General features: G+C 73.8%; 56 protein-coding genes and 1 tRNA gene (1 of these 57 running past the window's edge). 33 read left to right on the forward strand and 24 right to left on the reverse strand.

Features of this window, described 5'->3' with window-relative positions; translation table 11 throughout:
* The 3 genes in view from ACFYNO_RS06735 to ACFYNO_RS06745 are tightly spaced (each overlapping or abutting the next) and all read right to left on the reverse strand, a layout consistent with a single transcriptional unit that may run on beyond the window.
* Window positions 1-648: the start of a M20/M25/M40 family metallo-hydrolase gene (locus ACFYNO_RS06735; protein ID WP_388006337.1), read on the reverse strand. It extends 708 nt beyond the left edge of the window; only the first 648 of its 1,356 coding nucleotides appear in the window; its start codon is at window positions 646-648; its stop codon lies beyond the left edge, outside the window.
* Window positions 642-1,610: a sugar phosphate isomerase/epimerase family protein gene (locus ACFYNO_RS06740; RefSeq protein WP_388006340.1), complete on the reverse strand. Its 969-nt coding sequence runs from the start codon at window positions 1,608-1,610 to the stop codon at window positions 642-644. Before ACFYNO_RS06740 ends, ACFYNO_RS06735 begins: the two co-directional genes overlap by 7 nt.
* Window positions 1,600-2,634, reverse strand: coding sequence for a Gfo/Idh/MocA family oxidoreductase (locus ACFYNO_RS06745; protein WP_388006343.1), 1,035 nt, complete (start codon window positions 2,632-2,634; stop codon window positions 1,600-1,602). Before ACFYNO_RS06745 ends, ACFYNO_RS06740 begins: the two co-directional genes overlap by 11 nt.
* Before the next feature lie 253 nt (window positions 2,635-2,887).
* On the opposite strand from ACFYNO_RS06745, the gene ACFYNO_RS06750 reads away from it, so the two are divergent.
* The 7 genes from ACFYNO_RS06750 to ACFYNO_RS06780 all read left to right on the forward strand — a co-directional run bounded on the left by ACFYNO_RS06750 (window position 2,888) and on the right by ACFYNO_RS06780 (window position 10,869).
* A complete protein-coding gene (locus ACFYNO_RS06750; protein WP_388006346.1) occupies window positions 2,888-4,093 on the forward strand; it encodes a DegT/DnrJ/EryC1/StrS family aminotransferase in 1,206 nt (401 codons plus the stop codon).
* Window positions 4,090-5,226, forward strand: a complete 1,137-nt coding sequence (locus tag ACFYNO_RS06755) for a DegT/DnrJ/EryC1/StrS family aminotransferase (protein WP_388006349.1) — start codon at window positions 4,090-4,092, stop codon at window positions 5,224-5,226. The genes ACFYNO_RS06750 and ACFYNO_RS06755 overlap by 4 nt, the downstream gene beginning before the upstream one ends.
* Window positions 5,227-5,518: 292 nt before the next feature.
* Window positions 5,519-6,022: a hypothetical protein gene (locus ACFYNO_RS06760; RefSeq protein WP_388006352.1), complete on the forward strand. Its 504-nt coding sequence runs from the start codon at window positions 5,519-5,521 to the stop codon at window positions 6,020-6,022.
* Between the two features lie 75 nt (window positions 6,023-6,097).
* A complete protein-coding gene (locus tag ACFYNO_RS06765) occupies window positions 6,098-6,904 on the forward strand; it encodes a class I SAM-dependent methyltransferase (protein ID WP_388006355.1) in 807 nt (268 codons plus the stop codon).
* A 17-nt stretch (window positions 6,905-6,921) separates the two neighbouring features.
* A complete protein-coding gene (locus ACFYNO_RS06770; RefSeq protein WP_388006358.1) occupies window positions 6,922-7,881 on the forward strand; it encodes a UbiA family prenyltransferase in 960 nt (319 codons plus the stop codon).
* Window positions 7,878-9,467 (forward strand): class I adenylate-forming enzyme family protein, encoded by a 1,590-nt coding sequence (locus tag ACFYNO_RS06775; protein ID WP_388006361.1) that lies wholly within the window; start codon window positions 7,878-7,880, stop codon window positions 9,465-9,467. The genes ACFYNO_RS06770 and ACFYNO_RS06775 overlap by 4 nt, the downstream gene beginning before the upstream one ends.
* Window positions 9,468-9,489: 22 nt before the next feature.
* A complete protein-coding gene (locus ACFYNO_RS06780) occupies window positions 9,490-10,869 on the forward strand; it encodes a protoporphyrinogen/coproporphyrinogen oxidase (RefSeq protein WP_388006364.1) in 1,380 nt (459 codons plus the stop codon).
* On the opposite strand, the gene ACFYNO_RS06785 is transcribed toward ACFYNO_RS06780, so the two are convergent.
* The 6 genes from ACFYNO_RS06785 to ACFYNO_RS06810 form a co-directional block, all read right to left on the reverse strand.
* Window positions 10,800-11,405, reverse strand: a complete 606-nt coding sequence (locus ACFYNO_RS06785; RefSeq protein WP_388006367.1) for a histone deacetylase — start codon at window positions 11,403-11,405, stop codon at window positions 10,800-10,802. The genes ACFYNO_RS06780 and ACFYNO_RS06785 overlap by 70 nt on opposite strands.
* Before the next feature lie 8 nt (window positions 11,406-11,413).
* The gene (locus ACFYNO_RS06790; RefSeq protein WP_388006370.1) at window positions 11,414-12,328 is read right to left on the reverse strand and encodes a hypothetical protein; all 915 of its coding nucleotides are present in this window, start codon (window positions 12,326-12,328) and stop codon (window positions 11,414-11,416) included.
* A gap of 65 nt (window positions 12,329-12,393) precedes the next feature.
* Window positions 12,394-12,483: transfer RNA gene (locus ACFYNO_RS06795), tRNA-Ser, on the reverse strand.
* A gap of 55 nt (window positions 12,484-12,538) precedes the next feature.
* Window positions 12,539-13,054, reverse strand: coding sequence for a tRNA adenosine(34) deaminase TadA (tadA, locus tag ACFYNO_RS06800; protein WP_388006373.1), 516 nt, complete (start codon window positions 13,052-13,054; stop codon window positions 12,539-12,541).
* Window positions 13,055-13,098: 44 nt separating this feature from the next.
* On the reverse strand, window positions 13,099-13,665 hold the full coding sequence (locus tag ACFYNO_RS06805; protein WP_388006596.1) for a hypothetical protein: 567 nt from the start codon (window positions 13,663-13,665) through the stop codon (window positions 13,099-13,101).
* 228 nt (window positions 13,666-13,893) lie between these two features.
* Entirely contained in the window at window positions 13,894-14,106 is a 213-nt protein-coding gene (locus ACFYNO_RS06810) for a hypothetical protein (RefSeq protein WP_388006376.1), read from the reverse strand.
* 113 nt (window positions 14,107-14,219) lie between these two features.
* On the opposite strand from ACFYNO_RS06810, the gene upp reads away from it, so the two are divergent.
* The gene (gene upp, locus ACFYNO_RS06815; RefSeq protein ID WP_035847466.1) at window positions 14,220-14,855 is read left to right on the forward strand and encodes a uracil phosphoribosyltransferase; all 636 of its coding nucleotides are present in this window, start codon (window positions 14,220-14,222) and stop codon (window positions 14,853-14,855) included.
* A 70-nt stretch (window positions 14,856-14,925) separates the two neighbouring features.
* On the opposite strand, the gene ACFYNO_RS06820 is transcribed toward upp, so the two are convergent.
* The 3 genes from ACFYNO_RS06820 to ACFYNO_RS06830 all read right to left on the reverse strand — a co-directional run bounded on the left by ACFYNO_RS06820 (window position 14,926) and on the right by ACFYNO_RS06830 (window position 17,575).
* Entirely contained in the window at window positions 14,926-15,654 is a 729-nt protein-coding gene (locus ACFYNO_RS06820) for a LytR C-terminal domain-containing protein (protein WP_388006380.1), read from the reverse strand.
* 309 nt (window positions 15,655-15,963) lie between these two features.
* Window positions 15,964-16,260 (reverse strand): type II toxin-antitoxin system VapB family antitoxin, encoded by a 297-nt coding sequence (locus tag ACFYNO_RS06825; protein WP_388006383.1) that lies wholly within the window; start codon window positions 16,258-16,260, stop codon window positions 15,964-15,966.
* Between the two features lie 148 nt (window positions 16,261-16,408).
* Window positions 16,409-17,575, reverse strand: a complete 1,167-nt coding sequence (locus ACFYNO_RS06830) for a hypothetical protein (protein ID WP_388006386.1) — start codon at window positions 17,573-17,575, stop codon at window positions 16,409-16,411.
* Between the two features lie 203 nt (window positions 17,576-17,778).
* On the opposite strand from ACFYNO_RS06830, the gene ACFYNO_RS06835 reads away from it, so the two are divergent.
* The gene (locus ACFYNO_RS06835; protein WP_388006389.1) at window positions 17,779-20,499 is read left to right on the forward strand and encodes a GH92 family glycosyl hydrolase; all 2,721 of its coding nucleotides are present in this window, start codon (window positions 17,779-17,781) and stop codon (window positions 20,497-20,499) included.
* A gap of 3 nt (window positions 20,500-20,502) precedes the next feature.
* Here ACFYNO_RS06835 and ACFYNO_RS06840 read toward each other — a convergent pair whose 3' ends face one another.
* Complete coding sequence (locus ACFYNO_RS06840; protein ID WP_388006392.1) at window positions 20,503-21,096, reverse strand: HhH-GPD-type base excision DNA repair protein; 594 nt, start codon at window positions 21,094-21,096, stop codon at window positions 20,503-20,505.
* Window positions 21,097-21,106: 10 nt separating this feature from the next.
* Here ACFYNO_RS06840 and ACFYNO_RS06845 point away from each other — a divergent pair, with 10 nt between their 5' ends.
* The 3 genes from ACFYNO_RS06845 (at window position 21,107) to ACFYNO_RS06855 (ending at window position 23,615) form a co-directional block, all read left to right on the forward strand.
* Complete coding sequence (locus tag ACFYNO_RS06845) at window positions 21,107-21,319, forward strand: hypothetical protein (protein ID WP_388006395.1); 213 nt, start codon at window positions 21,107-21,109, stop codon at window positions 21,317-21,319.
* Window positions 21,320-21,397: 78 nt separating this feature from the next.
* Entirely contained in the window at window positions 21,398-22,822 is a 1,425-nt protein-coding gene (locus tag ACFYNO_RS06850) for an amino acid permease (RefSeq protein WP_388006398.1), read from the forward strand.
* 25 nt (window positions 22,823-22,847) lie between these two features.
* Window positions 22,848-23,615, forward strand: coding sequence for an ArsR/SmtB family transcription factor (locus tag ACFYNO_RS06855; protein ID WP_388006401.1), 768 nt, complete (start codon window positions 22,848-22,850; stop codon window positions 23,613-23,615).
* A 60-nt stretch (window positions 23,616-23,675) separates the two neighbouring features.
* Here ACFYNO_RS06855 and ACFYNO_RS06860 read toward each other — a convergent pair whose 3' ends face one another.
* Both ACFYNO_RS06860 and ACFYNO_RS06865 read right to left on the reverse strand, forming a co-directional pair.
* Window positions 23,676-24,530, reverse strand: coding sequence for an isocitrate lyase/phosphoenolpyruvate mutase family protein (locus ACFYNO_RS06860; protein ID WP_388006404.1), 855 nt, complete (start codon window positions 24,528-24,530; stop codon window positions 23,676-23,678).
* Between the two features lie 71 nt (window positions 24,531-24,601).
* Window positions 24,602-25,402: a class I SAM-dependent methyltransferase gene (locus tag ACFYNO_RS06865; protein WP_388006407.1), complete on the reverse strand. Its 801-nt coding sequence runs from the start codon at window positions 25,400-25,402 to the stop codon at window positions 24,602-24,604.
* A gap of 278 nt (window positions 25,403-25,680) precedes the next feature.
* Here ACFYNO_RS06865 and ACFYNO_RS06870 point away from each other — a divergent pair, with 278 nt between their 5' ends.
* The gene (locus ACFYNO_RS06870; protein WP_388006410.1) at window positions 25,681-26,934 is read left to right on the forward strand and encodes a flavin-dependent oxidoreductase; all 1,254 of its coding nucleotides are present in this window, start codon (window positions 25,681-25,683) and stop codon (window positions 26,932-26,934) included.
* A 207-nt stretch (window positions 26,935-27,141) separates the two neighbouring features.
* Window positions 27,142-27,981, forward strand: coding sequence for an EamA family transporter (locus tag ACFYNO_RS06875; protein WP_388006413.1), 840 nt, complete (start codon window positions 27,142-27,144; stop codon window positions 27,979-27,981).
* Window positions 27,982-28,020: 39 nt separating this feature from the next.
* Here the strand turns inward: ACFYNO_RS06875 and ACFYNO_RS06880 are convergent, their stop codons facing one another.
* Both ACFYNO_RS06880 and ACFYNO_RS06885 read right to left on the reverse strand, forming a co-directional pair.
* A complete protein-coding gene (locus tag ACFYNO_RS06880) occupies window positions 28,021-30,399 on the reverse strand; it encodes an FtsX-like permease family protein (RefSeq protein ID WP_388006416.1) in 2,379 nt (792 codons plus the stop codon).
* The gene (locus tag ACFYNO_RS06885; protein ID WP_388006419.1) at window positions 30,396-31,085 is read right to left on the reverse strand and encodes an ABC transporter ATP-binding protein; all 690 of its coding nucleotides are present in this window, start codon (window positions 31,083-31,085) and stop codon (window positions 30,396-30,398) included. The genes ACFYNO_RS06880 and ACFYNO_RS06885 overlap by 4 nt, the downstream gene beginning before the upstream one ends.
* A gap of 245 nt (window positions 31,086-31,330) precedes the next feature.
* On the opposite strand from ACFYNO_RS06885, the gene ACFYNO_RS06890 reads away from it, so the two are divergent.
* A complete protein-coding gene (locus tag ACFYNO_RS06890) occupies window positions 31,331-32,764 on the forward strand; it encodes a histidine kinase (protein ID WP_388006422.1) in 1,434 nt (477 codons plus the stop codon).
* On the forward strand, window positions 32,755-33,399 hold the full coding sequence (locus ACFYNO_RS06895) for a response regulator (protein ID WP_388006425.1): 645 nt from the start codon (window positions 32,755-32,757) through the stop codon (window positions 33,397-33,399). Before ACFYNO_RS06890 ends, ACFYNO_RS06895 begins: the two co-directional genes overlap by 10 nt.
* Window positions 33,400-33,409: 10 nt before the next feature.
* Here ACFYNO_RS06895 and ACFYNO_RS06900 read toward each other — a convergent pair whose 3' ends face one another.
* Entirely contained in the window at window positions 33,410-34,426 is a 1,017-nt protein-coding gene (locus ACFYNO_RS06900; protein WP_388006428.1) for an EamA family transporter, read from the reverse strand.
* A 175-nt stretch (window positions 34,427-34,601) separates the two neighbouring features.
* On the opposite strand from ACFYNO_RS06900, the gene ACFYNO_RS06905 reads away from it, so the two are divergent.
* On the forward strand, window positions 34,602-35,207 hold the full coding sequence (locus tag ACFYNO_RS06905; protein WP_388006431.1) for a MarR family winged helix-turn-helix transcriptional regulator: 606 nt from the start codon (window positions 34,602-34,604) through the stop codon (window positions 35,205-35,207).
* A 10-nt stretch (window positions 35,208-35,217) separates the two neighbouring features.
* Here the strand turns inward: ACFYNO_RS06905 and ACFYNO_RS06910 are convergent, their stop codons facing one another.
* Window positions 35,218-36,642, reverse strand: a complete 1,425-nt coding sequence (locus ACFYNO_RS06910; protein ID WP_388006434.1) for a PLP-dependent aminotransferase family protein — start codon at window positions 36,640-36,642, stop codon at window positions 35,218-35,220.
* Between the two features lie 47 nt (window positions 36,643-36,689).
* Between ACFYNO_RS06910 and ACFYNO_RS06915 the strand changes: the two genes are divergently transcribed.
* Window positions 36,690-37,163: a carboxymuconolactone decarboxylase family protein gene (locus ACFYNO_RS06915; protein ID WP_388006437.1), complete on the forward strand. Its 474-nt coding sequence runs from the start codon at window positions 36,690-36,692 to the stop codon at window positions 37,161-37,163.
* Window positions 37,164-37,184: 21 nt separating this feature from the next.
* Here the strand turns inward: ACFYNO_RS06915 and ACFYNO_RS06920 are convergent, their stop codons facing one another.
* Window positions 37,185-37,730 (reverse strand): nitroreductase family protein, encoded by a 546-nt coding sequence (locus tag ACFYNO_RS06920; RefSeq protein ID WP_388006440.1) that lies wholly within the window; start codon window positions 37,728-37,730, stop codon window positions 37,185-37,187.
* Window positions 37,731-37,969: 239 nt separating this feature from the next.
* Here ACFYNO_RS06920 and ACFYNO_RS06925 point away from each other — a divergent pair, with 239 nt between their 5' ends.
* The 9 genes from ACFYNO_RS06925 to ACFYNO_RS06965 all read left to right on the forward strand — a co-directional run bounded on the left by ACFYNO_RS06925 (window position 37,970) and on the right by ACFYNO_RS06965 (window position 44,695).
* The gene (locus tag ACFYNO_RS06925) at window positions 37,970-38,704 is read left to right on the forward strand and encodes a Crp/Fnr family transcriptional regulator (protein ID WP_388006443.1); all 735 of its coding nucleotides are present in this window, start codon (window positions 37,970-37,972) and stop codon (window positions 38,702-38,704) included.
* A gap of 17 nt (window positions 38,705-38,721) precedes the next feature.
* Window positions 38,722-39,636, forward strand: coding sequence for a hypothetical protein (locus ACFYNO_RS06930; RefSeq protein WP_388006446.1), 915 nt, complete (start codon window positions 38,722-38,724; stop codon window positions 39,634-39,636).
* Window positions 39,633-39,947, forward strand: a complete 315-nt coding sequence (locus ACFYNO_RS06935) for a hypothetical protein (protein ID WP_388006449.1) — start codon at window positions 39,633-39,635, stop codon at window positions 39,945-39,947. The genes ACFYNO_RS06930 and ACFYNO_RS06935 overlap by 4 nt, the downstream gene beginning before the upstream one ends.
* Entirely contained in the window at window positions 39,938-40,684 is a 747-nt protein-coding gene (locus ACFYNO_RS06940) for a hypothetical protein (protein ID WP_388006452.1), read from the forward strand. Before ACFYNO_RS06935 ends, ACFYNO_RS06940 begins: the two co-directional genes overlap by 10 nt.
* The gene (locus tag ACFYNO_RS06945; RefSeq protein ID WP_388006455.1) at window positions 40,681-40,989 is read left to right on the forward strand and encodes a helix-turn-helix domain-containing protein; all 309 of its coding nucleotides are present in this window, start codon (window positions 40,681-40,683) and stop codon (window positions 40,987-40,989) included. The genes ACFYNO_RS06940 and ACFYNO_RS06945 overlap by 4 nt, the downstream gene beginning before the upstream one ends.
* The gene (locus ACFYNO_RS06950; protein WP_388006458.1) at window positions 40,986-42,101 is read left to right on the forward strand and encodes a hypothetical protein; all 1,116 of its coding nucleotides are present in this window, start codon (window positions 40,986-40,988) and stop codon (window positions 42,099-42,101) included. Before ACFYNO_RS06945 ends, ACFYNO_RS06950 begins: the two co-directional genes overlap by 4 nt.
* Window positions 42,102-42,240: 139 nt before the next feature.
* On the forward strand, window positions 42,241-42,678 hold the full coding sequence (locus tag ACFYNO_RS06955; protein ID WP_388006461.1) for a hypothetical protein: 438 nt from the start codon (window positions 42,241-42,243) through the stop codon (window positions 42,676-42,678).
* 275 nt (window positions 42,679-42,953) lie between these two features.
* The gene (locus ACFYNO_RS06960) at window positions 42,954-43,715 is read left to right on the forward strand and encodes an SDR family oxidoreductase (protein WP_388006464.1); all 762 of its coding nucleotides are present in this window, start codon (window positions 42,954-42,956) and stop codon (window positions 43,713-43,715) included.
* A 5-nt stretch (window positions 43,716-43,720) separates the two neighbouring features.
* Complete coding sequence (locus tag ACFYNO_RS06965; protein WP_388006467.1) at window positions 43,721-44,695, forward strand: RNA polymerase subunit sigma-70; 975 nt, start codon at window positions 43,721-43,723, stop codon at window positions 44,693-44,695.
* Here the strand turns inward: ACFYNO_RS06965 and ACFYNO_RS06970 are convergent.
* On the reverse strand, window positions 44,664-45,659 hold the full coding sequence (locus ACFYNO_RS06970) for a helix-turn-helix transcriptional regulator (RefSeq protein ID WP_388006470.1): 996 nt from the start codon (window positions 45,657-45,659) through the stop codon (window positions 44,664-44,666). The two genes, ACFYNO_RS06965 and ACFYNO_RS06970, sit on opposite strands and share 32 nt — an antisense overlap.
* Before the next feature lie 97 nt (window positions 45,660-45,756).
* Here ACFYNO_RS06970 and ACFYNO_RS06975 point away from each other — a divergent pair, with 97 nt between their 5' ends.
* Window positions 45,757-46,296 carry a DinB family protein gene (locus tag ACFYNO_RS06975; RefSeq protein WP_388006473.1) on the forward strand — a complete coding sequence of 180 codons (540 nt, stop codon included), beginning with the start codon at window positions 45,757-45,759 and terminating at the stop codon, window positions 46,294-46,296.
* A 51-nt stretch (window positions 46,297-46,347) separates the two neighbouring features.
* Here ACFYNO_RS06975 and ACFYNO_RS06980 read toward each other — a convergent pair whose 3' ends face one another.
* Window positions 46,348-47,778 carry an endo-1,4-beta-xylanase gene (locus ACFYNO_RS06980; RefSeq protein ID WP_388006599.1) on the reverse strand — a complete coding sequence of 477 codons (1,431 nt, stop codon included), beginning with the start codon at window positions 47,776-47,778 and terminating at the stop codon, window positions 46,348-46,350.
* A gap of 331 nt (window positions 47,779-48,109) precedes the next feature.
* Window positions 48,110-48,550 carry an Lrp/AsnC family transcriptional regulator gene (locus tag ACFYNO_RS06985; protein WP_388006602.1) on the reverse strand — a complete coding sequence of 147 codons (441 nt, stop codon included), beginning with the start codon at window positions 48,548-48,550 and terminating at the stop codon, window positions 48,110-48,112.
* A gap of 91 nt (window positions 48,551-48,641) precedes the next feature.
* Here ACFYNO_RS06985 and ACFYNO_RS06990 point away from each other — a divergent pair, with 91 nt between their 5' ends.
* The 3 genes from ACFYNO_RS06990 (at window position 48,642) to gap (ending at window position 51,674) form a co-directional block, all read left to right on the forward strand.
* Complete coding sequence (locus tag ACFYNO_RS06990; protein WP_388006476.1) at window positions 48,642-49,568, forward strand: SMP-30/gluconolactonase/LRE family protein; 927 nt, start codon at window positions 48,642-48,644, stop codon at window positions 49,566-49,568.
* A gap of 22 nt (window positions 49,569-49,590) precedes the next feature.
* Complete coding sequence (locus tag ACFYNO_RS06995; protein WP_388006479.1) at window positions 49,591-50,550, forward strand: GlxA family transcriptional regulator; 960 nt, start codon at window positions 49,591-49,593, stop codon at window positions 50,548-50,550.
* Window positions 50,551-50,678: 128 nt separating this feature from the next.
* On the forward strand, window positions 50,679-51,674 hold the full coding sequence (gene gap / locus ACFYNO_RS07000) for a type I glyceraldehyde-3-phosphate dehydrogenase (protein WP_388006482.1): 996 nt from the start codon (window positions 50,679-50,681) through the stop codon (window positions 51,672-51,674).
* A 52-nt stretch (window positions 51,675-51,726) separates the two neighbouring features.
* On the opposite strand, the gene ACFYNO_RS07005 is transcribed toward gap, so the two are convergent.
* Window positions 51,727-52,089: a VOC family protein gene (locus ACFYNO_RS07005; protein ID WP_388006485.1), complete on the reverse strand. Its 363-nt coding sequence runs from the start codon at window positions 52,087-52,089 to the stop codon at window positions 51,727-51,729.
* A 102-nt stretch (window positions 52,090-52,191) separates the two neighbouring features.
* Between ACFYNO_RS07005 and ACFYNO_RS07010 the strand changes: the two genes are divergently transcribed.
* The gene (locus ACFYNO_RS07010; RefSeq protein WP_388006488.1) at window positions 52,192-52,995 is read left to right on the forward strand and encodes a helix-turn-helix domain-containing protein; all 804 of its coding nucleotides are present in this window, start codon (window positions 52,192-52,194) and stop codon (window positions 52,993-52,995) included.
* A gap of 123 nt (window positions 52,996-53,118) precedes the next feature.
* Complete coding sequence (locus ACFYNO_RS07015; protein WP_388006491.1) at window positions 53,119-53,985, forward strand: LLM class flavin-dependent oxidoreductase; 867 nt, start codon at window positions 53,119-53,121, stop codon at window positions 53,983-53,985.
* Window positions 53,986-54,097 lie beyond the last annotated feature (112 nt).

Consider the following 54,097-nt stretch of genomic DNA (forward strand, 5'->3'; position numbering starts at 1 on the left):
CGTGCAGCGGGTCAGCGCCCGGTTGCCGGTGGGCTCGCAGAAGACGTTCAGCCGGCCGAAGTGGCCGGCCGCGACCAGCGGGCGGGTGCCGATGGTGCCCAGTGCACCGCCCTCCTCGCCCGCCACGGCCTGCAGCAGCACGGTGGTGCGTGCGGCCAGCCCCGGCCGGGCGGCCAGCGCGGCCCGCAGGCCGGCCAGCAGGGCAACGGCCGGGCCCTTGGCGTCCACCGCGCCGCGGCCGTGGAAGGTGTCGGTGCCCGGGTCGTGCCGGACCGGCTGCAGGCCGGCCACGGTGTCCAGGTGCACGTTGAACATCACGGTGCGCTCGCGCGGGGCGCCGGCCGGGCCGAGCCGCAACAGCAGCGAGGGCTGCTCGGCGAGGAAGCCCGGGTCGTCGGCGGCGTCGCGCACCGGGCGCGGCACGTCCGGCAGTTCGACCCAGGCCCGGTCCGGCGGGCCGTGCCGCACGGTGTCGAAGCCGAGCGGGGCGGCCGCGGCCGCATAGCGCTTCTGGGCCTCCCAGAGCCGCGGGGTGCCGCCCTCCAGCGGGCCGGTGGTGGGCAGCGCGAGCAGGTCCAGCAGCAGGGCCCGGTCCGGCTCGGTGATCAGCGCGGTGGTGCCGGGCGCGGGCTCCGGGGCGGTCAGCACGGCGCCGTCCACTCCAGGCCGGCCGCGCTGCCCCGCCAGTGGCCGCCCTCGGCCGCGGCCGCCTCGGCGAGCTCGCGCAGCGCCTGTCCGCAGCGGGCGAAGAGGGCGCGGCAGCGGGCCGGTTCGTCCCGGAAGCCCTCGTGCGGGCGGACGGCGAGGTGCGGCTCGATCGACCAGTGGCCCTGGTAGCCGACCTCCAGCAGCAGCCGCAGGCAGCGGTCCACCTCGGCCGCGCCCTCGCCGGGCACCCGGTACTCGACGCCGGCGGCGGTGGCCACCGCGTCCTTCACCTGCACGTGCCGCACGTAGGGGGCCAGGGTGCGCAGCATCTCCAGGGCCCGGTAGTCGTGGGCGGCGCCGTTGCCGGTGTCGAAGAGCAGGCCGAAGGACTCGGTGCCGGCCGCGTCCAGCAGACGCAGCGCCCGGGCCGGGTCGCGGCCGGCCCAGCCGGAGCAGTTCTCGTGCAGCAGCACCACGCCCAGGTCGGCGGCGGCGCGGGCCAGCACGCGCACCCGGCGCAGCACCTCGCGCTCCCAGTCCACCTCGGTGAGGCCGTCGTTGGGGTAGGACATGATCCGCAGGTAGCCGCTGCCGAGGGCCGCGCAGCGGTCCGCCAGCACGGCGAGTTCGGCCAGCTCCTGGTCCAGGTCGCAGCTGACCGGGCGGGCCCAGCCGCCGATCCGGGAGGCGACCACCGGCACCCGCAGGCCCGCCTCGGCGATCCGGGCCGCGGCCCGGGCGAACGCCGGTCCGTTCAGCAGCTCCAGCGGCTGGCCGTCCACGGTGCGCAACTCGATCGCCTGCCAGCCGAGTTCGCGAGCGGCGGCGAGCTGTCCGGCCAGCTCGGGGGCGGCCTCGTCGGTGATCCCGCAGTAGCCGACGCGCTGCAGCCGGGGCTCGGCGGCGCCGTCCCGCGGGGGCGAGTTGCCGGTGGTCAGCTCGGGGGACAGCTCAGTGGACATAGGACAACTCCCGTTCGGTATCGGCCGATCCGATGATCAGGTCCGCGCCGCTGAGCCGCTTGGCGTCGCTCAGCAGCCGGACCACCCTCAGCTGGGTGTCGAACTCGACCCGCGGCGGCACCGGGCCGGCCAGGAAGCGGGCGTAGGCGCGCCGCAGGTAGCTGCTCAAGGCGTCGTCGGGGAAGACGTCGTGGCTGCTCACCCGCCGCCCGCCGATCCGGAGTTGGGCGTACTCGTCATCGGCGCCGGCGGCGAAGTGGCCGGTCGCGGTGGCCCGGGCGAAGCGCAGCGTGATCCGCCGCTCGCGGACCGGGGAGGCCAGGTCGGAGACGATCTCGGTGCGGGCGCCGGCGTGGTGGGCCAGCACCAGCCGGGCGCTGCCGAGCGCCGGGCGGACCTGGCCGGCCACCCGCAGGTCGCGCCAGTCGGCCTGCACCACCTCGCCGTCCCCGGCCAGCCGCAGGGCCACGCCGAGGGCGTGCGGCATCTCGACGTCGAAGGCGGTCGGGTGGCCGCGGTCGGCCAGCGAGCGGCGGAACCGCGGCTTGTGCTGGCGCACCGTGATCCGCCGCAGCTCGCCGAGGTCGCCGGTGCCGACCAGGGTGGCCAGCCGGTCGGTCAGCCCGCTGGCCAGCCAGGGGGCCACCACCAGCACCTCCAACCGGGCCCGCCGCACCAGCTCGTCCAGCGCCGCCAGATCCTCCGGACCGGCCGCCAGCGGCTTCTCCACGATCAGCCGCCGGAATCCCAATTCGGCTACCTCGCTGATGAGTTCGGTGCGCCGCAGCGGCGGGGTGCAGATGTGCACCACGGTCCGGTCCGGATCGAGCTGCCGCCGGGCGGCGGCCAGCGAGGGCAGCAGACGCAGCTCCGGCGACTCCGGTAAGGCGGCCGCACCGGGATCCACGCCGAGCAGCGGGGCGTCGGCGAACAGCCGTCCGGGCTCGCGCCGCAGCCGCAGCAGCACCGGCAGGTGCAGACCGGCACCCGCCCGCCCGAGGCCGACGATCAGGGTGCGGAACATCGCGCGGTGCCACCTCCGGGACGGGAACGGGAGTTCGGGGCGAGGGAGTTCGGGGGCCGGGGGAGCGGGCGCAGCGGGCCCGCGGCGCCAGCGTGCCGATCATGCTGACGCCAAGTCAACTCGCTTTGGGCTGTTAGGTTCACTAAAGAGTGGTTTATGGCTGATGAGCACTCTTTTGACGGTACGTCGCCCACGAGTTGACATAGCCTCGGTGGCCATCGGGACCCGATCCGCGACCGAGAGAGGCGGGCCGTTGCCACAGCCACCCACCGCACCCGGCACCACCGGTGCGCTGCCGCGGCAGGCCGGAGCCGGTCCGGCCGTGCCGTTCTTCACCCAGGCCCGCGGCTTCGCCGAGCTGTGGCCGCTGATCGAGCGGCGCGCCGTGGAGGTGCTGGACGACGGCAAGTTCTCGCACGGCCGGCAGGTGGCCGAGCTGGAGCGGGCGCTGGCCGAGTACACCGGCGCCCGGCACGTGATCGGGGTCAACAGCGGCACCGACGCGCTGGTGCTGCTGCTGCGCGCGGCCGGACTGGCGCCCGGCGACGAGGTGGTGGTGCCGGCCTTCAGCTTCGCCGCCTCCGCCACCTCGGTGGTGCTGGCCGGCGGGCGACCGGTCTTCGCCGACATCGACCCGGCGACCTACGGGCTGGACCCGGCCGCGGCGGAGGCGGCGCTGACCGGGCGGACCAGGTTCGTCATGCCCGTCCACCTGTTCTGCCGCACCGCCGACCTGGCCGGGCTCGGCGCACTGGCCGGGCGGCGCGGGCTGACCGTGGTGGAGGACAGCGCGGAGGCGATCGGCATGCGGGTCGGCGGCCGGCACGCCGGGCTGTTCGGCGCCGGCGGGGTGCTCTCCTTCTTCCCGACCAAGACGCTGGGCGCGATCGGCGACGCCGGCGCCGTGCTCACCGACGACGACGCGATCGCCGCCACCGTGGACGCGCTGCGCCACCACGGCCGGCCCGGCCGCACCATCGGCGACTTCCGGACCATCAACACGGCCAGCTCGCTGCCCGGTTTCAACAGCAAGATGGACGACCTCCAGGCGGCCGTGCTGCTGGCCAAGCTGACCCGGCTGGACGCCGACATCGCCCGCCGGGCCGAGCTCGCCGCCGGTTACGAGGAGCGGCTGGCCGGGGTGCCCGGAGTGCTCCGGCGGCCGCCGGTGGGCGGGGTCGAGGGCCAGGTCTTCTACGTCTACCTGATCGAGACCGAGCGGCGCGACGAGCTGGCCGCCCACCTGGCCGCACACGGCGTGGAGACCGAGGTCTACTACCCCTCGACCTTGCCGGCCCAGCCCTGCTTCGCCGAACTCGGCCACCGGCCGGGCCAGTTCCCGCACGCCGAGGCGGCCTGCCGGCGCACCCTGGCGCTGCCGCTGCACCCCGAGCTGTCCGAGGGCCAGCTCGACGCAGTCTGCGACCTGATCCGCGCGTTCCACCGGGAGGGCCGGTGACCACCACCGAGCTGACCGGGATCCCGTTCTTCCCGCCCGACCTCTTCGACGGCGACCGGGCCGAACTGCTGCGGCTGCTGCGGGAGATCGGCACCGGGCCGAGCCAGCGGTTCATCCTGGGCGAGCAGACTGCCCTGCTGGAGCGGGAGTTGGCCGAGCAGCTGGGCGCGGCCGACGTGGTGGCCTGCTCCAGCGGGACCAGCGGACTGATCCTGGTGCTGGCTGCGCTCGGGATCGGACCGGCGGACGAGGTGGTGGTGCCGGCCTTCGGCTGCGCGCCGCTGGCCTCCAGCGTGCTGGCGCTCGGTGCCCGGCCGGTCTTCTGCGACATCGACCCGTGGACCATGACCGCCGACCCCGCGGACGCCGAGCGCCGGATCACCCCGCGCACCAAGGCGCTGATGCCGGCCCACATGTTCTCGGTGCTGGCCGACCTGCCGGCCTTCGCGGCGCTCGCGCGGGCCCACGGCCTGCGGCTGGTGGAGGATTCGGCGGTGGCCCAGGGCGGGGTGCTGGCCGGGCGGCCGGCCGGGCTCTGGGGCGAGGCCGGGGTCTACTCCTTCGTACAGGTGAAGAGCTTCGGCATGCCGGGGGAGGGCGGCGCGGTGGTCACCCGGGATCCGGAGATCGGCCGCACCGTGCGGATGCTGCGCAACCACGGGCAGGACGGCCGCCACCGGTTCCTGCACCACCGGGTCGGCTGGAACAGCCGGTTCGACGAGCTGCAGGCCGCCTTCCAGCGCCACCGGCTGCCCGGGCTGCCGGCCCGGCTGGCCCGCCGGGCCGAGATCGCCGCCTACTACACCGAGCGGTTCGCGCCGCTGGCGGAGCGCGGCGTGCAGCCGCCGCCGCCCGGCACCGAGGGGCGCTGCTACTACGTGTACACGTTGCTGGTGGAGCGGCGGGCGGAGCTGGCCGGGCACCTGGCGGCCCACGGGATCGCCTCGCACGCCTACTACCCGCAGGCGCTGCCACGGCAGCCCGCCTTCGCCCCGCTGGTCCGGCCGGGTGACGCCTGGCCGGCCGCGGACCGAGCGGCCGAACGGGCGCTGTCGATCCCGGTGTACCCCCATCTGACGGATGCGCAGGTGCAGCGGATCGCCGACGTTGTGTGCGAGTTTGCCGCCGTTTGAACCAAGTTGATGGATAGTCATCCTTTCCGGCGCCCTGGAAGGAGTTGTAGCGGCGGCCCGCTCCACGGCCGCCGTTCGGGTGAAGGAGGCGCCCCGTCCGAGTGAAGCCGGTGACCGGCCGATCGGGCGTTTCGCGCGCCGACCCGTGACCAAGATCCCTTGGCGTGCAAGGGCCCCAGGGGATCGGGTGCGATCGACCCGCCCGCGCCACGGAGAGTGACGAGTTGTGAGTCTGCTGTGATCAACTAGCGCCGAACTCGGGCACTCGGCCCGAAATGTCCTAGGAGGACCCATGCAACGAGTCACGATCAAGCGCTCCGTCGGCTTCGCGGTCGCCGGTCTGGTCGTGGGTACGGTCGGCGCGCTGAGCGTTCCGGCCCTCGCTGACAACGCCCCCGCGGCGCACCGCGTCGCCTCGGTGCAGGCCCTGACCCTGGACTTCACGGGCACCAACGACGAGGCCTCGGCCGCCCAGCAGGTCGGCTCCACCTTCGGTGGCACCGCCCGGGTCAAGGACTCCGGCGGCAACGTGATCGGCACCGCGTACGACATCTGTGCGAAGGACCAGATCGGCGCCACCTCGGACACCGCGTACTGCACCGGCATCATCCGGATCAACAACCAGGGCGAGATCTCCTTCAGCGCCGTGCTGCCGATCAGCGACAACGCCGCCGCGCCGAACGAGAACGGCTTCACCGGTGTGGTCAACGGTGGCACCCGCAACTTCGAGGGCATCACCGGCGAGGTCAAGTTCCAGCCCCGCGCCCAGGGTGTCTTCGACGCCAACTTCGCCTGATCCCAGCGAAGTCCGGGAGCCGCCGACTCGTCGGCGGCTCCCGCCGCTTGTTCCCGTCCGTCTGCATAGGAACCGATGTCCCCCACCACGGCCGAGAGCCGCTACGTCTTCGCCGCCCTCGGCGACCGGGTCGGCGACCAGGCCGCCAGCCGCTCCGCCGCCTACGACCCCTTCACCATCGAGCGGTTGGCCGCCACCGGCCTGACCGACGGCTGGCACTGCCTCGAAGTCGGCGCCGGCGAGGGGGAGATCGCCCGCTGGCTGGCCGAACGCACCGCCCCGGGCGGCCGGGTGCTGGCCACCGACCTGGCGCCCGAGCGCATCCCGGAGGTCCCCGGACTGCGGGCCATGCGCCACGACATCACCCGTGACCCGCTGCCCGAGGGCGAGTTCGACCTGGCGCACGCCCGGCTGGTGCTGCAACTGCTGCCGGACCGCGCGGCGGTGCTGGCCCGGCTGCTGACCGCGCTGAAGCCCGGCGGCTGGCTGCAGGTCGACGAGTTCGACGTCTCCTACGGCCCGGTGCTCACCGCACCCGACGCCGCCTCCGCCGAGCTCTACGAGACCTTCCTGGCCGCCAAGAACCGCGCCTTCGCCGCCGCCGGCGGCGATCCGCAGTGGGGCCGCAAGGCCGCCGCCGAACTGCGCGCGGCCGGCTTCTGCGCGGTCGACCCGCAGCCCCGGGTGGTGCTCTGGCGGGCCGGGCACCCCGGCCTTGAGCTGCTGGTCAGCCACACCCGCACGCTCCGCCACCGGCTGCTGGAGCAGGGTCTGACGGACCGGCAGCTCGACGCGGTGCGTGCGGTGATGCGCCACCCGGAGTTCTCCGCCGCCTCCTGCGCCATGTACTCGGTGCAGGCCCGGCGGCCCGCCTTCACCTGAGAGGAACCCCAACCCCCGTGGACCACACAGCAGTCCTGGCCCGGCCCGGGTACGCGCCGAGCTGGCGGGTCTACGTCCGGCTGGCCAAGCTGGACATCTACGACTACTACCTGGCCACCCCGCTGCTGCTGGCCATGCTGCTGCCCGGCGAGCCGCTGGGCGCGGACGGCTGGGCGGTGCTCGGGCTCTTCCTGGTCGGCGGCGTGGCGATGTTCGCCGGCCTCTGCTCCTTCGACGACGTCACCGGCTACCGGGACGGCAGCGACGCGGCCAACTACGGCCCCGACGCGCCCGCCCGGCGGCTGGCCCGCAAGCCGCTGATCACCGGGGCGCTCGGCGAGGCGCAGGCGGTGCGCTTCGCCTGGAGCGCGATCGCCGTCCAGTTCGCCTGTTGGGGGCTCGCGTTGGCGGTCGCTCCGCACCGGCCGTGGTGGGCGGTGACGGCGACCGGTCTCTGCCTGTTCGCCGGGTTCCAGTACTCCTGGTGGCTGCGGCTCAGCTACCGCGGCTGGCAGGAGTTCCTGCTCGCCGCCTACGGCTGGGTCTTCGTGCTCGCGCCCTACGGCCTGGTCACCGGGCGGGCCGACGGCTTCGCGCTGGTGCTCGGCCTGGTCTTCGGCCTCGGCCCGCTGCTGTTCGGCGTCTACTCCAACGTCAACGACATCGCCGGGGACCGCGCGGTCGGCCGTCGCACCGTCGCCGTGCTCGCCCCGCCGGCCGGCAACGCGCTCTTCGTCGCGGCGCTCTCGCTGGTCGAGGCCGCGCTGCTGGTGCTGCCGGCCCAACTCGGCGCCGCGCCGCGGTGGTTCGCCGCCCTCGCTGTGCCGGTGATCGTGCTGCGGGCCGGGCAGTTCACCCTCGGCCTGGTGGCCGGCTCCCGGGAGATCCTGCGGGCCCGCCGGCTCGGCATCCACACCCACCGGGTCTGTACCGCCCTGCTGATCGCCGCCTGCCTGCTCAACGGCGGTGCGGCGTGAGACTGCTGCGACCCCGGCCGCTGGACCTCGGGCCGCTCTTCGACACCCTGGCCGAGCGCGACTCGCCCACCGTGGTCCGGCTCAGCCGCCCGCTCGACCTGGCGCCCGAGGCCGGCTGCGAGTGGACCGTGCCGCAACTGGCCGCACTGGTCCGGGAGACCGCCGCCGCGCTGACCGCCGCCGGGGTGCGCCCCGGCGACCGGGTGGCGGTCCACAAGCGCAACCACTGGGACTACCCGCTGCTGGCAGCCGCGGCCGCCCGGATCGGTGCGGTCCCGGCGCTGCTCTCCAGCCACCTGGGGCCCGACGCGCTCGCCGCGCTGCTGGCCCGGCTGGAGCCCAGGGTGCTGGTCTCCGACCGCTACACCCTGGCACTGGGTGTGCGCCGGCCCAAGCTGCGCACCCTCTGCCTGGACGGCCCGGCGCCCGGTGCCATCGACCTGGCCACGCTGCGCGGCGGCGCCGTCCCGGCCGTGCACCGGCGCGCGGACGACGATCCGCTGGTGGTGATCCACACCTCCGGCACCACCGGACTGCCCAAGCTGGTGGTGCACTCCACCACCAGCCTGATCCGGCGGATCACCGGGTTCGAGACGCGCCGCTGGCCGGTCACCTCGGTGCGCGCCGAGGACACCGTGGCGAGTGCCGTCTCCTTCGCCCACGGCCGCGGCGTCTCCTGGACCGTCTCCGCGCTCTGGGCCCGCCCGCGCACCGCGCTGCTGGTCGCCGACCCGGAACCCGAGTCCGCGCTGCCGCTGCTGCACCGGCACCCGCCGACCGTGCTGGAGGCGCTGCCCGCCACCTACCAGCAGTGGCAGCCGCGGGCGGCGGACGGCGCGTTCGCCGCGGTGCGGCTGTTCATCAGCACCTTCGACGCGGTGCACCCGCCCACCGTGCGGGAGTTCCTGGCGGCCAGCCGGCGCCGGCACCCGGTCTGGATGCAGGCCTGGGGCCAGAGCGAGACCGGCCCGCTGACCTTCCGTTTCCTGGTCCGCCGCTCGCTGGCCCGCCGCGACCAGCGCCACCCCACCACCCGGGACCTCGGCAGCCCGGTGCCCGGCTGGGTCGGGCTGCGCGTGGTCGACCCGGTCACCGGGCAGCGGGTGCGGCGCGGCCGGCCCGGAGTGCTGCAGGCCAGGGTGCCCGGGCTCTGCCAGGGCTACCTGGGGGAGCCCGAGCGCTGGGCCGACAAGCTCGACGGCCGCTGGTTCAACACCGGCGACTTCGGGGTGCGCACCCGCGCCGGCACCGTCCGGCTGCTCGACCGCGAGGTGGACATGCTGCCCGAGGGCAGCTGCGTCGAGCTGGAGGACGTGCTGCACGAGCGGCTGCCCGAGGTGGAGGAGGCGGTGGTGCTCTGGGCCGGCCCCGGGCAGCCGCCGCTGCCGTTGCTGGTCACCCGGGACGACCGGCTCGACCCCGGCCGCTGGCGGCACGCCGTGCGCGACCTGCCGTCGCTGGCCGAGCCGGTGCTGCTCGGCTGGGAGGCGCTGCCCCGCACCGGCACCGGCAAGGTCCGCCGCCACCTGCTGCGCGAGCGCTACCTGTCCGGAGCCGGTGCCTACGGCAGCGGTCGCTGGACCTGACGAACTGTCGCGAGGAGCTTCCATGACCACCCCCGATCTCGACGTCGCCGTGATCGGTGCCGGCCTGGCCGGCCTCGCCGCCGCCCACCTGCTCACCCGGGCCGGCCGCTCGGTGCGGGTCTTCGAGGCCGCCGGGCGGGTCGGTGGCCGGATGGCCAGCAGCCGGCACGACGGCCACCTGGTCGACGAGGGCGCCGAGACCCTGGCCGCCCGCGGCTACCCCGCCACCTGGCGGCTGATCCGGGAGAGCGGGCTCACCCCGGCCGACCTGTTGGAGGTCCGCCACCCGCTGGCGCTCTGGCGCGGCGGCCGGGCCCACCCGTACCTCGGCCACCCGCGCGGCCTGCTCAGCGGCGCCGGCATGTCGCTGCGCGGCCGGCTGGACTGGCTGCGGTTCAGCGCCGCGCTCGCCCGCGCCACCGACCTGGACCACCCCGAGGCCACCCCGTTCGGCGACCTCACCGTGGCCCGGCTCGGCGCCCGCTACCACCCCGACCTGTACGACGCGCTGCTCCAGCCGCTGGCCGGCTGCTTCTTCGGCTGGGACACCGCCCGCACGGCGATCGGCCCGATGGCCGTGCTGCTGGCCGGCAGCGGCGTCGGCGCGCGCTGGCTCAGCTACCGGGACGGCATGGACTCGCTGACCCGGGCGCTGGCCGCGCGGCTGCCGCACCCGGTCACCCTGGACAGCCCGCTCGCCGAGGCCACCGCGTGCCCCGGCGGTGTCCGGCTCGCCTTCACCGACGGGCGGGTACTGACGGCACGTCAGGCCGTGCTCGCGCTGCCCGCACCGCAGATCCTCGCGCTGCGGCCCGACCTGCCCGAGCACGAGCGGCCCTACCTGGCCGCCGCCGGCTACACCCCGATGCTCAAGGTCGCCTGCCTGCTCGACCGCCCGCTGCCCTCGCCCACCCGGGCGCCCAGCTACGGCGTGATCGTGCCCGGCAGTGAGAGCCGGCTGGTCTCCGGCGTGATCATCGACCACCTGAAGGTGCCCGGCCGCGCTCCGGCCGGGCGCGGCCTGGTCTCGCTGCTGATCGCCCCCGCGGCCCTCCCCGACCTGCTCACCGCCCCCGACACCGAAGTGGTCACCGCCGCCACCACCGAGGCCGCCCGCTTCCTGCCCGGCCTGCCCCGGGCACTGCGCTCCGCCCACGTCTTCCGCCACCCGCTCGGCCTGCCCGAGGCCACCCCGCAGGCACTGCGGCTGCGCCCGGTCTTCGCCAACCGCCCGCTGCAGCCGATCGAGTACGCCGGGGACTGGCTGCCGCTGCGCCCCAACTCCGAATCCGCCGCCCGCTCCGGCGAACTCGCCGCCGAACGCGTCCTCGCCTACACCAGCACCCGGGCCACCGCCTCCGCCGACCAGAGACCCGCCGCCCCCGGCCGCGCCGCCAGATAACCGGCGATCCGCTCCCGCCCCCACCCGTGCGCCTCCCGCAGCCCCGCCGCCAACTGCCGCAGGTACGCCGCACTGGGGGCGTTCAGCTCCGCCCCGTCCGCCCCCCACGGCGAGGTGAAGGTGACCATCGGCTCCCCCGCCACCCAGCCGGCCAGCACCAGGGTCTCGTACCGCCCCGGCCCCAGCACGACCCGCCCCCGCGCCAGCACCTCCGCCAGATCCAGCTCGGCACCGCCCGGCTCCCGGTACATCTCCTGCGCCGCGACATCCGCGAACTGCCCCGCCGTCACCCGGTACGCTCGCGCCGGCACCTCCCCGCCGCCCGCCTCGAAGAACGCCCGCCCCCCGCCCCACACCTGCGACACCCCGGCGAAGAACAACCGCCCGGCCAGCGTCACCGCCCGGTCCGCCTCGGGCATCCGCCCGTCCCGGCACCCCGGATACTCGCGCGCCCCGCCGGGCGGCCGGCCGCCCTGGACGTAGCAGGCGAAGCGTGCCCGGGCCATGTTGGAGCCGTAGGCGGCGTACCAGAGCATCGGGGGACCTACTCTCCTACGGGGTAGCCGTGGAACCCGTCGCCGTCCTTGACCACGAGGGCGATGCCGACGCTGCCGATCAACTCCCGCACGTCCTGGTCCGGCATCCCCGGCAGCAGTATCGCCAGCCGCGCGTCCGGGCGCCCGATGTGACGCCGGTAGTCCAGCAACTGGCCGATCGCCATCCGCACGGCCTCCCGCCCGGGGTCGCCCTTGGCCTCATAGAGCACGTCGGCGGTCCGGTCGAAGAGGTCGGTCTGCAAGCTGTCGCCGGTGCTCGGGACGGTGATCCGGTAACGGCCCGTCACATGACCCCGCGCCACCAGGAACTCCTCGTAGGCCGCGCTCAGCCCGCCCTCCTGCCGCACCGCCTCCCGCTCCCCGGCCGCGGGGGTCACGGTGCTGCGCGCGGTGGCGTGCCGTTCGGCCGGGATGAACTCCGCGGTCGGCGCGGCGCCGCGCAGGCCCGGTTCGGCGAGGAGCGCCGTCCGCTGCTCCGGGCCGAACAACTCCAGCAGGTGCCGCACCACCGCCTCGCGGGCCTCCGGATCGCCGGCCATCAGCGCGTGGACCTCGGGCGTCAGGCCGCCGCGCGGGTTCTGGGCGGTGATCCAACGGGTCGCCGCCGAGCCGCGGGCCGCCGGCACCTCACCGGTGAAGCCCTCCAGGCTCCACAGGCCGGACCGGTGCAGTGCGATGAACGGGAACTCGGGAGTCGGCGTGGCACCCGGCCGTCCGTACCGCTCCAGCAGGTCGCCGAGTTCGCCGTGCGCCGAGCGCCAGCGGGTCAGCCGGGGCTCGCCCGAGGCCGCCCGGCCGATCGCCCAGAGCAGGGTGATCGGCTGGTGCCGGGCCGGCCCGTTCTCCGAGTGGTGCACCCGGAGCCTGCCGATCAGCCGCAGCACCTCGTCAACGGTCACCACCTGCAACCCCTCCCCGGCCAACGCGACGTAGGGCCCCGACCGCTGACGGTCGGGGCCCTACGTTCTGGCGGTAGCGGTGGGATTCGAACCCACGGTGGAGTTGCCCCCACACACGCTTTCGAGGCGTGCTCCTTTGGCCGCTCGGACACGCTACCGAGAGGAGACTCTACCGGACGGGGCGGGCGGGGAGAAATCCGTTCCCGCGGCCGGTCAGCGGTGCGGGGTGAAGAAGCCGCGCAGCTGGGCGGCGCAGGTGGGGGCGAGGACGCCGGTGATGATCTCGGGGCGGTGGTTGAGGCGGGGGTCGCGCAGGGCGTCGATGAGGGAGCCGTCGGCGCCGGTCTTCGGCTCGCGGGCGCCGTAGACGACGCGGTCGAGGCGGGCGAGGACGATGGCGCCCGCGCACATGGTGCAGGGCTCCAGGGTGACCACCAGGGTGCAGCCGGTCAGTCGCCAGGAGCCGAGGGCGGTCGCCGCCGCGCGGATCGCGACCACCTCGGCGTGGGCCGTCGGGTCGCCGGTGGCCTCGCGCTCGTTGTGGCCCTGGCCGAGGACGGTGCCGTCCGGCCCGAGCACCAGGGCGCCGACCGGGATGTCGCCGGTGGCGGTGGCCAGCTCGGCCTCCGCGAGGGCCAGCCGCATGGCCGGCTCCCAGGGGTCGCGGACCGGGTCCGGGCGGACCGGTGCGGGCAGCGGAGCGAGGTCGAGGTCGAGGTGGGGCTGCATCCCTCCAGTGTCGGGCACCCGCAGTCCCACCCCGCCGACCGGCCTCAGCGCACCGCCTCCAGTACTTCGCCGCAGCCAAGCGCCTCGGCGATCTCGGCGAGCGCGTCGCCCGAGCCGCCGCTGTCGCCGCTGAGCTCCAGCAGGTCGCCGGCCGCCACGCCGAACTCGGCCAGCAGCTCGGAGTCCCCCAGCGGGCCGACCGGCACGCCGCCGGGACCGGTCAGCGGGGCCTCGTCCTCGTCCTCCTCCTCGGTGGCCAGCTCGGCGTCCTCGCTGCTCTCCAGCTCGGTCACCAGGCTGTCCAGATCCTCGAACTCACTGTCCCCGGCCCGGCCGACCAGCTCCTCGGTCAGCACCACGTCGCCGTAGGAGCTGCGGGCCGCCGCGGCCGCGTCGGAGACGAAGATCCGCGGGTCCTCCTCGCCGTCCACCCGGACGACGGCGAACCATGAGTCCTCCTGCTCGATGAAGACAAGAACCGTGTCGTCGTCCTGTGCCGCCTCGCGCGCCAGGTCTGCAAGGTCGGCAAGGGTCTCGACGTTGTCCAGCTCGGTCTCGCTCACATCCCACCCGTCCTCGGTGCGAGCAAGCACTGCAGCGAAGTACGCCACCAGGGACACTCCCAAATGGTCTCGGCCGTTGGCGGTCACGGGCGAACGCGGTCTGGCCGCCCCCGCACCAGAGGCGGTCCGCTGTTCGGACCGTCCCATCGGAATCGTGACAGATAGCCAGGCCTCGCGGGGAGTGTTCGGCAGCGCGTCTTCCCAGGTCGTGTCGGATTCGGCCCGTGGGAGCGCTGCTGGTGGCGTGGATTCGCCGGTCCGGGCCCGGTGATCGTGTCAGATCCGGAAGGTCCGCATGCGGAGCGCTTCCCGCATCCTGCGCTCCTTGGTCTTGCGCGGCTGCACCCGGGCCCGCAGTTCGCGCGCCTCGGCCAGCTCGCGCAGGAAGACGGCCCGGCGGCGGCGCCGCTCGGACTCGGTCTCCGGCGGGTCGGCCGGCGCCGCGGACCCGTCCGGATCGGCGGGTTGCGCGGGGTTCCTCTCCGGCATCCTCTTCATACTCTCCGACTTTCCCAGAAGTCCCGGTTCGATACCACAGCAGGCCACACCGGCCGGAGCGCGACGCGGCCGGTGCTCCGACCCCGAGGGCTTAAGGTCGCTCTATGCGGATCCACGTCGTCGACCACCCCCTGGTCGCCCACAAGCTCTCCACGCTGCGCGACGAGCGCACCGACTCACCGACCTTCCGTCGCCTCACCGACGAGCTGGTCACGCTGCTGGCGTACGAGGCCACCCGGGACGTGCGGACCGACGAGGTCGAGATCACCACCCCGGTCGCGGTCACCACCGGCACCCGGCTCAGCTACCCGCGCCCGCTGGTGGTGCCGATCCTGCGGGCCGGCCTCGGCATGCTGGACGGGATGACCCGGCTGCTGCCGACCGCCGAGGTCGGCTTCCTCGGCATGGTGCGCAACGAGGAGACCCTGGAGGCCTCCACCTACGCGACCCGGATGCCGGACGACCTGTCCGGCCGCCAGGTCTACGTGCTGGACCCGATGCTGGCCACCGGCGGCACCCTGGTCGCGGCGATCAGGCTGCTGATCGACCGCGGCGCCACCGATGTGACGGCCGTGGTGCTGCTGGCCGCGCCGGAGGGCGTGGCGGTGATGGAGAAGGAGCTGGCCGGGCTGCCGGTGACCGTGGTCACCGCCGCGCTGGACCAGCGGCTGAACGAGCACGGCTACATCGTGCCGGGCCTCGGCGACGCCGGCGACCGGCTGTACGGCACCGCGGGCTGAGCCCCCGCGCCAGGCAGACGGAGAGGCCGCCACCCCCGAGCGCGGGGATGGCGGCCTCCGTCGTGCGGTCTCAGCAGCTGCCGGGCACCTGACTGGGGGTGGGCGAGGGCTTGGTGGCGTCGGCCAGCGCCGCGGCGGCCGCGTTCGGGTCGAGCAGCGCGGTGAACCCGTCGCCGATCACGAAGTCCACCGAGCCGTCGGTCCGGCCGTCGTCCAGGGTGGCGGCCCCGGCCACCTGGGCGCCGAGCAGTGCGGCGGCCGCCGCGCCGGACTGGCCGCCGACCACCTCGGCGCTGCCGGGTACCTTCTTCTGCAGCGTGGCGGGGGCGTTGCCGACCTTGCCGACGATGAAGCCCCGCTTCTTCAGCTCGTCCGCGGTGTGCGCGGCCAGACCGGCCTTGTCGGTCGAGTTGAGCACGTTGACCGTGACGGCCTGCGGCGAGGGCACGGCGGTGACCGCGGGCAGCGGGCTGCCGAGCGCGGACGGCGAGGCGGAGGCGCTCGCGCCGGGCGAGGCCGGGGCCGAGCCCGAGGCGGCGTTGGCCGGCGCGGCCATCGGCTTGCCGGTGGCCCCGGCACTCGGGTGGGCGCTGGCGCAGGCCTGGGTGGCGCCGTGCTTGGCCTTGCCGGTGAAGATGTCCACCAGCTGCACGCCGCCGAGCGCGATCAGGGCGAGGGCGAGTACCGAGCCGATCACCGCCAGCACCCGTCGGCGGCGGCGCGGCGGCGGGCCGAGCCGGGGGTAGCTGGTGCCGGTGATCCGGAACTGCTTCCCCTTCAATCCCTGGGGAGTCAACATGCTCACAGTCTGTCTCCCCTGGTCCTAGGGCAGCCGTGCCGGTGGATGACGGGCGCGTCGGGCGCGGTCGACCGTTCGGGGGCGGCAGGGCTGCCGCGGTGCGGGGCGACCGTGGTCAGCAGCCTAGTCCGGTTCACGGGATGAAGGTAATAAATGATCATCATTTGGGGCACCCGAGCACTCGAAAGGGTGTACTGACGATCATTCGGCGGTCTCACCGGAGTGAGTGGCGGGCGGCGCAGGCCCGGCCGTGCCGCAGTGCCGACCGGCCCGTCTCGCTGGGCGGGCCGGTCCGGGGCTGAGCCCCTGTCAGTCGAGCTCGAGGACGCGGGCGTGCAGCACCTGGCGCTGCTGCAGGGCGGCCCGGACCGCCCGGTGCAGGCCGTCCTCCAGGTAGAGGTCGCCGTGCCACTTGACCACGTGGGCGAAGAGGTCGCCGTAGAAGGTCGAGTCCTCGGCCAGCAGGGTCTCCAGGTCCAACTGGCCCTTGGTGGTCACCAACTGGCTGAGTTGTACCGGACGGGGGGCGACATCCGCCCACTGGCGGGTGCTGGTCCGGCCGTGATCCGGGTACGGCCGCCCGTTGCCGATGCGCTTGAAGATCACACGGAAAGCCTACCCGTACCGGCCCGGGTGGCGCAGCAAACGCGCGGTCCCGAGCCGCTCCGGTGGTCCGGACCTCTGGCCAACCCCCGCCGTTCGGCGGGTCTGTGACCCCGCCGTACAGCGGGAGGGCGGCCGGTCTGCCGCCGCGTCAGCCGCGCAGCGCAGCGCCGATCCGGTCCAGCGAGGAGAGCCGCATCAGGCCGTAGTTGTAGAACTCGACCTCCGGCACCCCCAGCTCGCGCAGCACCGCGATCTTGGCGGCCAGGTTGGCCGGCCCGTCGCAGTCCTCGGCCATCGGCCGCAGGATCACCGCCAGGTCGGCCGGTGCCACCCCGTGCAGCCCGAACGCGGCCACCTTCTCCCGGACCGCCTCGGGCTCCCGGGCGTAGCCCAGGGTCTCCACCGCCACGCCGGCCTGGGCCAGCGCGGGCAGGTCGATGCCGGCCAGCCAGCCGCGGCCCGGTCCGTCGCCGTCCATGAAGCTCAGCCGCATGCCGTGCGCGCGGGCCCGCTCGGTCAGCTCGGCTGCCAGTGAGGTGACCGTGCCGGCCGAGGCGTCCACGTAGGCGGCCAGCGCGCCGCCGGCCAGGGCGTCCAGCTCGGCCGGCCGGTCGGCGGCCGCCTCGTCGGCGAGCCGGCGGCGGACCTCGGCGGCGGCGCCCTGCCGGGCGGCCCCGGCGTCCACCCCGGCGGCGGTGGCGGCGGCCTGGCAGTGCGGGCAGAAGCAGATCCCGAGCAGCGCCTCGGCGGCCGCGCCCAGCCGCTCGAAGTAGCGCTCGTGGTGGTAGCCGTGCCGCAGGCCGTGGAAGTGCAGCGACTCGGCGCGGATCGCGTCCACGCCGTACCGGGCGAGCTCGTCGACCAGGCCGTGGGCGTACGCGCGGACCTCCGGGTTGGCCGGGCAGAGCTCGGTGAGGTGGCGGTCGCCGAAGGCGTTGGCCGGGGTGCAGTCGGGGTGCTGGAAGCCGAGCCGGTCGTTGTGGCAGAAGACGGTCCAGGCGTGCAGCTTCAGGCCGCGCCGGGCGGTCTCGGCGGCGGCCTCGGCGAACGGGTCGCGGTCGCCGATCGCGGCGGCGGCCACCGGGGCCAGCCGGCGGCCGGCCCAGCGGGCCGGGTCCGGGCGGAAGTACGCCGCGCCCGGCTCCAGGTAGCGCACCACCCGGGTCGGGTGGTGCGGGAAGACGTCGCGGGCCGCGTGGTAGACCGAGGCCAGGGTGACGCCGCCGACCCCGGCCCGGTCGGTGAGGTTGCCGAAGAAGGCGTCCGCACCTTCGTCGATCAGGTCGGTGGCGAAGGCGAGGACGGAGGACTGCACGGTGCGGCTCCGGGTGCTGGGGGAACGTGGCGCCCACGGTAGCCCGGCACCCTGGGATGGTCTAGACCTGAAGCGGCGGGGCGACCTGGTGCGTCGCGGGGGTGCGGGGCCGGCTGGCGGTCCGGGTGACCGGGCTGCGCCGACCGGGGGACCGGGGCCTGTCGTGCCCGGTCAGCGGCCCGGGACGACTGGACGATGAGCAGATGAGAGTCCGTCAGATCATCGCAACGGGCCGGGTCCCGCTCGCCGTGGCCGCGGCCCTGCTGGCCGCCGCGGCCGGCCTCCCGGCCCCCGCCGCCGCCGATACGGCCGACCCGGACCGAACGGTCGTCAGCGACCCGGCCCAGTACGTCAACACGTTCGTCGGCACCCGGCCGGGCGCCACCGACTTCGGCAACGGCGGCGGTGCGGGCAACACCTTCCCCGGCGCCACCGCCCCGCTCGGCATGGTGCAGTGGAGCCCGGACACCGTCACCTACCAGCACGGCGGCTACTTCTACGACGACCAGCGGATCCGCGGCTTCAGCCTGACCCACATCTCCGGCGCCGGCTGCGGCGACTACGGCACCGTGCCGTTCCTGCCGTTCCTCGGCGACACCCCGGTCGGCCACGAGTCCTTCTCGCACGACCGGGAGAGCGCCGCGCCCGGCAGCTACGCGGTCACCTTCGACAACGGGCTGCGCACCGAGCTGACCACCACCGCGCGCTCCGGCGCGGCCCGGTTCAGCTACCCGCCCGGGCAGGCCGCCTCGCTCACGGTGGACGCCGGACGGGCCTTCAACAAGGCCACCGGGCAGCTGGAGATCGGCACCGACACCATCTCCGGCTTCACCGACAGCGGCGGCTTCTGCGGCGCGGCCAACCACTACCGGGTCTACTTCACCGCGCGGTTCGACCACCCGTTCACCCGGGCCGGGATGGTTCGCAACGGCCGGCTGGACACCTCCCGGCACTCCGCCACCGGCCACAGCGAGGGCATCGCCCCGCAACCCCCACGGACCGCCGCCGCCCAGGAGCGCCCGCAGCACGGCCCGAACCAGCCGGTGCACCCGGAGGCGCCCGACGAGGGGTCCGGCGCCGAGGCGATGGTCTCCTTCGAGCCCGGCGCCACCGTCACCGCGCGGGTCGGGGTCTCCTTCACCAGCGCGGCCGGCGCGGCCGCCAACCTGGCGGCGGAGCAGCCCGGCGAGCCGGCCTTCGACCGGCTGCGCGACGCGAGCCGGACGGCCTGGAACGGCCTGCTCGGCCGGATCGCCGTCGGCGGCGGCACCCAGCAGCAGCGCCGCACCTTCTACACCGCGCTCTACCACTCGGTGCTGCACCCCAGCACGCTCAGCGACGTGGACGGCCAGTACCCCGGCATGGACGGCCAGGTGCACCGGACCGAGAACGGCAGCGTCGAATATGCCGACTTCTCCGGCTGGGACATCTACCGCTCGCAGGTCCAGCTGCTCGCCCTGCTGGCCCCCGAGCAGGCCTCCGACATCGCCCAGTCGGTGCTCAACCAGGGCCGCCAGGCCGGCTACTTCGACCGCTGGACGCTGGCCGACGGCGGCACCGGCGTGATGGTCGGCGACCCGCTGCCGATGATCGCCGCCGGTATCCACGCCTTCGGCGGCACCCGGTTCGACGCCCCCGGCCTGCTGCGCGCCGCCCTGGACGGCCGGCAGAACGACGACGAGCGGCCCGGCCACGCGGCCTACGAGGCCAAGGGCTACCTGCCGGTCGGCACCCCCGGCGAGTGGGGCCCGGTCTCCGGCACGCTGGAGTACAGCAGCGCCGACTTCGCCCTGGCCCAGCTGGCCGGCCGGATCGGCGACGGCGACGCGCACGACCGCCTGCTGCGCGCCTCGGCGAACTGGCGCAACCTCTTCAACCCCGGCAACCGCTACCTCCAGCCGCGCCGGGCCGACGGCAGCTGGACCGCCTTCGACCCCGCCTCCGGCGACCAGTACACCGAGGGCAACGGCGCCCAGTACACCTGGATGGTCCCGTACAACCAGCGCGGCCTGTTCGACGCGATGGGCGGCGACGCACCGGTCGTCGACCGGCTCGACGCCTTCTTCCGGAAGCTCAACGCCGGCCCCGGCGCCCCCTACGCCTACCTGGGCAACGAGCCGAGCCTGAACACCCCCTGGGCCTACGACTACGCGGGCCGCCCCGACCGCACCGCCGACGTGGTGCGCCGGGCGCTGACCACCGTGTTCAGCGACACGCCCGAGGGCGAGGTGGGCAACGACGACCTCGGCGAGATGAGCTCCTGGGCGGTCTGGGCCGGTCTCGGCCTCTACCCGATGGTCCCCGGCCGGGCCGACCTGGCCCTGGCCAGCCCGCTCTTCCCGCGCACCACCATCACCCGCGGCAACGGCGTGCGGATCGACCTGGTCGCCCCCGGCGCCACCACCGACGTCCGCTACGTGCACGGCCTGCGGGTGGACGGCCGGCCGAGCAACCGCCCGTGGGTGGGCGGCTGGCTGGTCGAGCACGGCGGCCGGCTCGACTACCGGCTCTCGGCGGACACCGACTCAACCTGGGGCCAGGACCCGGCCGACGCCCCGCCCTCCTACGACGTCGGCCCCGCGCACCCGCTCGACGGCCCGGTGGCCGACCCGGCCGGCCACTGCCTGGCCGGCGGCGACACCCCGCGGCTGGCCGCCTGCGACGGCACCGCCGCCCAGCACTGGCAGCTCGCCGCCGACGGCACCCTGCGCTCCCCGGACGGCTGCCTCACCGCGACCGGCACCGCCACCGCCGTCCGCTCGCACGGCTGCGACGGCACCGGCGAGCAGCAGTGGTGGCCGCACCGCGACGGCTCCCTGGTCAGCGCGCCCTCCGGCCGCTGCCTGGACGCCGGTGCCGGCGACCGCCCCCGGCTCGCCGCCTGCGACGGCTCCTCCGGCCAGCACTGGCGGCTGCCCGGCTGACCGTCAGCCCTGCCCGGCCTTGGCCGCCTTCGCGGCGGCCTTCGCCTGCTGCTTGTCGGCGCGGACCTCGGAGAGCGTGGCCGCATCCCTGATGTCGGCCACGCTCCGGTGGCAGCCGTCCTCCCCGTAGGGGCCGGCTGCCTCCCGCCACCCCTCGGGCCGCACGCCCAACTGCTTGCCGAGCAGCGCCACGAAGATCCGCGCCTTCTGCTCCCCGAACCCCGGCAGCGCCCCCACCCGCCGCAACAGCTCCGCCCCGCTGCCCGCGCCCCGCCACACCGCCTCGGCCTCCCCGCCGTACTCGGCCACCAGGTACCGGCACAGCTGCTGCGTCCGCTTCGCCATCGCCCCCGGATACCGGTGCACCGCCGGCTTGCGCGCGAACAGCGCGGCGAACTCCTCCTCGTCGTACCCGGCGATCCGCTGCGCATCGAGGTCCGCCACCCCCAGCCGCTCCGCCACCACCCACGGGCCACGGAAGGCGGTCTCCATCGGCACCTGCTGATCCAGCAGCATGCCGACCAGCAGCGCCAGCGGACTACGACTCAGCAGCTCATCGGCATCCGCCTGCTGCGCGAGGTGAAGGGTGACGGCCATGCCCCCATTGATGACCAGGCGTCAGCGGACGGCAACTCGACACGGCGGCGGCCGGTCTACCGTCGCCGAGCCCGAGGAGGCCGGGCACGCGACGTCGGGCGGGCCGACTCTGCGGGCACGGCTCCCGGTGGCCGACACCGGGACCTTCGCCCGCGAGGCCGCGGTGGACCGGCTCCGGGCCGCCTGGGAGGTGCACAGCCGGCAGCCGGCGGCCAGCCGCTGAAGGGGTGATGGCGGGGAGGTTCGGTGTGCGGTCGTGCGCCGGACCGGACGGGCCGCTCCCAGGAGCTAACTTCCTGACATGCACTCATCCATGGAGACGGACGCCGCCGTCCACGAATCCGGCGACCGGCTGAAGGCCGGACTGAAGAACCGCCACCTGTCGATGATCGCGATCGGCGGGGTGATCGGCGCCGGCCTCTTCGTCGGCTCGGGCGCCGGGATCGCCGCCACCGGTCCCGGCATCCTGCTCTCCTACGCGCTGGCCGGGCTGCTGGTGGTGCTGGTGATGCGGATGCTCGGCGAGATGGCCGCGGCCGACCCGCGCAGCGGCTCGTTCTCCGCCTACGCCGACCGCGCGCTGGGCCGCTGGGCCGGGTTCACCATCGGGTGGCTCTACTGGTTCTTCTGGGTGGTGGTGCTGGCCGTCGAGGCGACGGCCGGCGCCGTGATCCTCAACGGCTGGCTGCCCGCCGTGCCGCAGTGGGCGTTCGCGCTGCTGGTGATGGCGGTGCTGACCGCGACCAACCTCTTCTCGGTCGCCTCCTACGGCGAGTTCGAGTTCTGGTTCGCCGGGATCAAGGTGGTGGCGATCGTGGCCTTCATCGCGGTCGGCGCGCTGGCCGTGTTCGGCCTGCTGCCGGGCACGCACGCGGTGGGCACCGACAACCTGGCCGGCCACGGCGGCTTCCTGCCGCACGGCGCGGGCGCGGTCTTCACCGGGATGCTCACCGTGGTCTTCGCCTTCATGGGCAGCGAGATCGTCACCCTGGCGGCGGGCGAGTCCGCCGATCCCCAAGGCGCCGTCAGCAAGGCCACCAACAGCGTGATCTGGCGGATCGGCGTCTTCTACCTGGGCTCGATCCTGGTCGTGGTGACGCTGCTGCCCTGGGACGCCGCCTCGGTGCGCAGCAGCCCGTACGTGGCGGTGCTGCAGCACGTCGGCATCCCCGGCGCGGCCCAGGTGATGAACGTGATCGTGCTGACCGCCGTGCTCTCCTGTCTCAACTCCGGCCTCTACACCGCCTCCCGGATGGCGTTCTCACTCGGCGGGCGGGGCGACGCGCCGGCCGCCTTCGCCCGGGTGACCGGCCGGGGCGTGCCGCGGGCGGCGATCCTGGCCTCGGTGGTCTTCGGCTTCGTCGCCGTCTTCTTCGACTACACCTCGCCGACCACCGTCTTCCGGTTCCTGCTGAACTCCTCCGGGGCGGTGGCGCTCTTCGTCTGGCTGGTGATCTGCTGCTCGCAGCTGCGGATGCGGCGGATCCTGGAGCGCGAGTCGCCGGAGCGGCTGACCGTGCGGATGTGGTGGTACCCGTACCTGACCTGGTTCGCGATCGGCCTGATCGCCTTCGTGGTGGCGTACATGTTCACCACCCACGACGGACGGGTGCAGATGGTGCTCTCGCTGGTGGCGGCGGGCGTGGTGCTGGTGGCGGCACGGGTGGTGCAGGCGCGGCGGACCAGGGCGCACGGGGCGGGCGAGGCGGCTCCGGTTGACATGTGACCAAAAGGTCACCTATTTTCGAAGCATGGACCTGATATTCAAGGCCCTCGCCGATCCCACCCGGCGGAGCCTGCTGGACGAGCTGTTCCGTGCCGACGGTCAGACCCTCAGCGCGCTCGAAGCCCGCTTCGACACCAGCCGGTTCGCGGTGATGAAGCACCTGAAGGTGCTGGAGGAGGCGGGGCTGGTGGTCACCCGGCGGCAGGGCCGGGAGAAGCTGCACTTCCTCAATCCGGTGCCCATCCAGCAGGTCTACGACCGGTGGGTGAGCAAGTACGCGCAGCCCTGGGCCGCTGGGCTCAGTGACCTGAAGAGCCGACTGGAGAGTCCGATGCAGAAGGTCTTCGAGATCTACATCCGCACCACCCCCGAACGCCTCTGGGAGGCGATCACCGACCCGGACATCCGGGCCAAGTACAACTTCGGCGCCCGGATCAGCTCGGACTTCACGCCCGGGGCCCGCTTCGAGATGAACGCCAGCACGCCCGACGGCCGGCCGATGCCGCTCGGCGAGGGCGAGGTGCTGGAGGCCGACCCGCCGCGCCGACTGGTGCAGACCATGGTGGCGCTCTGGAGCGACGAGGTGAAGAGCGAGGGCACCTCGCGGATCACCTGGGAGATCGAGCCGGTCGGCGACTCCTGCCGGCTGCTGGTGGTCCACGACCAGCTGCGCGAGGGCGCCAACGAGGAGCTGTACGGCGGCTGGCCGATGATCCTGTCCGGGCTGAAGACCTGGCTGGAGAGCGGCGAGCTGCTGACCACGCCCGGTTCGCTGATGTACGGCGGTCAGTGAGCCGACCGCTGTCGTGGCGGCGGCCGCACCGGCTCCGGGCCGGTGCGGCCGCCGTTGCCGTCAGCGGTCGAGCAGCGCGTTCAGCTCCGGGTACGGGATCGCCTCGGCGACCGCGTCGTAGCTGCCCTGCTCGTACAGCTCCCGGGCCGCGCGGCGGACCACCGCGTAGGCGCTCTCGGCGACCGCCGAGCCCAGGCTGACCCGGGCGACCCCGGCGGCGCCCAGCTCGGCGACGGTCGGCGCGCCCGCGCCGACCAGCACGTTCAGCGGCACCGTCAGCTCGGCGGTGAGGGCGGAGAGCTCGGCCGGGTCGGTCAGGCCCGGGACGAAGACGCCGCTGGCGCCGGCCGCCACGTAGGCCGCCGCCCGGTCCAGGGTCTCCCGGCGGCGGGCTGCGCCGTCGGCGCCGACCCCGCGCAGGTAGGTGTCGATCCGTGCGTTGAGGTAGAGCGGGATGCCGGCCGCGTCGGCCGCCGCCCGGGCCGCGGCCAGCCGCGCGGACTGCTCGTCCACCGGCAGCAGCGGCCCTCGGCCGGAGCGGTCGGCGTCCTCCAGGTTGACCCCGATGGCGCCTGCCGCCAGCACGGCCGCGACGGTCTCGCCGACGCCAGCAGCGCTGTCCGCGAAGCCGTCCTCGATGTCGGCGGTGACCGGCAGCTCCACCGCCGCCGCGACCCGGGCGACCAGCTCGAGCGCGAGGTCGCGGCCCAGCTTGCCGCCGTCCTGGGTGCCGAGGGCCCAGGCCACGCCCGCGCTGGTGGTGGCGACCGCCGGGGCGCCGGCCTCGGCGACGATCCGGGCGCCGGCCGCGTCCCAGACGTTGGCGAGCGCGAGCGGGCGGTCGGTGCGGTGGAGGGCGTGGAAGGCCTGCGCCTTCTGCTGCTGCGTGAGGGTGGTGGGGCTGGTGTTGGTCATGCCGCCAGTTCATCAGCTGCGGGCGCGGGTTGTCGCTGGATTAGGCGTCAGCCGAATCTCTCGCCCGGGGCTCAGGCCGGACCGGGCTTGCGGGCCTCGATCAGGAAGCGGGTGGTGGTGGCGGTGAACGGGCCGTCGCGGCGGATGCCGCGGTCCAGTTCGCGCAGTTGCTCGCGGTACTGCTCCACGGTGAAGCCCGGGACCATCCAGATCACCTTGCGGAGGAAGTAGACCACCGCGCCGATGTCACGGAACTCGGTGCGCAGCCGCTCGAACCGCAGGTCCACCACCTCCAGGCCGGCCGCCGCGGCGGCGGCGCGGGCCCGCTCGGGGTCGCGGACGGAGCGCACCTCGGGCGACTGCGGACCGAGGAAGTACTCCACCAGCTCGAAGACGCTGGCCGGGCCGACCTGCTGGGAGAAGTAGCTCCCGCCCGGGCGGAGTACCCGGGCGACCTCCTCCCACCAGACCTTCACCGGGTGACGGCTGCTCACCAGGTCGAAGGCTTCGTCGCCGAACGGGAGCGGGGGCTCGTCCTGGTCCACCACGAGGGCGGCGCCGAGCGGGTGCAGCAGGGCGGTCGCCTTGGCGACGTTGGGCGGCCAGCTCTCGGTGGCGACGGTGAGCGGGGCGAGCCGCGGCAGGCCGGCCAGCACCTCGCCGCCGCCGGTCTGCAGGTCGAGGGCGGCGCGGGCGCGGGCCATCCGCTCGCCGAGCAGGCGCTGGTAGCCCCAGGACGGGCGCTGCTCGGTGGCACGGCCGTCGAGCCAGGAGAAGTCCCAGCCGGCCACGGACACTTCGGCGGCCTCGGCCACCAGGTCTTCGAAACTGCGGTCGGCTGCGGGGGAGGGGGAGGGGGAGTGGTCGGTCATGGGCCGATCCTGCCAGCAGTGGTCGGCCGGGCAGCGGGAATTTCCGGGCGGGCGCGGCGGCCGGGGGCGGGTGGCGCTGACCTGGTGGCCGGGTGGTGGTCGGGCGGCAGTCGGGCGGTGGTCGATAGGCGGGGCTTCTGGTGATCAGACCGGACTGCTCTTGGACGTGGGGCGGGGGCGGCCGGAGGGTGGAGGGGTGAGCGGCGGAAGCCGTCAGCCGGGAGCCGGAGCCGGGAGTCGGAAGCCGGCAGACCACGGCCAGTGGGCGGGAGAGGGCGATGAAGGTACTGATCGCGGGTGCGGGGATCGGCGGACTGTGCGCGGCACTGAGTCTGGCCGGGACCGGGATCGAGGCGGTCGTGGTGGAGAGCGTCCGGGAGATCCGGCCGCTCGGCCTCGGGATCAACCTGCAGCCTTCCGCCGTGCGGGAGTTGATCGAGCTGGGGCTGGGAGAGAAGCTGGCCGCGACCGGCATCGCGACGGCCGAGCACGTGTACACCGACCAGCGGGGCGCCGTGCTGCACCGCGAGCCGCGCGGGGTCGCGGCCGGCTACCGCTGGCCGCAGTACTCCGTCCACCGGGGCGAGTTGCAGGCGCTGCTGCTGGCGGCGGTGCGGGAGCGGCTGGGCGAGGGGGCGGTGCGGACGGGGCTCCGGGTGACGGGGTTCGACTCGCGGGCGGACGGGGTGGTGGTGCGGCTGGCGGCGCGTGCGGAGGGCGGGGGCGTGGAGGACAGGGGGGTGGAGGACAAGGGGGTGGAGGGCGGGGTCGCGGAGGAGGTGCGGGTGGACGCCCTGGTGGGCGCCGACGGGCTGCACTCGGCGGTGCGGGCGCAACTGCACCCGGGGGAGGGGCCGATGCTCTGGTCCGGGCTGCTGATGTACCGCGGTGCGGTGGAGGCGGACCCGTACCTGACGGGGCGTTCGATGGTGATCGCCCAAGGGGCGGACCGGGTGGGGTTCCTGGCCTACCCGATCTCGGCGCGGGCCGCCGAGCGGGGACGGGCGCTGGTCAACTGGGTCTGCCAGCTGCCGGTGGCGGCGCCCGGGCCGCTGGTCGGGGAGGCGGACTGGAACCTGCCGGCCGATCCCGCGGAACTGCTCGAGCGGCTGCCAGGGTGGCGGGACCACTGGTTGGACCTGCCGGGGCTGATCGGCGGCAGTTCGCCGATCCTGCGGTTCCCGATGGTCGACCGGGATCCGCTCGACCGCTGGGGCGCGGGGCGGGTGACCCTGCTCGGTGACGCGGCGCACCCGATGTACCCGGTGGGGGCGAACGGGGCCTCGCAGGCGATCGTGGACGCCCGGGTGCTGGCGTACCACCTCGCGCAGGGCGGGTCGGTGGCGGAGGGGCTGGCGGGGTACGAGCGGGAGCGGGTTCCGGCGACGGCGGCGGTGGTGCGGGCGGGGCGGGCGATGCTCGACGCGGACGCCGCGCTGAGCGTGGTGACGGAGGAGTACCGGCGGGCGACGGGGGCGGCGGTGGAGACGCTGAACGCGCGGCCCTCGTGGACACCGGTGCCAGGCGCCTGAGGGCGGGGCGCGGGGAGGGGCATGCGGCAACTGATCGGCAATGCCCGGGGTGGGATGGGTTACGGGCAGAGGAAGAATGCAAAGTTGTATAGCCAACTTCTGGCTTTTGGGCTGACTGGTCGCGTAGGGTCCGGCGAGCAGGGGTCCGCAGGCGGGCCTGGAACAGGGCCGCGCGGCGCGCCCGTTACCGGACTGGGTGGGCTGAGGATGTCGCTGGGGGTGGCAGGGCTGGTGCTCTGTGCGGCGGTGCTGCACGCGACCTGGAACGCGATGCTGCGGACCCAGGCCGACCGGCTCTGGCTGGTCACCGTGATGAGCTTCGTCTCCACGGTGGTGAGCCTGCCGTTCCTGCTGGCACTGCCGTTGCCCGAGGCGGCGGCCTGGCCGTACCTGCTGGCCTCCTCGGCGATCCAGGTGCTCTACACGGTCTTCCTGCTGCTCTGCTACCGGGTGGCGGACCTGGGAACGGTCTATCCGGTGATCCGGGGGTGCGTGCCGCTGCTGGTCAGCCTCGGGGCGGCGGTCTTCGCGGGGGAGCAGCCGGGATGGCCGACAGTGCTGGGGATCGGGCTGGTCTCCTTCGGGATCATGGCGATGGTCCTCGGCCGGCACAACGGCGGGGCCAAGGCCTTCGGCCTGGCGGTCGCCACCGGTGCGATCATCGCGACCTACACGGTGATCGACGGCGTCGGGGTCCGGCTGGCGGGCAACTCCTTCAGCTACACGGGGTGGATCTTCACCGTGTACGGGCTGCTGGTGCCGCTGGTCTACCTGGCCGTCAGGGGCCGGTTGGCGCTGCGCGGACGGCGGGCGGAGGTCCGGGTGGCGACGCTGGCCGGGGTGGGCCAGCTGGCCACCTACGCGATGATGACCTGGGCGTACCGGCTCAGCCCGCTCGGGCCGGTCTCGGCGCTGCGGGAGACCAGCGTGGTGTTCGCGACGCTGATCGGCTGGCGCTTCCTGGGGGAGAAGCTGACCGCCGCGCGGCTCGGGGCCTGCGCGGCGATCGCTCTGGGGGCCTGCTGCATCAGCTACTTCGCGATCTGACGACACATCAGGAACGTTGCCCGGCTCGGGCGCTCAAGGTCATTCGGTCCGCAGAGCGGTCGCCGTCCGGGCCCGGGCCACCCAGCCGGCCGGCGGCAGCGCGCCGAGCAGGGCGATCAGCAGGCCGCCGAGCAGCAGCGGGAGCAACACGGGCAGGTGGTAGACGCTGATGTCCGCGGAGGGGATCCGGGAGCCGGCGGCCTCGCCCATCGCGGGCACCACCAGGTCGTGGACGGCGATCCCGACCGGCACCCCGGCCAGCCCGGCGACCAGGCCGAGCCCCGCCACCGAACTGAGCACCATGACCACGGTCTGCCGGGGCGCCATGCCCAGCGCCTTGAACACTCCGAGGTCGTGCACCCGTTCGCGGACGTCGAGCAGCACGGTGTTGAGCACGCCGAGACCGGCGACCAGCAGCAGCATCAGGGTGAGCATCAGGGCCAGCGCGTCCATCGAGAGCACCACGCTGCCCGGCTTGGTGTTGCCGGGGAACGGGGCGACGCCGTACGGGGTGAGGGCGGTGGTCAGGGATTGCAGGTAGGCCTGCTGGTCGGTGCCGGGGGCGAGGTCGATGTCGTACTCGATGCTCTCCGGGAGGAGCTGGGCGCCGAGGCCGGCGAGCGAGTCCTGGTCGGTCAGGATCTCCATGCCCGACCTGCTGATGCTGAAGGCCTCGCCGACGATCCGGACCCTCGCGGACCGGTCGGCGTTGGTCAGCGTGATGGTGTCACCGACGCGGGTGCCGGTGGCGTTGAGGAAGCCGGAGGGGACCACGGCCTCGCCGGCGCCGGCGAACCAGCGCCCGGAGACCATCTGGTAGGCGCCCCAGGAGTAGTCGCCGTGGTAGGCGAGGACGGAGGTCGGGCCGGCCAGCCCGGCGACCGAGACGCTGGTCTCGCCGTAGCTGAAGTAGCGGCCGGTGCCCGGCTGCCCGGCGACGATCGACTCGATCGCGGGGACGTTGTCGAGGCTGGGGGCGTGGGTCATCCCCGGGACCGGGGGGCCGAGGGGCGGAACGGGGGAGAGCCTCACCGCGCCGGGCGATCGGCGGTGCAGCGCGTCCTGGATGTCGTTGAGCGAGAGGGCCAGGCCGGCGCCGAAGGTGACACCGATGGTGCCGAGGAGCACCGCGGCGATCGTCGTCGCGGACCGGCCGGGGCGGGTGAACGGACCGGCCAGCCCCAGGGCGACGGCGCGCGGCAGCGGCAGGCGGTCGATCAGCCGACGGGCCGTCCGGCCGTGACCGAGGCTGGGCGTGCGCCCGGTGCCGAGCGCCGCCACGGTGCTGAGCCGGCCGGCCCGCAGGGCGGGGAGCAGCGCGGCGGTGGTGACGGCGGCCAGCGCCAGCACGGCGACGGCGAGGTCGATCCAGGGGGCGATCGCGGTGCCGCCGGCCAGGTGCGCCTCATCGGCCTTGCCGAGGATCGGGATCGCCGCGAGGTTTCCCAGGACCAGGCCGGCGGCCGTGCCGACCGCGGCCGGGAGCAGCGCCAGCCCGAGGTAGGCGCGGACCACCTGGGCGGGGGTGAAGCCGACCGCCTTGAGGATGCCGATCCGCCGGGTGGCCGCGCCGACCGCTCCGCTGACCACCACGCTGATCACCAGCACCGACATGCACAGGCCCAGGACGCCGAAGCTGACCAGGAAGGGCACATAGGTGTTGGCGGTCCGGTCGGCTGCGAGCTTGACCTTCAGATAGGAGGCGGCGCCGGTGAGGGAGCCGGCCGGCACGGCGGCCCTGAGGGCGTCGCGCTCCGCGCTGACCTGCTGGTCGGTGGCCGCGTGGGCGAGCCGGTAGAGCATCTGCTGGTCCGGCACCGAGTCGGGCGGGGTGATGGTGCTCAGCTCCGCGGGCGAGACCCAGCCGTCGGCACTGAGTCCTACCGATCTGGCCAGCCCGACCACGGTGAGGACCGGGGTACCGGGCAGCTCGGGAAAGGTGAGCTGGTCACCGACCGAGGCAGCCGAATCCTGGTCGTCCAGGACGATCTGGCCGGGGCCGGTGGCCCACCGGCCGGCGGTGACCACCAAGTCGTCCACCGGACCGCCCGGATCGGCGCGGCCGGCGAAGAGCAGAGGCACCGCGATCCGGTAGCCCACCGGCATGCCGGAGCTGTTCTGACCGAACGTCGGGTGGACCGCGGCCACCGGGAACGGCCCGGCGGCGGCCGTCATCCCGGACAGCTGGGCGGTCGTGGCGAGCTGGGCGCCGCTCACCCGTCCGCCGTCGTACTGGGCGGTGAGGTGGGCGCCGCGCTGGGCGGCGAAGGCCTGGTCGAACGGGCCGCTGCCGGCCGCGAGCAGGCCGCCGGCCAGCAGGGCGGCGGTGACCGCCATCATGGTGGTCAGGGCGATCACCAGGCTCTGCAGGCGCCGCCGCCCGACCCCGGAGCGGACCACCCCGCCCAGCGCGCTCATCGGGCCACCGCCTGGACGTCGCGGGCGATCCGGCCGTCGAGCAGCTCTATCGTCCGGGTGGCGCAGGAGGCGGCCAGGGCCGTGTCGTGGGTGACCAGCACCAAGGTCCGGCCGGCGGCGTGGAGCTCGGTGAGCAGGTCGCGGACGTCGGCGGCGGAGGCGCTGTCGAGCGCGCCGGTGGGCTCGTCGGCCAGCAGCAGCGGGGGCTCGTTCATCAGGGCGCGGGCCACCGCGACCCGCTGGCGCTGCCCGCCGGAGAGCCGGCTGGGGAAGGAGGTGGCGAACTGCGCGACCCCCAGCTGCTCCAGCAGCTCGGCGGCCCGGGCGCCGGCCCGGGGGCTGGGCATGCCGGCCAGCTGGGCGGGCAGCATGACGTTGTCACGCACCGTCAGGTCGTCGAGCAGGTTGAAGAACTGGAAGACCATGCCGATCCGCTCCCGGCGGTGGCGCGCCAGGGCGGCCTCGCCGAGCCGGTCGATCCGCTGACCGTCGATCACCACCGAGCCGCCGCTGGGCCGGTCCAGCCCGGCGACCAGGTTGAGCAGGGTGGACTTGCCGCTGCCCGAGCGGCCGAGCACCGCCAGCGCCTCGCCGGCCTCGACCCGGAGGGTCAGCTCGCTGAGCGCCGGCCGCCCTTGGCCGTAGCTCTTGTGCACCTGGTGCAGTTGGATGATCGGGGCGGACACGGCGGGCCTCCAGAGCGCGGATGACTGCTTGCGGACGACTGGTTCCGATGAGTACGACGACAACGCTAAGTAGCCGCCCGGGTAGGCCGATATGGGTCTGGACGGTGTCTTGGAGGTGTATCTAGGTACACCTGGGATTCGGGGTGTGGACCCCCTGCGCACCCGCTCCGCCCGAGGCCACACTGGTGCCCGTCCCCACCGGAGCGTGGTGGGGAGCAGCGGTTTCTACGGCGGAGGAGCACAGGGTGATCGGCAGGAGGAGGAGCACGTCGGCGGCGATCCCCGGCGTCCGGTCGCGTGAGGGCGGGCGCGCGGTGGTCGGCGCCCTGGCCTTCGGCGGCCTGGCGGTGGTGGGCGCCCTCGGCCTGCTGGCACCGCTCGCCCTGCTGCTCGGGCGGGTGCTCCGGACGGCCGATCCGGGCAGTGACCACCTGCGGCTCTGGCTGCTCACGCTGCTTGGGGTGCCGCTCTCCGCCCTGCTGGGCGCGCGCTGGCTCGGCGGGCGCCCCACCTGGGCCTCCGGCTTCCTCGCGGTGCTGCCTTCCGCCTCGGCGATCGCCGCCGTGCTGCTCTACCCCGGCCGGCCGCCCGGGAGTTCGCACGGCGCGGTCTGGCTGGCGGTGCCGCTGCTCTTCAACGCGCTGGTGCTGTCCCGCTGGGTGGCCGAGTGCACCAGGCGGATGGCCGCCGATGTGCTCGGGGTGGAGATAGCGGCGCCCTACCGGGAGTTGCCGGCCGCGGGCACGGGGCCGGGCGGCAGCCGGTGGCGCCGGCCGCTGCGCTGGACCGAGTGGCTGCTCTGCGACCCGGCCACCTGGCGCGACGTGCTCTGGACGCTGCTGAACGGCCTGGTCGTCTGGCTGGTGCTGGTGGCGCCGGTCGCGGTGCTGAACCGGCTGACCGGTCCCCCCGCACACCGGTACGAGCGGGGGCTGCTGCTGATCCTGGTGGCGCTGGCGGCCTGGTTCCGGTTCGGCTGGCCGGTGCTGCGCGGCTACGCCGGGCTGGCGGGTCGGCTGCTCGGGCCGACCCGGCAGGCCGAACTCGCTCTCCGGGTCAGCCACCTGTCCCGCAGCCGGGCCGACACCATCGACAGCGGCGCCGCCGAGATGCGCCGGATCGAGCGGGACCTGCACGACGGGGCCCAGGCCCGGCTGGTCGCGCTGGGCATGACCCTCACAGCGGCCGAGCAGCTCTTCGAGAGCAGTCCCGAGGCGGCCCGGGCGCTGGTCACGGAGGCCAAGGAGTCCTCGGTGCGGGCCCTTTCGGAGCTGCGCAGCCTGGTCCGGGGGATCCACCCGCCGATGCTGGCCGACCGCGGGCTGGCCGCCGCCGTGCATGCGCTGGCCCTGGACCTGCCGCTGCGGGTCAGCTTCAGCGGCGAGCTGACGGAGCGTCCGCCCGCACCGGTGGAGTCCGCCGCCTACTTCGCCGTCAGCGAGCTGCTGGCCAACACCACCAAGCACGCCGCCGCCAGCGACGTGTGGATCGAGGTCGGCCATACTGACGGCATGCTGCGGATCGCGGTCACCGACAACGGCCGCGGCGGCGCCGACCCCGGCCACGGCACCGGACTGCGCGGTGTCGAGCGCCGGTTGGCCGCCTTCGACGGTGTGCTGGCCATCAGCAGTCCGGTCGGCGGCCCGACCATCGCGACCCTGGAGATCCCATGCGGGTAGTCATCGCCGAGGACCTGTTCCTGCTCAGGGACGGCCTCACCCGCCTGCTCCAGGCCCACGGGCTGGAGGTCGTCGCGGCAGTGGAGAGCGGCGCCGAGCTGTTGGCCGCTGTCACGGCGGATCCGCCGGACGTCGTCCTGGTCGACGTCCGGCTCCCGCCCACCTTCACGGACGAGGGGGTCCGCGCCGCCATCGAGGCCCGCCGCCTGGTTCCGGGTCTGCCGGTGCTGGTGCTCTCGCAGTACGTCGAGCAGCTGTACGCCCGGGAGTTGCTGGCCGGAGCCGCCGGGGGCATCGGTTACCTGCTCAAGGACCGGGTGATGGACAGTGTGCAGTTCGTCGAGGCGCTGCGCCGGGTGGCCGGCGGCGGCACCGCGATGGATCCGGAGGTCATCTCCCGGCTGCTGACCCACAACGAGGGCAACACCGCCGTGGCAGCCCTCAGCCCCAGGGAGCGCGAGGTCCTGGGGCTGATGGCGGAGGGCCGCTCCAACGCGGCCATCGCGCAACGGCTGGTGATCACCGAGCGTGCCGTCGCGAAGCACACCGCCTCGATCTTCCTCCGCCTGGACCTGCAGCAGTCCGACGACGACAACCGCAGGGTCCTGGCGGTGCTGGCCTACTTGAACCAGTGAGGGGCGGGGGTCAGGCGGGGGCGTTCACCCGGCGGCCGACTTCGACCCCGGCCGTGAGCGAGGCAGCGGTGGGAGCCGGGGCCGCCGCCTCCCCGCTCACACCGGCCTGCGCCGCGCTGCTTCCCGCCGCCGTCCGCTTCCGGGCCGGCCCCTGGCCCGCCAGCATCGCGCCGAGCGCCAGCAGCAGGCCGAGCACCTGCCAGGCCGTCAGGTTCTGGTGCAGCACGATGATCCCGCCCGCCGTGGCCACCAGCGGGTTGACCAGCCCGAGGAAGGAGGCCGGGCCGGCGCCGAGCTTCTCGATGCCGCGGAACCAGAGCGCGTAGGCCAAGGCCGTGCCGATCAGCACCAGGTAGGAGAAGCCGATCACGTTGTCCGTGGTGGGGACGGGCGGCATGCCCTCGCTGAAGCCCGCCACCGGCACCAGGAAGATGCCGCCGACCACCAGCTGCCAGGCCGTCAGGTCCAGCATGGTGGCGCCTTCCGGCCGCCCCCACCGCCGGGTGAGCACCGTGCCGAAGGCCATCAGGACGATCGCGACCACCATGGCGACCAGCCCCGTGGCGTCCAGCTTGGCGCCCGCCTTGAGCACCAGCAGAGCCACCCCGCCGGCGCCGACCAGCCCCGCCACCACCGCGCGCACGCTCGGCCGCACCTTGAGCACGCCGATCGAGAATCCGGTCACCAGCAGGGGCTGCAGCGCCCCGAGGGTGGCGGCCACGCCACCGGGGAGCCGGTAGGCGCCGATGAAGATCAGCGGGAAGAAGAGCCCGATGTTCAGCATCCCGAGCGCGATCGCCCGCCCCCACCAGCGGCCCCTGGGGAGCCGTCGCCCGAGCAGCAGGAGCAGCAGCCCGGCCGGCAGCGCCCGCACCACCGCGGCCAGCATCGGCCGGCCCTCGGGCAGCAGCTGCGTGGTGACCAGGTAGGTGGTGCCCCAGGAGGCCGGCGCCAGCGCAGCCGCCGCGGCTATCCCGAACCGTCCAGCCCGGCCCGTGCCCGCCCCGGCCGCCGCTGCGACACCCATGCTCGTACCCGTCCCCGTACCCATACCCGTACGTCCCCCGCCCATGGCCGGCCACCTCTCAGCATTGACTATCTGAACGTTGAGATACTTTCTACGCCGCAGACCCCTTAACGTCAAGTATCTCAATGCTGAGATAATGAAGGCCGTCCGATCGCCGGCGAGAGGAGCCGAGACCATGTCCCGTGCGCAGCACGCCCACCCCGAGCACCGCCAGCACCCGGGGTCCCAGCACCCGGAGTCACACCACCCGGAGTCCCCGACCGATCCCGCGCACCCCCGGGACGCCGTGGACGACATCGTGGACCAGTGGCGACGGGAGCGGCCCGACGTGGACTCCACGGCGATGGCCCTGGTCGGCCGGATCAACCGGTTCCAGAACCACGTCGCCCTCTCGCTCCGCGAGTTCTTCGCGCTCTACGGCCTGGACTTCTCGGAGTTCGACGTGCTCGCGACGCTGCGCCGCTCCGGCGCGCCGTACGAGCTGAGCGCCGGTGCGCTGCTCAAGTCGGCGATGGTCACCTCCGGCGCGATCACCAACCGGGTGGACCGGCTCTCCGGCAAGGGCCTGGTCGAGCGCCGCCCGTCACCGACCGACCGCCGCGCCGTGCTGATCCGGCTGACCCCGGCCGGCCGCGAGCTGGTGGACACCATGCTGCAGCCGCACGTCGCCAATGAGGAGTCGCTGATCAGCGCGCTCACCCCCGAGGAGTGCGTCCAGCTCGACGGGCTGCTCCGCAAGCTGCTCGCCGCCCGCGGCGACACGTCGCTGCAGGGCGGATGAGCTGCAGACCTCAGTCCGCCTCCGGCAGCACCTCGCAGAGCGCCGCCAGCGCCGCCCGCCACCCGTGGTCGGGCGGCGCGGCGTACCCGACCACCAGCCCGTCGGGCGTCGGTCCGACGGCCTCCGGGTGCCGGAACGACGCCAGCCCGAAGAGCGCCACCCCGTGCCATCGCGCCGCCCGCAGCGTCGCCGGCTCGGTGCCGGCGGGCAGCCGCAGCACGGCGTGCAGCCCGGCGGCGATCCCGGTGACGGTGACCTGCGGCGCCCGTTCGGCGAGCGCGGCGACCAGCTCGTCCCGCCGCTCGCGGTAGCGCTGCCGCATCCGGCGCAGGTGGCGGTCGTAGTCACCGGACTCGAGGAAGGCGGCGAGCGTCAACTGGTCCACCACACCGGTGAATCCCTCCCGCTCGCCCTTGGCGGCCAGGACCGGGTCCACCAGGTGGTCCGGCAGCACCAGCCAGCCGATCCGCAGTGCGGGCGACAGGCTCTTGCTCACCGACCCGAGGTACACCACCCGCTCCGGGTCCAACCCCTGGACCGCGCCCACGGGTTGGCGGTCGTAGCGGAAGTCGCCGTCGTAGTCGTCCTCCAGTACCACCGCGTCCCGGGCGCGCGCCCAGTCCACTGCGGCGAGCCGCCGCTCCGGGTGCAGCGGCCCGCCGGTCGGGAACTGGTGCGCGGGCGTCAGCAGTACCGCTCCGGCGTCCTCCATCCCAACCAACTCGCCGACCGCAGCACCGTGCTGATCCACCGTCAAAACCCTGGTCGGCACGCCCACCGCGGCCAACAGCTGCCGGTGGAAAGGCAGTCCGTACTCCTCCACCGCCAGCGCCCCGCGCAGCACCCCGCCCCCGCCGCCCGGATAGAGCAGTCGCATCCCGGCCGCGAACCCCGCGCAGACCACGATCCGCTCCGGATCGGTGCGCACCCCGCGGGCCCGCGCCAGGTACTCGGCCACCGCCCGCCGCAGCTCGATCCGCCCGCGCGGATCGCCCGGCCCGAAGGCCTCGGCGGGCGCGGCCTGCACCGCCCGCCGGGCGGCCGCCAGCCAGGCGGCGCGCGGGAAGGCGGAGGCGTCCGGCTGGCCGGACAGCAGCAGGTGCGGGGCGGTGCGGCGGGTGGCCGGCCGCGCGGTCCGGACGGCCGACGGCGGGTCCACCCGCTCGGCGACCCGGGTGCCCGACCCCTGGCGGGCCGTCAGCCACCCCTCCGCGACCAGCTCGGCGTACGCCTGCGACACGGTGTTGCGGGCCAGCCCGAGGTCGGCCGCCAGCGACCGGTACGGCGGCAGCCGGCTGCCCGGCGCCAGCCGCCCGTCCCGCACCGCCTCGCGGAGCGCCGTGATCAGCGCGGCCCGCCGGCTGCCGTCCCGCCCGAGCTCCAGGTGCAGGTCGGCGCCGATCCGCTGCCCGGAATTGACCCACGAATCATCCACGGAATTGCACCCTATCCGAGGTCGATCCGCTGACTAGCGTTCTGGTCATGACGAACGAGAGCAGCACGAACCGGACCGCCCCCGTCAACTTCGCCGAGCAGGCCCCGAAGGCCTTCAAGGCCCTGATCGGCTTCGACGCCGCCGCCCGCGCGGCCCTGGACCCGACCCTGGTCGAGCTGGTCCTGATCCGCGCCTCCCAGCTCAACGGCTGCGCCTACTGCCTGCACATGCACACCACCGACGCGCGCAAGGCGGGCGAGACCGACGAGCGGATGCACATGGTCGCGGTCTGGCACGAGGCCGAGCACTTCTTCACCCCGGCCGAGCAGGCCGCCCTCGCGCTGACCGAGGCGGTCACCCGGATCTCCGGCCGCGTCCCCGAGGAGGTCTACGCCCGCGCCGCCGCCCACTTCGACGAGCCCGCGCTGGCCGGCCTGATCGCGCTGATCTGCGCGATCAACACCTGGAACCGGATCGCCCTGGTCACCGGCAAGGTCGCGGGCACCGACGAGCGGGGCTGAGCCGGCCCCGGCCCGCAGCGGTCAGTCCTCCGCCACCGTGAACGGCGCCGAGCGCAGCTCGGCCGTGGTGCGCCGGGTCCGGGCCGGCGACGGATCGTCGCCCGCCCGCCCGACCGCGATCATCGAGACCACCGCCCACCCGGGCGCCGGCCGCAGCTCGGCGGTCAGCCCGTCCAGGTCGAACGCCCGGAACTGGTGCGAGGCCAGCCCCAGCGCCTGCGCCTGCAAGGTCAGATGGGCCACCGCCTGCCCCAGGTCGTAGTCGGCGAACTCCGAGTACTGCAGCCCGGACCCGCCCACCTCCCGCCGGGTCAGCGCCACCAGCAGCAGCCCGGCGTCCACCGCCCACCGCGCCGAACTCCCCGCCAGGTGCCGCACCAACCGCTCGTGCCCCGCCTCCCCCGGCCGCGCCGCCACGAACCCCCAGGGCTGCGAGTTCCCCGCCGACGGCGCCCACCGCGCGGCCTCCAGCAGCACCTCGAGGGCACGGTCGTCGACCACCCCGGCGGGATCGAACTTGTAGGGACTGAACCGCCCGGCTAGCAGCGGATGGAGATCACTGGACACGTCCACCCCGAACCCCGGCCCGCGCCCCGGCATTCCACCGCGGCCCAGAAGACCTCTGGTAGCTTCCGAGCCGTCGTGCTGCAGGACGGGGACCCCGCGACCCCGAGACGGTGTGCGCCCCGTGCGGAATCACGAGGTGCTGGTACTCCTCATACGCCCTTTCGGTCCGAATCCGTGAATGATTCCATGTCCTGAGATCGACCGTTCCGGGAACACTCGGCTCGACGAAGAGGTGGGTCATGCGTCGTACGGTCCGCGGCTCGGCACAGTGGAACTCGAATGCGGCTGGTGGCAGGAAAAATGGCTTATCCCTGCTCGGTGAACTGTCGGAATCGGCGCTTCACGAGCTCCGGCGAGTCGGGGTTCAGAAGTCATATTCGACGGGGGAGCGAATCCTGGTCGAAAAGGAGCCGAAAGATCACGCGGTGTTCCTGCTGAGCGGGCTCGCGAAGGTCACCATCAGCCTCACGGGCAGTACCGGTGAAGCGCTGCTCGCCATCAGGGTCGCCGGGGACGTAGTTGGGGAGATGGCCGCGATCGAGAACGTGCCGCGCTCGGCCACGGTCACGGCGTGTAGTGACGTCGACGCACTCGTGGTCGACGGCGGGGTGCTGCGGGACTTCCTGGTCAGCCATCCGGAGACCGCTCTGCCGTTCATACGAACCGTCAGCAGGCGACTGCGGAAGGCGAATTCCTGGCGCGTCGACTTCGGCGAGTTTCCCGCCCGGGTCCGGCTCGCCCGGATCCTCTCGGAATTGGCCGAGGAACACGGTTGTGCCGGGGTCCGATCCATCGTGATCGGCGTCAAGCTCACCCAAACCGAACTAGCGGCGCTAGCCGGTCTCAGCCTTGATACGGCGCAGCGGGCGCTGGCGCACCTGCGGAAGGAGCGGATCATCACCACCGGCAACCGTCGAATCGAAGTGCTCGACGGGGACCGCCTCCGGGTGATGGGGCTCCTGCCGGCTCGGTAGGGCGGCCCTAGCAGGCGATGGCGGGGCTCGCCAAGCAATCCGTATTTCGACGGATTGTTCGGCGATTCGGTTCGGCGAGTCGGACAGTTGGCGTCGAGCGACACCAACTGTCCGACCTCATCGAGCAGGTGATGGATCACATGACATCGAATCCGAACGGGTGTCCGGCCTCAGGGCCCCAACCGGATCTCACCCGCTGCCTCTGTCTGGCGGCGGACATCGAGCGCTACAGCCGGTTCGACACCCCGGACCAGCGGGCTGTCCAGGCCGAACTCGCCCGCGTGATGCGAGCGGCGGCGGAGCTCAGTGGGCTGGACCATGCGAAGTGGGTCACCCAGCCGCAGGGCGACCAGGAGTTCGCGGTGCTCCCGGGCGGCACGCCGGAACCGGTGGTCCTGAGCGACTTCGTCTCCCACCTGGCGGCTGAACTGGGCGGGTACAACGCCATCCGTCCGGAGGCACGGAGGATGCGCCTGAGGCTGGCCATCGACACCGGTGTGGCTGCCACGGCCGCCCTGGGGTTCTCCGGTCCTGCGCCCATCGCGGTGGCCCGGTACCTGAGCGCTCCCGAAGTGGCGCAAGCGCTGGCCAAGACCAGGTCGGCGAGCCTGGTGGTGGTGATCTCGGACCGGCTCTACCAGGACGTGGTGAAATCCCGTTTGAACGGGCTCGACCCGCAGCAGTACCGGCGCATCCACGTGGAGCGGAAGGGCTTCGGCGGGTACGGCTGGGTGCAACTCCCGGGCACTGTCCCGCACGATCTGCCGCGTGCGCGACGAGGAGGTTCCGGCGGCGAGCCGCAGTCGAGCCGCGAAGGCAGTGACCTGCCCGGATCGGGTTTTGTCCAGCGGGATGTCAACGGCACCGCGATCCAGGGCGTCATCAACGGCTCCGTCATCTGCGGTGCACCGTCCGGCGGAGCCGACCGATGAAGGCCGGCCACGCCGAAGCCGGATTCGATCTGAAGGACTTCCAGGAGACGGTGGGTTCGCTCGGTGCTGCTCGCCAGGACCGGACGGTCGGCCTCGGTGTCCTGGGGCTGATCGGTGGTGATGTCCACTACTACGCGGCGGGCTGCGGTTCGCACCAGGAGCACGGTCCGGGCCGCCGCACCCGTGGGTACTCGGCGGCCGGCTACGAGCTGTTCCGCGGGCGACTGCACCGGATCAGCCGGGCCTGCTCGCGCCTGCTGGACGATCTTCACGACGGTGACGAAGAGTTGGGAGGAACGTCATGGGACTGATTCCGTTCGACCGAGTATTCGACGTGCTGGAGAGCCGGTTCCGGGTCTCGGACGTCTCCCTCGCGGTGGCCACGCCCGATGGGATGACTCGGCTGTCTCCCGTCGAGGCACGAGGGGTCCTGTACGACAGGTCGGGAAATCGGCGGCTGGCTGACCAGATCTGGCGCCAGTCGGTCATCTCCGCACAGTGCGAAGGAAGTTCGGCGGGTGACCGTCGACTGTTCGCGATCTGGTTGGCGCTGCCCGCGGTGCGAGGCACGGTGTACCGGCTCGCCACCCGGTGGCGCATCGACCGGCGGGACCTCGAGTCCGAGGTGCTGCTCGCCCTACTGTCGGCCTTGGAAGCGGCGGATACCCGGGCTCCCGAGATCGGCCGCGAACTGCTCCGGCACGCCTTCAGGCAGGTGTGGAACGCCGCACGCGCCCGGCTCCGGGAGCGGCCGATGGCGGACATCGAGAGGTCGGCGGCTGCCCATCTCACCGCGGAGTCGCCGGATCCATCGCTCGTGAGTGACTGGACCGATGGCTGGGAGTTGCAGGTATCGCCACCCGCTCGGCCTGACGGCCTGTCGGCGGTGGTCCGGTTCAGCGTCTCGCCGGAGCGGCTGGAGAGTTTTCGACTCGGCGCGCTCGCCGACCACTTGGGCCTGCGGGAGATCGTGTACCGCGCACGGCGCCCGGGTGAGGGAACCCGGATCGGGACCTTGTCCCTGCGTCCGAGGGGAGCCCTCCGATGAGCGCCCGACTCAGGACCTGGGTCTCGTTCGCCGAGGCGTTCGAGCTGCCGCTGGTCCTCGATCTCCGCACCGCCGCGCGGGTGATCGGGGTCTGCCCCGCCACCGCGTACAAGCTCATCCACCGGGGCGGATTCCCGAGCCGGGTGCTGTGGGTGGGCGGGCAGTACCGGATTCCCACCGCCGACCTGCTGCGGGCTGTCGGGATCGAGGAACGCCCGGTGTACCAGGACGACTTGCAGGCCGGTGCGGAGTACGCGCAGCGGTCTGTCCAACTGATCGAGTCCGGATGGGAGGACTGCTCATGAGCATCGAGGCATTCGTCGAGCCGGAGTCGGAGGAAGCGGTGATCAAGACCTGCTTCGTCATCGGTCCGATCGGCAACGAGCACGCGCCGGACGAGAGTCCGGAGCTGCGCGCGTACGAGGACAACCTGGAGATCTTTGAGAAGGTCATCCTTCCCGCCTGCGCCAAGTACGGCATCGTCCCGGTGCGGGCGGACGGGATCGCCGACTCCGGCGAGATCACCGAGCAGATCTGTCGGCACGTGCTGCACGACGACCTGGTGATCGCGGACATCAGCGGCGGTAACGCCAATGTCGTCTACGAACTGGGGATGCGCCACCTCATCGGAAAGCCCACCATCCACATCGGCGAGTCCGGTCCGCTCCCCTTCGACCTCGCCTTGATCAGGACCATCCTGTTCAAGCGGAGCAGGACCGGACTGATCAGGGCACGCCGTGATCTGGAGAGTTCGCTCGACGGAGTGCTTCGCAACGGGTTCGAGCCGCTGACTCCCGCCAGGATCCTGCTGGGGCTGCCCGCAGCGGCTCCGGCTCCCGCGACGACCGATTCGGAGCAGGACGATCCGGAGGCCCCGGGCGTGATCGACCGGTTCGCCCGGGTCGAGGCGCAGATGGGAGCGATGGGCGAGACCGCGGAGGAGATCACCGGGTTCCTGATGGTGGTCGCCGAGCTGAGTGCGCAGATCGGTCCTGTCATGGAGCGCGCCTCCCAGCCCGGGGCACCGATGGGCGCGTGGCTGCCGGCGATGTCCGAGCTCGCGGCAGCGATGGCCGAACCGGCGGCCGGCTTGCGGGAGTCCTGCACGCGCTTCGCCGGACAGATGGTGGAGATGGACGCGGCGGTCCGGTCGGTGTTCGAGCTCATCGAGGTGCTGCCCCGTGAGGAGCGCTCCGAGGGCCTGACCGGGTTCCTAGAGCAGATGGTGGGCATGTCCGAGAGCACGCATGAGGTTGTGCAGGTGCTCGGCCAGCTCGAGGTCGCCATGAAGTGGATGACCAGGATGAGCCGGGAGCTCCGTGCTCCGGGCAAGGACATCTCGGTCGCGGTCAAGCAGGTCAGCGGCGTGATCGCGCAAATTTCGGCCTGGGAGCACCGGGCCCGTTCACTGATGTGACGGGTGCACGGGTGGGCTCCGGCACTCGAGGCTGGAGCCCACCCGTGGTCCCGCGCCACTTGAACTTTTCGCAGCCGGAGTTCCCAGCCTCGCGGGTATTGGGCGAGGCCGGCGTGCGAGTGCAGGGAAGGAGACGGGCATGAGCGTGTTCGTGCTGGTGGTGGGGCCGTTCAACGGGACCGGGGTGTGGCAGGAGGTGGCCGGGCGGTTGGAGCAAGTGGTGCGCTCGGGGCCATCGCAGCTGCGGGCGCCGGCCTACCCACGCGGCGGGTTCTTCGAGCTGGCGACCGGACACTGGCCGATGGTCTCCGACCCGCGCTCGCTCGCGCTGCTGTTCCGGCGGGCCGCCGCCGACGAGGGTTTGCGGCTGACCGTGCCGGACGCGCAGCTGTCAGCCTTCTCGGTGCCGGCGCCGCCCTGCCCGCGCGAGCGGCACGGGCGGGTGGGCCTGCACTTGCCGGCCGTGGTCGGGCCCGCGCCTGCGGTGCCCTTCGTGCACGGCGGCCGGGTTGCGCTCTGGGGCTTCTCCGGCCGACCGAAGCGGTATTCGGAGCGGGTCGGCTGCCGATCGTGCTGAGCGGGCCGGAGCTGGACCTCCCCCAGCTGCGCGGCACGGTCGAGGAGTAGCTGCGGGTGACGCGGGAGTGCGATGCGAACGTCGAGGTGGTCGATGTTCCGGACACCGGGTACGCCTCCGAGTTCTAGTCGCCCCCGGCTCTCCGGGTAGGTGATGGGGCCGGTCGACACAGGATCGGCGCAGCCGGAAAAAACCCCGGCGGGCGGCGACGGTTTTCCGCGCCGCCGCCGGTCTACCAGGGGACCGCACTCCGAGCACGACCCGAGGAGCACCCCATGTCCACCCATCAGTCCACCGAGCAGTCCACCCAGCAGACCGCCATCGTCACCGGCGCCTCCCGCGGCTTCGGGCGGGCGATCGCCACCGCGCTCGTCGCCCGCGGGGACCGGGTGATCGGCATCGCCCGGGACGGGAGCGGGCTGGCCGCCGTCCAGGCGGAGCTCGGCGCCGCCTTCACCCCCGTGGTCGGCGACGCCACCGGCGAGCAGCTGGCCGAGCAGCTGATCCGCACCCACCGGCCCACCCTGCTGGTGCTCAACGCGGGCGCCGTGCCGCACGTGGCGCCGGTCCAGGAGCAGAGCTGGGAGAGCTTCAGCCACAGCTGGGAGGTGGACACCCGGCACGCCTTCGCCTGGATCCGCGCGGCACTGCGCGAGCCGCTGGCACCGGGCAGTACGGTGGTCGCCATGTCCAGCGGTGCCGCGTTGAACGGCTCCCCGCTCAGCGGCGGGTACGCCAGCGCCAAGGCCGGCGTGCGCCACCTCAGCGGCTACGGGGCCGACGAGTCGCAGCGGGCCGGCCTCGGCATCCGGTTCACCGCCCTCTTCCCGCCGCTCACCCCGGCCGGTGCCGTCGGCGCGGCGGGTGTCGCGGGCTACGCGCGGCGCCAGGGCGTGGACCGGGAGGCGTTCGTCGCGGCCATGCCGGCCGTGCTCACCGCCGAGCAGGTCGCCCGTGCGGTGCTCGAAGCGGCGCAGGACCGGGACGGCGCCGCCGAGTACCGGATCACCGCCGACGGCGCGACCCCGCTGGACTGACGCCGGTGCCCGCAGACGACATCAACGCCGAAGTCGGCCGGTCCGACTTCTCGGTCCTGGCTGAGCCGTACCGGCCCGAGCTGCTGGCGCACTGCTACCGGATGCTCGGCTCGATCCACGACGCCGAGGACCTGGTGCAGGAGGTCTACCTGCGGGCCTGGCGCGCCTACCCGGGCTTCGAGGGCCGCTCCTCGCTGCGCACCTGGCTCTACCGGATCGCCACCCGGACGGTGCTGACCGCCCTGGAGAGCCGCGCCCGCCGCCCGCTGCCCTCCGGGCTCGGCGCGCCCGCCGAGGACCACCGGACGCCGGTGGCGCCGCGCGAGCCCGCCGTCGACTGGCTGCAGCCGGCGCCCGACGCGCTGCTCGGCGGCGGCGACCCGGCGGCCGTGGTGGCCGGGCGGGCCGGGATCCGGCTGGCCTTCGTGGCCGCGCTGCAACTGCTCTCGGCCCGGCAGCGAGCCGTGCTGACGCTCCGTGACGTGCTCGGCTTCCACACCGCCGAGGTGGCGGAGCTGCTGGACACCACGGCCGACGCGGTGGACAGCGCGCTGCGCCGGGCCCGGGCCAGGCTGGCCGCGGCCGGACCGGTGCAGGAGGAGCTGGCCGAACCGGACGAGCGGGCCGGGCGGGCCCTGCTCGACCGCTACGTGGACGCCTTCACCCGGGCCGACGCGGACGCCCTGGTCGGCCTGCTCCGCGCCGACGCGGTGCTGGAGATGCCGCCCACACCGAGCTGGTTCCGCGGGCGCGCGGCCGTGGCCGGTTTCCTGCTGGAGCGGGTCTGGAGCCCGGACACCTGGCAGCTGACCCCGACCCGCGCCAACGGGCAGCCGGCCGCGGTGATCCACCGTCAGGGCGAGCCCTACGGCATCCAGGTGCTGACCCTGGCCGGGGACCGGATCCTGCGGATCACCTCGTTCCGCGATCCGGAGCTGGTCCGCTTCTTCACGGCGCCCCGGCCGGAGCCGGAGGGCTGAGCCGGGCCGCCCGGTCGAACCGCCGCGCCCAGTCCGCCAGCTGGTCCCGCAGCTCCGGCGGCGAGACCACCTCGAAGCCGGCGCCGAGCCCGCCCAGGACCAGGCACGGCCAGTCCAGCGACTCGGTGGTCATCCGCAGCCGGCAGCGCCCGGCCGAGACCGGCTCCACCTCCGCCCAGCGTCCGTACCGCCCGAGGGCCGTCGCGGCCGGCACGTCCACCAGCACCTCGACCCGGTGCGGACGCGGCGCCGTGCTCACGCTGCGGCGCACGAACTCCGCGTAGTCACCGCCGCCCGGCAGCTCGCGCGGCCGGAACCGCTGGCCGCCGCCCTGCGGCGTGCCGAGCCGGTCGACCCGGAAGGTGCGCCAGTCCTGCCGGTCCAGGTCGTAGGCGACCAGGTACCAGCGGCGGCCCAGGCAGACCAGCCGGTGCGGCTCCACCGTGCGCTCGGAGGCCCGGCCGGCGCCGTCGGTGTAGCGGAAGCTCAGCTGCTCGGCGTCCCGGCAGGCCAGGGCGACGGCGGTCAGCTCGGCGGGGTCGATGGCGGAGGCGGCGGAGGGGGAGTCCAGGCCGGCCGGCACGGTCATCGCGCGCAGCGCCTCGACCCGGCGGCGCAGCCGGCCCGGCATCACCTGGACGACCTTGGCCAGCACCCGCACCGAGGCCTCCGCGATCCCCTCCACCCCGCCCTCGGCCGCCGCCTGCAGGCCGACCGCCAGCGCCACCGCCTCCTCGTCGTCGATCACCAGCGGCGGCAGCGCGGCGCCCGCGGCCAGCTGGTAGCCGCCGTCCACGCCGCGCTGCGCCTCGACGGGGTAGCCGAGTTCGCGCAGCCGGTCGATGTCCCGGCGCAGCGTGCGGGGCGAGACGCCGAGCCGGTCGGCCAGCTCCTCGCCGGGCCAGAAGCGGTGGGTCTGCAGGAGCGAGAGCAGACGCAGGGTGCGGGTGCTGGTGTTCGCCATGAGTCCGATCCTCTCCGGCATTGCGGTCAGGAAGTGGCCGCAATGGTCCGTAGCGTAGGACCTGTCCGAGAGAGCGGGAAGCGGAAGGCGAACCACCATGAGCGAGCAGACCACCAGCACTGTCACCACGGTCACCGGCGAGCGGGCCGACCTGCTGCGGGTGCTGGGCAAGCAGCGGAACTTCCTGCGGTTCACCACCCGCGACCTCACCGACGAGCAGGCCGGGCGGCGCACCACGGACAGCGAGCTCTGCCTGGGCGGCCTGATCAAGCACATGACCCACGGCGAGCGGTCGTGGACCGAGTTCATCCAGGTCGGCCCGTCGGCGATGCCGGACTTCGCGAGCATGACCGAGGCGGACTTCGCGGCGCGGGCGGACGAGTTCCGGCTGCTGCCGGGCGAGACGCTGGCCGGTGTGCTGGCGGAGTACGAGGAGGTGGCCCGCCGGACCGACGCGCTGATCGCCGAACTGCCCGACCTGGACGCGCTGCAGCCGCTGCCGAAGGCGCCGTGGTTCGCGGACGGCTCCTGGTCGGCCCGGCAGGTGCTGCTGCACATCATCGCCGAGACGGCGCAGCACTCCGGGCACGCCGACATCATCCGCGAGGCGCTGGACGGCCAGAAGACCATGGGCTGAAACGCGCCGGCGCCCGCCTCCCCCTGGCGGGAGGCGGGCGCCGGCCTACGGTCAACCGATGGTGCAGGCCGTGCCGTTGAGGGTGAAGGCGGTGGGCGCCGCGGTGTTGCCGGTGTGCGTCGCCTGGAAGCCGACGGTGGTGGCGGCACCGGGGGCGAGGGTGCCGTTGTAGCTCAGGCTGGTCGCCGTGACGGCGCCGCTGGACGGCGTGATCGCGGTGTTCCAGGCCGAGGTCACGGTCTGGCCGCCGGGCAGGGTGAACGCCAGCGACCAGCTGTTCAGCGCGGTGGTACCGGTGTTGGTGATGGTCAGGTTCTCGGTCAGGCCGGTGTTCCAGGCGTTGACCACGGCGCCCACCCGGCAGCCGGCACCGGGGCCGGACGAGGGGGATGCCGAGGACGAGGGCGAGGACGAGGGCGAGGAGGTGGGCGAGGACGAGGGGGTCGGGCTCGATCCGCCCAGCGCCGTGACCACCGCCGAATAGGCCGGCTTGGGCTGGTAGTTGTTGTCGTACATGGTGGCCGCGCCGTAGCCGGAGAAGGCCCCGGGGATCCAGGAGTCGGCATCGCCGACGCCCCACTGGGAGACGCCCACGCAGCCGGCGACCGCCAGGCAGTCGTTCACCACCGTGGCGTAGTCGGCGGCCTGCTGGGCCAGGCTGCCGCTGTTGGCCGGGAGTTGGATGCGGTCGTCGAGCTCGGTGACCGCGACGTTCACGCCGAGCGCGGTGAAGCGCTGCATGTTGGCCTTCATGTCGCTGGGCACCTGCCCGACGATGAAGTGGCTCTCGAGGCCGACGCCGTCGATCGGCACGCCCTGGGACTTGAGCGAGGCGACCAGGTTGTACATCGCGTTGCTCTTGGCGTTCTCGCCCTCGATGTTGTAGTCGTTCAGGTAGAGCTTGGCGTTGGGGTCGGCGGCGTGCGCGGTGCGCAGCGCGTCGGCCAGGTAGCCGCTGCCCATGGCGTTGTAGAAGGCGTCCTGGCGCAGCGAACCGTCCTCGTTGAACGGCTCGTTGACCACGTCCCAGGCGTAGACCTGGCCCTTGTAGTGGGTGGCCTCGGTGGTGATGTGGGACTCCATCACGCCCTGCACCTGGTTGGACGGCAGGTTGCTGACCCAGCCCGGCAGCTGGCTGTGCCAGACCAGGTTGTGGCCGCGCACCCGCATGCCGTTGGCCTTGGCGTACGAGACGATCTGGTCGCCGGGGCCGAAGTTGTAGTTGCCGTTGGAGGGTTCGGTGGTGTCCCACTTCATCTCGTTGCCCGGGGTCACCATGTCGAACTGGCTGGAGGCGACCGCGGTCAGGGTGGAGTTGCTCAGGTTGGACTGGGTGAGGGCGGTGCCGAAGTAGTGGCCGCCGGACTCGGCCAGGGTCTTCAGGCTGGTGCCGGCGGCACCGGCCTGGGCGCCGGGGCCGGTGAGCAGCAGGGCGGCGCCAGTGGCGGCGGCGACCGCCGCGAGCAGGACGCGGGAGGGCATGACGGACACCGGTGTGGTCCTTTCCACGGGGTGGATGGGGGATCGGACGTACAGGTGATGCATGGGGGAACGGCATCCGGCCGGCCGTCCGCGGGGGGCGGGACCGCGCCGCCTCGGTCCCGAACCCGGCGTCGAATGTTTCGACGACTGGCCCGAATGTCAGCGTGACCCTACGGGCCACCCGACGGTCCGTCAACCGCCCTGGCAGCCAACGCTGGTGTGACGGCAGAGCGGTACTGCTGCGCTCCGCCGGGCCTGGGTTTCTCGCAATATTCGGTGGCTCCGCCAAAACAATCGAAGGACGCCCGGTCGCCTGTCGGGTGCTGGGCCGCTACGGGGTGGCGGACGCCGGCCGCTCGAAGAAGGTCTCCAGCGAGACCGTCGCCTGCGTCCCGCTGACCCCCTCGATGGCGTACAACCGCCGCAGCACGTCCTGCAGTTGCTCGGTGGTGGCGGTGCGCACCTTGACCAGCACCGAGGCGGCGCCGGCGATGATGTGCGCCTCCTCGATCTCGGGGATCGCGGCGAAGGCCGCGGCCGACTCCCCCATCCAGGCCGAGGACTCCACCATCACGAAGGCCAGCACGCCCAGTCCGAGCGCCTTGGGGTCGACCTCCACCGTGGTGCGCCGCACCACCCCCCGCTCGCGCAGTTTGCGGACCCGCTCGTGCGCGGCCCCCGCCGAGAGGCCGACCGCCTTGCCGAGCGCGGCGTAGGCCTGCCCGGCGTCCTGCTGCAGCAGCGCGACCAGCGCGCGGTCGATCCCGTCCAGGTTCTCCGAAGCCATGTTGCAACCATATCCGCTTCTGCCATACTCGCGTCGAAGCGAATCACATTTGGTGATCATGGCTTGGGGGTAGATCATGTCCGGCACGATCAAGCACGGCCTGTACCAGGTTCTGGACGACCGGTTCCGGACCGGCAAGTGCGCCAACGGCGACCTGCGGCTGGAGCTGCTGTACGACGGCTGCCGCTGGGCCGAGGGCCCGCTCTACCTGCCCGCCTGGCGGCAGTTGCTCTTCAGCGACATCCCCAACGACCGGCTGCTGCGCTGGGACGAGACCACCGGCGCGGTCTCCGTCTTCCGCAGCCCGGCCGGCCACAGCAACGGCAACACCCTGGACCGCGAGGGCCGCCTGATCAGCTGCGAGCAGGGCAACCGCCGGGTCACCCGCACCGAGCACGACGGCCGGATCACCGTGCTCGCCGACCGGTACCGCGGCCTGCGGCTCAACTCGCCCAACGACGCGGTGGTCCACTCCGACGGCTCGATCTGGTTCACCGACCCCGACTTCGGCATCACCAGCGACTACGAGGGCCACCGCGCCGACCCCGAGATCGGCGCCTGCCACGTCTACCGGATCGACCCGGCCAGCGGCGAGGTGCGGGTGGCCGCGGACGGCTTCGCCGGCCCCAACGGCATCGTCCTGTCGCCCGACGAGAGCCGGTTGTACGTGGCCGACAGCCGGGCCCGGGTGATCCGCGCCTTCGACCTGCGGCCCGACGGCACCCTGACCGGCGACCGGGTCTTCGCCGCCGCCCCCGACAGCGGCTTCGACAACATCCGCTTCGACGACGGCGGCCGGCTCTGGGCGGCGGCCTTCGCGGACGGCGTGCACTGCTACGACCCGGACGGCACGCTGATCGGCCGGCTGCTGGTGCCCGGCGAGGTCTCCAACCTGGCCTTCGGCGGCCCCAAGAACAACCGGCTCTTCATCACCGCCGGCACCTCGGTGTACTCCCTGGTGATGGCCGTCACCGGCACCCCGCGGGTGCGCACGGCGCCCTGACCGGCCGAACTACCCTGGGCGGGTGCCTGTCTCCCGCCCGCTGCGCCGCGCCGCCGTCCTCGTCCTGGACGGCGCCAAGCCGCTCGACGTCGGCATCCCCGCCCAGGTCTTCTCCACCCGCGGCAGCATGCCCTACGAGGTCCGGGTCTGCGGCGCGGCGCCCGGCCCGGTGGCCGGCGGCGACGGCCTCTCATACCACGTGGCGCACGGCCTGGAGGCGCTGGACTGGGCCGAGCTGGTCTTCATCCCCGGCCACCGCCACCCCGACCGGGACGACCCGCCGCCGTCCGTGGTCGCCGCCCTGGTCGCCGCGCACGCCCGCGGCACCCGGCTGGCCGCGATCTCCACCGGTGCGTTCACCCTGGCCGCCACCGGCCTGCTGAACGGCCGCTGGGCCACCACGCACTGGCACTACGCCCGGGCGCTGGCCGCCAAGTTCCCCGAGGTTCGGGTGGACGAGAACGTGCTCTTCGTGGACGAGGGCAGCGTGCTCACCTCGGCCGGCGCCGCCTCCGGCATCGACCTGTGCCTGCACATCCTGCGCCGCGACCTCGGGGTGGCCGCCTCCAACCACACCGCCCGCCGGCTGGTCGCCGCGCCCTACCGCAGCGGCGGCCAGGCGCAGTACGTGCCGCGCAGCGTGCCCGAGCCGATCGGCGAGCGGTTCGCCGCCACCCGGGAGTGGGCGCTGCACCGGCTCGGCGAACCGCTCACCGTGCGCACCCTGGCCCGGCACGCCGCCGTCTCGCCGCGCACCTTCTCGCGGCGGTTCGTGGAGGACACCGGCTACACGCCGATGCAGTGGATCATGCGGGCCCGCGTGGACCTGGCCCGTGAGCTGCTGGAACGCTCGGAGCAGAGCGTGGAGCAGGTGGCCGCCGAGGTGGGCCTGGGCAGCGGGACCAACCTGCGCCAGCACTTCCAGCAGATCCTCGGCACCACGCCCAGCGAGTACCGGAGGACCTTCACCCGGGGTGAGTGACGATCTCGGAAGCTGGGCAGGAAGGGGTGGCACGATCCTTGCGAACCCTGGCCGTCCTGCCACTGCCGACCGCCCGCCGCAGGAGTGAGGGTGGGTGTGTCACCACAGAAGAGATGAGGCCACCACCCATGACCCGCATCGCCATCAACGGTTTCGGCCGCATCGGCCGCAACGTCCTGCGCGCCCTGCTGGAGCGCGACAGCAAGCTGGAGGTCGTCGCCGTCAACGACCTGACCGAGCCCACCGCGCTCGCCCGGCTGCTCGCGTACGACACCACCTCCGGCCGCCTCGGCCGCCCGGTCAGCGTCGACGGCAGCACCCTGGTCGTCGACGGCCGCCGGATCGCCGTGCTGGCCGAGCGCGACCCGGCCAACCTGCCGTGGGCCGAGCTCGGCGTCGACCTCGTGCTGGAGGCGACCGGCCGGTTCACCTCCGCCGAGGCCGCCCGCGCCCACCTGACCGCCGGCGCGCGCAAGGTCCTGGTCAGCGCCCCCTCGGACGGCGCGGACGTCACCCTCGCCTACGGCGTCAACACCGACGCCTACGACGCGGCGGCGCACACCATCGTCTCCAACGCCTCCTGCACCACCAACGCGCTCGCGCCGCTGGCCGCCGTGCTGGACGACCTGGCCGGCATCGAGCACGGCTTCATGACCACCGTGCACGCCTACACCCAGGAGCAGAACCTCCAGGACGGCCCGCACCGCGACCCGCGCCGCGCCCGCGCCGCCGCGGTCAACATCGTCCCGACCAGCACGGGCGCCGCCAAGGCCATCGGCCTGGTGCTGCCCCGCCTGAACGGCAAGCTCTCCGGCGACTCGATCCGGGTCCCCGTCCCGGTCGGCTCGATCGTGGAGCTCAACACCACGGTCTCCCGCGACGTCACCCGCGAGGAGGTCCTGGCCGCCTACCGCACCGCCGCCGAGGGCCGGCTGGCCGGCGTCCTGGAGTACTCGGAGGACCCGCTGGTCTCCTCCGACATCACCGGCAACCCCGCCTCCTCCATCTTCGACTCCGCCCTCACCCGGGTCGACGGCCGCCACATCAAGGTCGTCGCCTGGTACGACAACGAGTGGGGCTTCTCCAACCGCGTCATCGACACCCTCCACCTGCTGGCGGGCTGACACCCGGACGCGTGGGGCCCCGCCGGTGCGACACCGGCGGGGCCCACGCGCGTCACCCGGCGATCAGGCAGAACGGGTGCCCCTGCGGGTCGGTGAGGACGGTCCACTCGGTGCCGCCCGGCTGGAAGTCCGGGCGGGAGGCGCTCAGGGAGAGCAACTCGCGGACGGCGGCGTCGAGATCGGGGACGGTGAAGTCCAGGTGCAGGCGTGCGCCGCCGCCGGGCCAGTCCGGGGCGGGGGCGTCGGCGACCCGGGCGAAGGCCAGGCCCGGGGTTCCGGGGCCCGCGCTGAGCGAGGTGAAGTCCGGTTCGCTGCCGGCGAGTTCCCAGCCGGTGGCCTTCTGGTAGAAGGCGGCGAGCGCGACCGGGTCGGCGCACTCGAGGACCACGGTGGCGAACTGGTGGAGGACGGGCATGAGTCGGCTCCTGACGGTGTGAACGGCCGTTGACACCGAGGAGCCTGGCCGGTGGGGCACCGCCCGGTCTTGAACATCCTTGCGCGGCCTATGCTGCGGAGCGTGCTCTCCGCCCGATCGGTGGCCGTCCGGCCCGAGTTCGAGATCAGCGCCGTCGCCTGCCGCAGCGACCACACCCGCTGGTCGCCGCCCGAGGTCCGCGGCGGACACCGCGTGGTGCTGGTCCGGCGCGGCCGGTTCCGGCGCCGGTGCGCGGGCGTGACGGCCGAGCTGGACGCGAGTCTGGCCTACCTGGGCGTGCCGGGGGAGGAGGAGAGCTTCGCGCACCCGTGCGGCGGCGACCTCTGCACCTCGATCAGCGTCGCCCCGGAGCTCTGGCGCACGCTGGCCGGCGAGCGCACCGAGGCCGGGGCGGTCTACGTGGACCCCGCGCTGGACCTGGCCCACCGCCGGGTGCTGGCGGCCGCCGGCTCCGGCGACGCCGACTACGCCCTGGCGGAGGAGCTGCTCGCCCTGCTGGCCACCGCCATCGCCCGCACCGCCACCGGCCCCACCCCGGGCGCCGCGGCCACCCGGGACCGCGCCCTGGTCGCGGCTGCCCGCGAGGCCATCGCCGCCGACCACCCCGCCGCCGGCACCCTGCTCTCCCTCGCCGAGTTGCTGGGCGCCTCCCCGTACCGCCTCAGCCGGGCCTTCCCTCGCGAACTGGGCGTCACGGTCACCCACTACCGCCACCGCGTCCGGATCGGCCGCGCCCTCGACCGCATCGAGGCCGGCGAACCCGACCTCGGCGGCCTCGCCGCCGACCTCGGCTACGCCGACCAGGCCCACTTCACCCGCACCCTGCGCCGGCACACCGGTCAGACGCCGAACGCGCTGCGTCGGCTGCTGGGACCTGGGCGGTAGCCGGGAGCGCTCGGCGCATGAGCTGAGCCGGGCCGGGCCGGGAGGCCGCCCCTCCCGGCAGGGAGGGGCGGGACTGAGGCCGGTGTTCGTCAGCCGTCCTGGCAGGTGGCTAAGTTGGCGACCATGACGGCCTTTCGAATCGGTGTGATGTTCGACCGCTCCTGGGACCCCGCCGGACTGCCCGCCTTCGCGCGGGCCGCCGAGGCCCTGGGGGTGGACGACCTGTGGGTGGTCGAGGACCTGGGGTGGAACGGCGGGATCTCGGCGGCGGCGGTCGCGCTGGGGGCGACCGAGCGGCTGCGGGTCGGCCTCGGGATCGCGCCCGCGCCGCTGCGCAGTCCGGCCCTGCTGGCGATGGAGGTGGCGACGCTGGCCCGGGTCTTCCCCGGGCGGCTGGTGGCCGGGATCGGCCACGGGGTGCGGGAGTGGATGCGGCAGGTGGGCGTGGCGCCGCGGTCGCCGCTGGCGCTGCTGGAGGAGACGCTGACCGCCGTGCGCGGCCTGCTGCGCGGCGAGCGGGTCACCGTGGACGGGCGCGAACTGCGGATCGACGGGGTGGAGTTGGTGCACCCGCCGGCGAAGGACGCGGTGCCACCGGTGATCGCCGGCGTGGTCTCGCCGCGGTCGCTGGAGCTGGCCGGGCGGGCCGCGCAGGGCACCCTGGTGACGGAGGGCCACGGTCCGGCGGACCTGCGCGCGGTGCGCGCCGCCGCCGAGCGGGGCGGTGCGGAGGCCGGTTACACGATCACCGTGTTCACCTTCCTGGGCATCGGCGAGGCCGCGGCACCGGCGCTGCGCGAGGCCGTGGCCGGGCACGCGCAGTGGCTGGGCCGGGCGGAGGCGGAGACCTTCACGGCCGGCGGCACGCCCCAGGAGGCCGCCGAGGCGCTGCGCGCGCTCGGGGCGGCCGGTGCCGAAACGGTGGTGGCGCGGATCTGCGGTCCCGAACCGCTGGCCCAGCTGGGCGCGGTGCTGACGCAGCTTCGGTAGGAGCGGGAGGTTCACCCCCGGGCATGACTGCGACAACGACCCGGACTCGTCCGGCCCTGGTCACAGCCACGCAACAGGGGTAACCAGCGGCGGTGCGTGTTGCGTAGACACA

It is taken from the genome of Kitasatospora sp. NPDC006697 (assembly GCF_042869935.1).
GTDB lineage: Bacteria > Actinomycetota > Actinomycetes > Streptomycetales > Streptomycetaceae > Kitasatospora.

Coding starts and splice junctions, on each gene's coding strand:
- ACFYNO_RS06990 (WP_388006476.1), top strand. CDS start 48,642: ATGTCCGGCACGATCAAGCACGGCCTGTACCAGGTTCTGGACGACCGG.
- ACFYNO_RS06870 (WP_388006410.1), top strand. CDS start 25,681: ATGAAGGTACTGATCGCGGGTGCGGGGATCGGCGGACTGTGCGCGGCA.
- ACFYNO_RS06925 (WP_388006443.1), top strand. CDS start 37,970: ATGCGTCGTACGGTCCGCGGCTCGGCACAGTGGAACTCGAATGCGGCT.
- ACFYNO_RS06745 (WP_388006343.1), bottom strand. CDS start 2,634: ATGTTCCGCACCCTGATCGTCGGCCTCGGGCGGGCGGGTGCCGGTCTG.
- upp (WP_035847466.1), top strand. CDS start 14,220: ATGCGGATCCACGTCGTCGACCACCCCCTGGTCGCCCACAAGCTCTCC.
- ACFYNO_RS07005 (WP_388006485.1), bottom strand. CDS start 52,089: ATGCCCGTCCTCCACCAGTTCGCCACCGTGGTCCTCGAGTGCGCCGAC.
- ACFYNO_RS06785 (WP_388006367.1), bottom strand. CDS start 11,405: ATGCTCTGGTACGCCGCCTACGGCTCCAACATGGCCCGGGCACGCTTC.
- ACFYNO_RS06960 (WP_388006464.1), top strand. CDS start 42,954: ATGTCCACCCATCAGTCCACCGAGCAGTCCACCCAGCAGACCGCCATC.
- ACFYNO_RS06855 (WP_388006401.1), top strand. CDS start 22,848: ATGGACCTGATATTCAAGGCCCTCGCCGATCCCACCCGGCGGAGCCTG.
- ACFYNO_RS06900 (WP_388006428.1), bottom strand. CDS start 34,426: ATGGGTGTCGCAGCGGCGGCCGGGGCGGGCACGGGCCGGGCTGGACGG.
- ACFYNO_RS06765 (WP_388006355.1), top strand. CDS start 6,098: ATGTCCCCCACCACGGCCGAGAGCCGCTACGTCTTCGCCGCCCTCGGC.
- ACFYNO_RS06810 (WP_388006376.1), bottom strand. CDS start 14,106: ATGCCGGAGAGGAACCCCGCGCAACCCGCCGATCCGGACGGGTCCGCG.
- ACFYNO_RS06915 (WP_388006437.1), top strand. CDS start 36,690: ATGACGAACGAGAGCAGCACGAACCGGACCGCCCCCGTCAACTTCGCC.
- ACFYNO_RS06930 (WP_388006446.1), top strand. CDS start 38,722: ATGGCGGGGCTCGCCAAGCAATCCGTATTTCGACGGATTGTTCGGCGA.
- tadA (WP_388006373.1), bottom strand. CDS start 13,054: ATGCAGCCCCACCTCGACCTCGACCTCGCTCCGCTGCCCGCACCGGTC.
- ACFYNO_RS06975 (WP_388006473.1), top strand. CDS start 45,757: ATGAGCGAGCAGACCACCAGCACTGTCACCACGGTCACCGGCGAGCGG.
- ACFYNO_RS06820 (WP_388006380.1), bottom strand. CDS start 15,654: ATGTTGACTCCCCAGGGATTGAAGGGGAAGCAGTTCCGGATCACCGGC.
- ACFYNO_RS06880 (WP_388006416.1), bottom strand. CDS start 30,399: ATGAGCGCGCTGGGCGGGGTGGTCCGCTCCGGGGTCGGGCGGCGGCGC.
- ACFYNO_RS06865 (WP_388006407.1), bottom strand. CDS start 25,402: ATGACCGACCACTCCCCCTCCCCCTCCCCCGCAGCCGACCGCAGTTTC.
- ACFYNO_RS06980 (WP_388006599.1), bottom strand. CDS start 47,778: ATGCCCTCCCGCGTCCTGCTCGCGGCGGTCGCCGCCGCCACTGGCGCC.
- ACFYNO_RS06835 (WP_388006389.1), top strand. CDS start 17,779: ATGAGAGTCCGTCAGATCATCGCAACGGGCCGGGTCCCGCTCGCCGTG.
- ACFYNO_RS06875 (WP_388006413.1), top strand. CDS start 27,142: ATGTCGCTGGGGGTGGCAGGGCTGGTGCTCTGTGCGGCGGTGCTGCAC.
- ACFYNO_RS06905 (WP_388006431.1), top strand. CDS start 34,602: ATGTCCCGTGCGCAGCACGCCCACCCCGAGCACCGCCAGCACCCGGGG.
- ACFYNO_RS06780 (WP_388006364.1), top strand. CDS start 9,490: ATGACCACCCCCGATCTCGACGTCGCCGTGATCGGTGCCGGCCTGGCC.
- ACFYNO_RS06955 (WP_388006461.1), top strand. CDS start 42,241: ATGAGCGTGTTCGTGCTGGTGGTGGGGCCGTTCAACGGGACCGGGGTG.
- ACFYNO_RS06740 (WP_388006340.1), bottom strand. CDS start 1,610: ATGTCCACTGAGCTGTCCCCCGAGCTGACCACCGGCAACTCGCCCCCG.
- ACFYNO_RS07015 (WP_388006491.1), top strand. CDS start 53,119: ATGACGGCCTTTCGAATCGGTGTGATGTTCGACCGCTCCTGGGACCCC.
- ACFYNO_RS06940 (WP_388006452.1), top strand. CDS start 39,938: ATGGGACTGATTCCGTTCGACCGAGTATTCGACGTGCTGGAGAGCCGG.
- ACFYNO_RS06760 (WP_388006352.1), top strand. CDS start 5,519: ATGCAACGAGTCACGATCAAGCGCTCCGTCGGCTTCGCGGTCGCCGGT.
- ACFYNO_RS06945 (WP_388006455.1), top strand. CDS start 40,681: ATGAGCGCCCGACTCAGGACCTGGGTCTCGTTCGCCGAGGCGTTCGAG.
- ACFYNO_RS06850 (WP_388006398.1), top strand. CDS start 21,398: ATGCACTCATCCATGGAGACGGACGCCGCCGTCCACGAATCCGGCGAC.
- ACFYNO_RS06970 (WP_388006470.1), bottom strand. CDS start 45,659: ATGGCGAACACCAGCACCCGCACCCTGCGTCTGCTCTCGCTCCTGCAG.
- ACFYNO_RS06840 (WP_388006392.1), bottom strand. CDS start 21,096: ATGGCCGTCACCCTTCACCTCGCGCAGCAGGCGGATGCCGATGAGCTG.
- gap (WP_388006482.1), top strand. CDS start 50,679: ATGACCCGCATCGCCATCAACGGTTTCGGCCGCATCGGCCGCAACGTC.
- ACFYNO_RS06845 (WP_388006395.1), top strand. CDS start 21,107: ATGACCAGGCGTCAGCGGACGGCAACTCGACACGGCGGCGGCCGGTCT.
- ACFYNO_RS06895 (WP_388006425.1), top strand. CDS start 32,755: ATGCGGGTAGTCATCGCCGAGGACCTGTTCCTGCTCAGGGACGGCCTC.
- ACFYNO_RS06950 (WP_388006458.1), top strand. CDS start 40,986: ATGAGCATCGAGGCATTCGTCGAGCCGGAGTCGGAGGAAGCGGTGATC.
- ACFYNO_RS06935 (WP_388006449.1), top strand. CDS start 39,633: ATGAAGGCCGGCCACGCCGAAGCCGGATTCGATCTGAAGGACTTCCAG.
- ACFYNO_RS06860 (WP_388006404.1), bottom strand. CDS start 24,530: ATGACCAACACCAGCCCCACCACCCTCACGCAGCAGCAGAAGGCGCAG.